53 protein-coding genes, 2 pseudogenes and 1 riboswitch (1 of these 56 cut by a window edge) are annotated in these 55,900 nt (G+C 72.2%); of the genes and pseudogenes, 29 read left to right on the top strand and 26 right to left on the bottom strand.

Annotated features, from left to right (window positions below; all coding sequences use genetic code 11):
- Positions 1-761, bottom strand: the 5' portion of a protein-coding gene (locus tag GRC12_RS03615) for an ABC transporter substrate-binding protein (protein ID WP_208777316.1). Its footprint begins 568 nt before the window's first position; 761 of the gene's 1,329 nt are visible here — the first part of the coding sequence; the start codon lies at positions 759-761; the stop codon falls past the left edge of the window.
- Between the two features lie 233 nt (positions 762-994).
- Here GRC12_RS03615 and GRC12_RS03610 point away from each other — a divergent pair, with 233 nt between their 5' ends.
- The 8 genes from GRC12_RS03610 (at position 995) to GRC12_RS03575 (ending at position 12,105) form a co-directional block, all read left to right on the top strand.
- The gene (locus GRC12_RS03610) at positions 995-2,173 is read left to right on the top strand and encodes an ROK family transcriptional regulator (RefSeq protein WP_208777315.1); all 1,179 of its coding nucleotides are present in this window, start codon (positions 995-997) and stop codon (positions 2,171-2,173) included.
- A 43-nt stretch (positions 2,174-2,216) separates the two neighbouring features.
- Positions 2,217-3,323, top strand: coding sequence for a Gfo/Idh/MocA family protein (locus tag GRC12_RS03605; protein ID WP_208777314.1), 1,107 nt, complete (start codon positions 2,217-2,219; stop codon positions 3,321-3,323).
- Positions 3,324-3,514: 191 nt separating this feature from the next.
- Entirely contained in the window at positions 3,515-5,425 is a 1,911-nt protein-coding gene (locus GRC12_RS03600; protein WP_208777313.1) for a phosphatase PAP2 family protein, read from the top strand.
- Positions 5,426-5,517: 92 nt separating this feature from the next.
- Positions 5,518-7,215: a phospholipid carrier-dependent glycosyltransferase gene (locus tag GRC12_RS03595; protein ID WP_208777309.1), complete on the top strand. Its 1,698-nt coding sequence runs from the start codon at positions 5,518-5,520 to the stop codon at positions 7,213-7,215.
- A gap of 123 nt (positions 7,216-7,338) precedes the next feature.
- Positions 7,339-8,262, top strand: a complete 924-nt coding sequence (locus GRC12_RS03590) for a MurR/RpiR family transcriptional regulator (protein ID WP_208777297.1) — start codon at positions 7,339-7,341, stop codon at positions 8,260-8,262.
- 319 nt (positions 8,263-8,581) lie between these two features.
- Positions 8,582-8,950: a hypothetical protein gene (locus GRC12_RS03585; RefSeq protein WP_133043729.1), complete on the top strand. Its 369-nt coding sequence runs from the start codon at positions 8,582-8,584 to the stop codon at positions 8,948-8,950.
- 56 nt (positions 8,951-9,006) lie between these two features.
- Positions 9,007-9,573, top strand: a complete 567-nt coding sequence (locus tag GRC12_RS03580) for an antibiotic biosynthesis monooxygenase (protein WP_208777295.1) — start codon at positions 9,007-9,009, stop codon at positions 9,571-9,573.
- A gap of 96 nt (positions 9,574-9,669) precedes the next feature.
- The gene (locus GRC12_RS03575) at positions 9,670-12,105 is read left to right on the top strand and encodes a SpoIIE family protein phosphatase (RefSeq protein WP_208777292.1); all 2,436 of its coding nucleotides are present in this window, start codon (positions 9,670-9,672) and stop codon (positions 12,103-12,105) included.
- Between the two features lie 39 nt (positions 12,106-12,144).
- Here GRC12_RS03575 and GRC12_RS03570 read toward each other — a convergent pair whose 3' ends face one another.
- A complete protein-coding gene (locus GRC12_RS03570; protein WP_308286464.1) occupies positions 12,145-12,807 on the bottom strand; it encodes a peptidoglycan-binding domain-containing protein in 663 nt (220 codons plus the stop codon).
- A gap of 206 nt (positions 12,808-13,013) precedes the next feature.
- On the opposite strand from GRC12_RS03570, the gene GRC12_RS03565 reads away from it, so the two are divergent.
- The 3 genes from GRC12_RS03565 (at position 13,014) to GRC12_RS03555 (ending at position 17,153) form a co-directional block, all read left to right on the top strand.
- Positions 13,014-13,682, top strand: a complete 669-nt coding sequence (locus GRC12_RS03565) for a TetR family transcriptional regulator (protein ID WP_208777345.1) — start codon at positions 13,014-13,016, stop codon at positions 13,680-13,682.
- A 132-nt stretch (positions 13,683-13,814) separates the two neighbouring features.
- Positions 13,815-14,228, top strand: a complete 414-nt coding sequence (locus tag GRC12_RS03560) for a Zn-ribbon domain-containing OB-fold protein (RefSeq protein WP_208777291.1) — start codon at positions 13,815-13,817, stop codon at positions 14,226-14,228.
- Between the two features lie 153 nt (positions 14,229-14,381).
- Complete coding sequence (locus GRC12_RS03555; protein ID WP_208777290.1) at positions 14,382-17,153, top strand: hypothetical protein; 2,772 nt, start codon at positions 14,382-14,384, stop codon at positions 17,151-17,153.
- Between the two features lie 64 nt (positions 17,154-17,217).
- Here GRC12_RS03555 and GRC12_RS03550 read toward each other — a convergent pair whose 3' ends face one another.
- Entirely contained in the window at positions 17,218-17,604 is a 387-nt protein-coding gene (locus tag GRC12_RS03550) for a PPOX class F420-dependent oxidoreductase (RefSeq protein WP_208777289.1), read from the bottom strand.
- Between the two features lie 20 nt (positions 17,605-17,624).
- Entirely contained in the window at positions 17,625-18,803 is a 1,179-nt protein-coding gene (locus tag GRC12_RS03545; RefSeq protein WP_208777288.1) for a MalY/PatB family protein, read from the bottom strand.
- A 26-nt stretch (positions 18,804-18,829) separates the two neighbouring features.
- Between GRC12_RS03545 and GRC12_RS03540 the strand changes: the two genes are divergently transcribed.
- The 3 genes from GRC12_RS03540 to GRC12_RS03530 all read left to right on the top strand — a co-directional run bounded on the left by GRC12_RS03540 (position 18,830) and on the right by GRC12_RS03530 (position 22,193).
- On the top strand, positions 18,830-19,825 hold the full coding sequence (locus GRC12_RS03540; protein WP_208777279.1) for a hypothetical protein: 996 nt from the start codon (positions 18,830-18,832) through the stop codon (positions 19,823-19,825).
- A 52-nt stretch (positions 19,826-19,877) separates the two neighbouring features.
- Positions 19,878-20,702, top strand: coding sequence for an SAM-dependent methyltransferase (locus GRC12_RS03535; RefSeq protein WP_208777277.1), 825 nt, complete (start codon positions 19,878-19,880; stop codon positions 20,700-20,702).
- A 114-nt stretch (positions 20,703-20,816) separates the two neighbouring features.
- Entirely contained in the window at positions 20,817-22,193 is a 1,377-nt protein-coding gene (locus tag GRC12_RS03530; RefSeq protein ID WP_208777276.1) for a S1 family peptidase, read from the top strand.
- A 4-nt stretch (positions 22,194-22,197) separates the two neighbouring features.
- On the opposite strand, the gene GRC12_RS03525 is transcribed toward GRC12_RS03530, so the two are convergent.
- The 3 genes from GRC12_RS03525 to GRC12_RS03515 all read right to left on the bottom strand — a co-directional run bounded on the left by GRC12_RS03525 (position 22,198) and on the right by GRC12_RS03515 (position 24,520).
- Positions 22,198-23,019 carry an EamA family transporter gene (locus tag GRC12_RS03525; RefSeq protein WP_208777275.1) on the bottom strand — a complete coding sequence of 274 codons (822 nt, stop codon included), beginning with the start codon at positions 23,017-23,019 and terminating at the stop codon, positions 22,198-22,200.
- Positions 23,020-23,074: 55 nt separating this feature from the next.
- Positions 23,075-23,260, bottom strand: a complete 186-nt coding sequence (locus GRC12_RS03520; RefSeq protein ID WP_208777274.1) for a hypothetical protein — start codon at positions 23,258-23,260, stop codon at positions 23,075-23,077.
- 81 nt (positions 23,261-23,341) lie between these two features.
- A complete protein-coding gene (locus GRC12_RS03515) occupies positions 23,342-24,520 on the bottom strand; it encodes an ROK family transcriptional regulator (RefSeq protein ID WP_208777273.1) in 1,179 nt (392 codons plus the stop codon).
- 162 nt (positions 24,521-24,682) lie between these two features.
- Here GRC12_RS03515 and GRC12_RS03510 point away from each other — a divergent pair, with 162 nt between their 5' ends.
- Positions 24,683-25,882, top strand: a complete 1,200-nt coding sequence (locus tag GRC12_RS03510) for a Gfo/Idh/MocA family protein (RefSeq protein WP_208777272.1) — start codon at positions 24,683-24,685, stop codon at positions 25,880-25,882.
- A gap of 25 nt (positions 25,883-25,907) precedes the next feature.
- On the opposite strand, the gene GRC12_RS03505 is transcribed toward GRC12_RS03510, so the two are convergent.
- Together GRC12_RS03505 and GRC12_RS03500 are read right to left on the bottom strand one after the other, a co-directional pair.
- A complete protein-coding gene (locus GRC12_RS03505) occupies positions 25,908-26,606 on the bottom strand; it encodes a L,D-transpeptidase family protein (protein ID WP_133043715.1) in 699 nt (232 codons plus the stop codon).
- Positions 26,607-26,872: 266 nt separating this feature from the next.
- Positions 26,873-27,670, bottom strand: coding sequence for an SDR family NAD(P)-dependent oxidoreductase (locus GRC12_RS03500; protein ID WP_208777269.1), 798 nt, complete (start codon positions 27,668-27,670; stop codon positions 26,873-26,875).
- 49 nt (positions 27,671-27,719) lie between these two features.
- Between GRC12_RS03500 and GRC12_RS03495 the strand changes: the two are divergent.
- Positions 27,720-27,972: pseudogene (locus GRC12_RS03495) on the top strand (hypothetical protein); the annotation flags it as partial.
- 14 nt (positions 27,973-27,986) lie between these two features.
- Here the strand turns inward: GRC12_RS03495 and GRC12_RS03490 are convergent.
- From GRC12_RS03490 to GRC12_RS03475, 4 genes are all read right to left on the bottom strand, one after another.
- Positions 27,987-28,901, bottom strand: coding sequence for an SDR family oxidoreductase (locus tag GRC12_RS03490; protein ID WP_208777267.1), 915 nt, complete (start codon positions 28,899-28,901; stop codon positions 27,987-27,989).
- A gap of 96 nt (positions 28,902-28,997) precedes the next feature.
- Positions 28,998-30,197 (bottom strand): serine hydrolase domain-containing protein, encoded by a 1,200-nt coding sequence (locus GRC12_RS03485; protein ID WP_208777265.1) that lies wholly within the window; start codon positions 30,195-30,197, stop codon positions 28,998-29,000.
- Between the two features lie 148 nt (positions 30,198-30,345).
- Positions 30,346-30,975 carry an MBL fold metallo-hydrolase gene (locus tag GRC12_RS03480; protein ID WP_133043710.1) on the bottom strand — a complete coding sequence of 210 codons (630 nt, stop codon included), beginning with the start codon at positions 30,973-30,975 and terminating at the stop codon, positions 30,346-30,348.
- Positions 30,975-32,063 (bottom strand): S-(hydroxymethyl)mycothiol dehydrogenase, encoded by a 1,089-nt coding sequence (locus GRC12_RS03475; protein ID WP_208777263.1) that lies wholly within the window; start codon positions 32,061-32,063, stop codon positions 30,975-30,977. The genes GRC12_RS03480 and GRC12_RS03475 overlap by 1 nt, the downstream gene beginning before the upstream one ends.
- Before the next feature lie 139 nt (positions 32,064-32,202).
- Here GRC12_RS03475 and GRC12_RS46320 point away from each other — a divergent pair, with 139 nt between their 5' ends.
- Both GRC12_RS46320 and GRC12_RS03470 read left to right on the top strand, forming a co-directional pair.
- Entirely contained in the window at positions 32,203-32,325 is a 123-nt protein-coding gene (locus tag GRC12_RS46320; RefSeq protein ID WP_280117410.1) for a hypothetical protein, read from the top strand.
- A gap of 26 nt (positions 32,326-32,351) precedes the next feature.
- On the top strand, positions 32,352-34,106 hold the full coding sequence (locus GRC12_RS03470) for an ABC transporter ATP-binding protein (RefSeq protein ID WP_208777261.1): 1,755 nt from the start codon (positions 32,352-32,354) through the stop codon (positions 34,104-34,106).
- A gap of 59 nt (positions 34,107-34,165) precedes the next feature.
- Here the strand turns inward: GRC12_RS03470 and GRC12_RS03465 are convergent, their stop codons facing one another.
- A complete protein-coding gene (locus tag GRC12_RS03465) occupies positions 34,166-34,459 on the bottom strand; it encodes a hypothetical protein (protein ID WP_208777259.1) in 294 nt (97 codons plus the stop codon).
- Between the two features lie 170 nt (positions 34,460-34,629).
- Between GRC12_RS03465 and GRC12_RS03460 the strand changes: the two genes are divergently transcribed.
- Positions 34,630-34,995, top strand: a complete 366-nt coding sequence (locus GRC12_RS03460; protein ID WP_208777257.1) for a nuclear transport factor 2 family protein — start codon at positions 34,630-34,632, stop codon at positions 34,993-34,995.
- A gap of 24 nt (positions 34,996-35,019) precedes the next feature.
- On the opposite strand, the gene GRC12_RS03455 is transcribed toward GRC12_RS03460, so the two are convergent.
- Entirely contained in the window at positions 35,020-35,553 is a 534-nt protein-coding gene (locus GRC12_RS03455) for a MarR family winged helix-turn-helix transcriptional regulator (protein WP_208777255.1), read from the bottom strand.
- Between the two features lie 61 nt (positions 35,554-35,614).
- Between GRC12_RS03455 and GRC12_RS03450 the strand changes: the two genes are divergently transcribed.
- Positions 35,615-36,472 (top strand): hypothetical protein, encoded by an 858-nt coding sequence (locus GRC12_RS03450; protein WP_208777254.1) that lies wholly within the window; start codon positions 35,615-35,617, stop codon positions 36,470-36,472.
- Between the two features lie 5 nt (positions 36,473-36,477).
- Positions 36,478-36,560, top strand: a riboswitch (ZMP/ZTP riboswitch).
- 23 nt (positions 36,561-36,583) lie between these two features.
- Positions 36,584-37,432 carry a bifunctional 5,10-methylenetetrahydrofolate dehydrogenase/5,10-methenyltetrahydrofolate cyclohydrolase gene (locus GRC12_RS03445; protein ID WP_208777253.1) on the top strand — a complete coding sequence of 283 codons (849 nt, stop codon included), beginning with the start codon at positions 36,584-36,586 and terminating at the stop codon, positions 37,430-37,432.
- On the opposite strand, the gene GRC12_RS03440 is transcribed toward GRC12_RS03445, so the two are convergent.
- The 3 genes from GRC12_RS03440 to GRC12_RS03430 all read right to left on the bottom strand — a co-directional run bounded on the left by GRC12_RS03440 (position 37,433) and on the right by GRC12_RS03430 (position 41,056).
- On the bottom strand, positions 37,433-38,425 hold the full coding sequence (locus tag GRC12_RS03440; protein WP_208777251.1) for a CU044_5270 family protein: 993 nt from the start codon (positions 38,423-38,425) through the stop codon (positions 37,433-37,435).
- The gene (locus tag GRC12_RS03435; protein WP_208777249.1) at positions 38,418-38,963 is read right to left on the bottom strand and encodes an RNA polymerase sigma factor; all 546 of its coding nucleotides are present in this window, start codon (positions 38,961-38,963) and stop codon (positions 38,418-38,420) included. The genes GRC12_RS03440 and GRC12_RS03435 overlap by 8 nt, the downstream gene beginning before the upstream one ends.
- Positions 38,964-39,088: 125 nt before the next feature.
- Complete coding sequence (locus GRC12_RS03430) at positions 39,089-41,056, bottom strand: RICIN domain-containing protein (protein WP_208777246.1); 1,968 nt, start codon at positions 41,054-41,056, stop codon at positions 39,089-39,091.
- Between the two features lie 218 nt (positions 41,057-41,274).
- On the opposite strand from GRC12_RS03430, the gene GRC12_RS03425 reads away from it, so the two are divergent.
- The 8 genes from GRC12_RS03425 (at position 41,275) to hypE (ending at position 50,563) form a co-directional block, all read left to right on the top strand.
- Positions 41,275-42,510, top strand: coding sequence for a glycosyltransferase (locus GRC12_RS03425; RefSeq protein WP_208777343.1), 1,236 nt, complete (start codon positions 41,275-41,277; stop codon positions 42,508-42,510).
- 126 nt (positions 42,511-42,636) lie between these two features.
- Positions 42,637-44,355 carry an enoyl-CoA hydratase-related protein gene (locus tag GRC12_RS03420; RefSeq protein ID WP_208777244.1) on the top strand — a complete coding sequence of 573 codons (1,719 nt, stop codon included), beginning with the start codon at positions 42,637-42,639 and terminating at the stop codon, positions 44,353-44,355.
- Entirely contained in the window at positions 44,352-44,948 is a 597-nt protein-coding gene (locus GRC12_RS03415; RefSeq protein ID WP_208777242.1) for a hydrogenase maturation protease, read from the top strand. The genes GRC12_RS03420 and GRC12_RS03415 overlap by 4 nt, the downstream gene beginning before the upstream one ends.
- Before the next feature lie 51 nt (positions 44,949-44,999).
- Positions 45,000-45,743 (top strand): hydrogenase nickel incorporation protein HypB, encoded by a 744-nt coding sequence (hypB, locus tag GRC12_RS03410; RefSeq protein ID WP_208777239.1) that lies wholly within the window; start codon positions 45,000-45,002, stop codon positions 45,741-45,743.
- Positions 45,740-48,079, top strand: coding sequence for a carbamoyltransferase HypF (gene hypF, locus GRC12_RS03405; RefSeq protein WP_208777237.1), 2,340 nt, complete (start codon positions 45,740-45,742; stop codon positions 48,077-48,079). The genes hypB and hypF overlap by 4 nt, the downstream gene beginning before the upstream one ends.
- Positions 48,080-48,082: 3 nt before the next feature.
- Positions 48,083-48,364 carry a HypC/HybG/HupF family hydrogenase formation chaperone gene (locus GRC12_RS03400; RefSeq protein WP_208777235.1) on the top strand — a complete coding sequence of 94 codons (282 nt, stop codon included), beginning with the start codon at positions 48,083-48,085 and terminating at the stop codon, positions 48,362-48,364.
- Positions 48,361-49,503: a hydrogenase formation protein HypD gene (gene hypD / locus GRC12_RS03395; RefSeq protein WP_208777232.1), complete on the top strand. Its 1,143-nt coding sequence runs from the start codon at positions 48,361-48,363 to the stop codon at positions 49,501-49,503. Before GRC12_RS03400 ends, hypD begins: the two co-directional genes overlap by 4 nt.
- Entirely contained in the window at positions 49,496-50,563 is a 1,068-nt protein-coding gene (gene hypE / locus GRC12_RS03390) for a hydrogenase expression/formation protein HypE (protein WP_280117409.1), read from the top strand. Before hypD ends, hypE begins: the two co-directional genes overlap by 8 nt.
- 58 nt (positions 50,564-50,621) lie before the next feature.
- Here the strand turns inward: hypE and hypA are convergent, their stop codons facing one another.
- From hypA to GRC12_RS03350, 8 genes and pseudogenes are all read right to left on the bottom strand, one after another.
- Positions 50,622-50,969: a hydrogenase maturation nickel metallochaperone HypA gene (gene hypA, locus GRC12_RS03385; protein ID WP_208777230.1), complete on the bottom strand. Its 348-nt coding sequence runs from the start codon at positions 50,967-50,969 to the stop codon at positions 50,622-50,624.
- A 7-nt stretch (positions 50,970-50,976) separates the two neighbouring features.
- On the bottom strand, positions 50,977-51,162 hold the full coding sequence (locus tag GRC12_RS03380) for a hypothetical protein (RefSeq protein ID WP_208777220.1): 186 nt from the start codon (positions 51,160-51,162) through the stop codon (positions 50,977-50,979).
- Positions 51,163-51,181: 19 nt separating this feature from the next.
- Entirely contained in the window at positions 51,182-51,388 is a 207-nt protein-coding gene (locus GRC12_RS03375; RefSeq protein ID WP_133043689.1) for a hypothetical protein, read from the bottom strand.
- Positions 51,389-51,429: 41 nt separating this feature from the next.
- Positions 51,430-52,026, bottom strand: a complete 597-nt coding sequence (locus tag GRC12_RS03370; RefSeq protein WP_208777218.1) for a DUF5947 family protein — start codon at positions 52,024-52,026, stop codon at positions 51,430-51,432.
- Complete coding sequence (locus tag GRC12_RS03365; RefSeq protein WP_208777216.1) at positions 52,023-52,574, bottom strand: NifU family protein; 552 nt, start codon at positions 52,572-52,574, stop codon at positions 52,023-52,025. Before GRC12_RS03365 ends, GRC12_RS03370 begins: the two co-directional genes overlap by 4 nt.
- Positions 52,567-54,360 carry a nickel-dependent hydrogenase large subunit gene (locus tag GRC12_RS03360; RefSeq protein ID WP_208777213.1) on the bottom strand — a complete coding sequence of 598 codons (1,794 nt, stop codon included), beginning with the start codon at positions 54,358-54,360 and terminating at the stop codon, positions 52,567-52,569. The genes GRC12_RS03365 and GRC12_RS03360 overlap by 8 nt, the downstream gene beginning before the upstream one ends.
- 64 nt (positions 54,361-54,424) lie before the next feature.
- Positions 54,425-55,513, bottom strand: a complete 1,089-nt coding sequence (locus GRC12_RS03355) for a hydrogenase expression protein HypE (RefSeq protein WP_208777211.1) — start codon at positions 55,511-55,513, stop codon at positions 54,425-54,427.
- Between the two features lies 1 nt (position 55,514).
- Positions 55,515-55,900, bottom strand: a pseudogene (locus GRC12_RS03350) (hypothetical protein); the annotation flags it as partial.

Genomic DNA, 55,900 nt, shown 5'->3' with positions numbered 1-55,900 from the left:
GGCATGGTCTTGTCGTCGTTCCAGCCGACGAAGGTCTTCACGGCCTTCTTCGTCGCGTCGTCCACCGAGAACTTGCCGGAGGAGTCCGCGTGGACGTACTTGCCGCCCATCTCGTACACCATGGCGCGCAGCCGGGAGGGCGACTGGTCGAACGCCAGGGAGTACTTGGCGCCGGTCTTCTCGCGGACCTTGTTGGCCGCCGCGATGAAGTCGGTCCAGGTCCAGGTCTTGTCGGGCGAGGTCGGGAAGGAGACGTTCGCCTTCTTGAACAGCGACTCGTTGATGAACAGGCCGGAGGCGGTGACGTCCGAGGGGATGGACAGCACCTTGCCGGAGGAGTCCTTGGCGAGGAAGTTGGCGTTGATGTTGTAGCTCTTGTTGTCGGCGATGGAGCTGAGGTCGATCAGCTTGTTCGACCAGATCGGGTCCAGCGCGGGCACGGCGGCCACATCGGGCAGGGAGTTCGCCTGCGCGGCGTTGTGCAGCTTCGTCGTGTAGCCGTCGTAGGGGATGTTGACGAGCTTGACGGTGACGCCGGCTTCCTTCTTGTACTGGGAGACCAGCTTCTTCCAGCCCGCGTCCTGGCCCGGAACCGTGGAGATCCAGAACGTCAGCGACTTGGAGTTGCCGCCCGAGCCGGAACCCGACCCGCAGGCGGAGAGCAGCAGGGCACCTGCCGTGGCCACGGCAGCGAGGGGAACCAGGCGGCGTATACCGCCGCGGCCGAGTCGGCGGGAGCGCCGCACACCCACACGGGTCATTTCGATCCCTTTTCGTCGTAGCGGACGGAGCCCGGCGCCGGCCGCTGGTTGTTGCAGGTCCCCGTTTCCTATCACTGCGATGGAATACCCACAAGGGTTATCGCGGCTCGTTGCGGATCCGAAATCCTCGGCCACCCTTGGCAACACGGCGAAGGCTGGTAATCTCCGGACAGCCAGGGAACACGTATGCGGACGGGACTTATCCTCAGTCCGATGGATTATGGGGGAGGGTTGTGAAGCGACCGGCGCCACGTACGGCGACAACTCGGCACGTCACCCAGATCAACCGGACCGCGATACTAGACGTCCTGCGGGAGCACGGCCCACTGTCCCGGCGTGACATCCAGCAGCGCACCGGCCTCGGCTCGGCCACCATCGAGCGGCTGTGCTCCGCCCTCCTGGAGGAGGGCGCGGTCGAGGCCGCGGGCCAGGTGCGCCAGTCGGTCGGCCGGCCCTCGACCCTGCTGCGCTTCGCGTCCTCGGCCCGGGCCATCATGGCCGTCGACGTCACCGAGTACACGGCCCGCGGGCGCCTCGTCGACCTGGGCGGAAGCACCCTCCACGAGGAGAGCCACACCTTCGCCCTGGAGGGCCAGGACGCGGGCGCCGCGCGCATCGACGGGCTGCTCGGGCTCGTCGACCGGCTGGCCTCGCCCGAGACCGGTGTGACGGCCCCGATCGTCGCCGTCGGCATCACCGTTCCCGGCATCGTGCACGAAGGCGTGGTGACCAAGGCGGTCGAGCTCGACTGGCAGGAGGTGCCGCTCGCCGACATCGTCTCGGCCCGCAGCGGGCTGCCGATCCTCGTCGAGAACGACGCCAACGCGACGGCCTACGGCGAGTGGCACAGCGGCGCCCTCGCGAACGCGCACAGCGCCGTCGCGCTGGTGCTCGGCGCCAGACTCGGTGCGGGCATCATCAACGAGGCGCGCCTGCACCGCGGGCACCGCTCGGCGGCGGGCGAGATCGGCTTTCTTCTCACCTCCAGCGCGTCCTTCTCCCGCTACTTCACCGAACAGGGCGACGTCGACTCCACCCTGGCGGCGCAGGTGCTTCCGTTCGCCGCGCGGGAGGGTCTGCACGGCAAGCGCATCGGTCCCGCCTTCCGCGCGATGATGGCCCGCTGCCGGGCGGGCGACAGCGAGGCCGAGCAGGCCCGCGACGAGTTCTTCGACTCCATCGCCCTCGCCCTCGTCGCCACCTCGGTCGTGCTCTCGCCCCAGGTCATCGTGCTCGCCGGCGCCTTCGCCCAGTACAGCGAGGAGTCGGCGGAGCAGCTGACCCGGCGCCTCGTCGGCCGGATCCCCTGGGTACCGCGCATCGCGGTGAGCGACCTGGGCTTCGACGCGGCGATCACCGGCGTGAGCGCGCTGACGATCGAGCACGCCCGCTCCGCGACCTACCTCGCATGAGCCTCCATCCAGCCCCCACAAGCCCCATCAAGACGGAGCACGCGTGAAGGACGAAGAGATACGGATAGCGGTCGTGGGCACCGGCGACGTCGCCATGGACCACGCGGCCGCCCTCACCGCCCCGGGCCCGGTCCCCGCGAGGATCGTGGCCGCGGCGGACACCGACCGGACCCGGCTGGAGGCCTTCCTGGCCAAGCACGGGGCCCCGGCCGGTTACGACGACCTCGACGTGCTGCTGGAGCGGTCCCGCCCCGACCTGGTGTACCTGTGCACACCTCCCGGTCTCCACCGCGACCAGGCCCTCGCCTGTCTGCGCGCCGGGGCCAGTGTGCTGGTGGAGAAGCCCCCCGCGCTGTCCCTGCGGGAGTTCGACGAGATCGCCGGTGCCGCGAGCGGACCGCCGTGGTTCGCGACCGTGTTCCAGCACCGATTCGGCCGCGGCCAGGCCGCGCTCAAGTCCCTGGCCGCCTCGGGAGTGCTGGGCCGCCCGCTGCTGGCGGTCTGCCACACCACCTGGTTCCGCGACCAGTCGTACTTCGACGTGCCCTGGCGCGGCCGCTGGGACACCGAGGGCGGCGGGCCCACCATGGGGCTCGGCATCCACCAGATGGACATGATGCTGGACCTGCTCGGCGACTGGACCGAGATACAGGCCCTCACCAGGACGCAGGCACGCCGTACCGAGACCGAGGACGTCTCGATGGCGCACGTGACGTTCGCGAACGGCGCCGTCGCCTCCGTGGTGAACAGCTCCCTCTCGCCGCGCCAGGAGTCCTACCTGCGTTACGACTTCGAGTACGCCACCGTCGAGGTCACCCACCTGTACGGCTACCGGGACGAGGACTGGCGGGTGACCCCGGCACCGGGACACGACCACGTCCTCACCGAGTGGAAGGCCGCCATGGACGGCGCCGGGGACGGGGCCGGCGCCCAGAGCTCCCGCAGCGGTCACTGGGCGCAGTTCGCCAAGGTGTTGTCCAGTCTGCGCGAGGGCACCCCGCCGCCCGTGCCGCTGGCCGAGTCCCGGCGCACCCTCTCCCTGGTGGCCGCCCTCTACGCCTCCGGCGCCGCCGGCCGTCCCGTCAAGCCCTCGGACGTCGCTCCCGGCACGCCGTTCTACGACAGCATGTCCGGCCGGCGTCCCGACTGACACCGCGTTCACCCGCACGACAGGTCCCGGCCGCCCAACCCCCGCCGCCGGGACACGAACCGGCCGTAGATCTTCGCACAGACGCATCGGTCGACCCGGGCGGCTCACGCACCGTCCACGAGTCCCCCACGAGCGCACGCCATGTCACCCCCTTCGGCCGCAGGGCCGCAGAACTGAAGAGAGGCACACGCATGCCGTCATCTGCCGGGCACCGCTCCCCCTCCGTCGGCAGACGGGGCTTCCTGAAGACCTCCCTGGGCGCCTCGGCGGGTGTGCTGGCCGCGCCCACCTTCGCCTCCTGGCTGGCCGCCGCGGACGCCAAGGCCGCGACCGGCCCCGCCGCGTTCGTCGACGACTACAAGACCAACCTCCCGACGAACCTCACGCCGGAGACGAACGCGGTCGTCCGGATCCTCGGCGGCTTCGCGCAGGTGTGGAAGACGGGCGGCGCCTGGAACACCGGCACGCCGCTGCAGCCCGAGCTGCTGCGCGCCAACGTCCGCTACAGCGTCCGCATCACGCGTGCGCGCACGCAGGAGCAGGCCAAGGAGGCGTTCATCTACGACCGCCAGCACCAGAGCTACGCGATGATCGCGGGCCTGGGTCCGCTGGCCGACCTGTACAGGGCCGGCGCCAAGGCGGTCACCTCCATCACCAGCGCCCCCGACGGCACTCCGCCCACCACCGTCAGCGACGCCGTCCCGGCCGGCGCCCCGGCGGGCTCGGCGCAGGGCGCCGGTTCGCACGACTCCGATCTCGGCAAGGTGGCCGAGCTGGTCGACACCGTCCGCGGCACCTGGGCGTCGGGCAACCCGTCCAAGTACGCCTATCAGTACCCGCGGCCCTGGCGCATGAACGAGGACAGCCAGGTCGTCGACACCGGCAGGACGGACGCGTTCGGCTACCCGGTCTACGACTCGCAGGTGGTCGTCGCGCCCCAGCTGCTGCGCCAGCGCAACACCTCCCCCACCGACGACGGCGGCTTCCCCAGCGGCCACACCAACGCCTTCCACCTGGCAGGCCTCGCCTACGCGTACGCCGTGCCGGAGCGCTTCCAGGAGCTGGTGACGCGGGCCCTCGAACTCAGTCACACCCGGATCGTGGCGGGCATGCACTCCACGGTCGACGTGATCGGCGGCCGCATCATGGCCACCGCGCTGGCCGCCGCCACCCTGGCCGACCCGGCGAACGCGAGCCTGAAGGCGGCCGCCCGCGCCCAGGCCCTGGCCTACTTCACCCAGAAGACCGGCACGAACGCCGACACCCTCTTCGCCTACGCGCACTCCGACGCCTCCGACCCCTACGCCGACCGGGACGCCAACGCCTGCGCGGTCGCGCCCCGCCTGACGTACGTGCTCCCCCGTCGGGGCCGGAACGTGCCGCTGACCGTGCCCAAGGGCGCGGAGGTGCTGCTGGAGACGCGGCTGCCCTACCTGGACGCCGACCAGCGCCGGGAGGTGCTGCGGACCACCGCGCTGCCCTCCGGGTACGTGCTGCTAGACGGCTTCGAGCAGTGGGGGCGGCTGAACCTGTTCGCCGCCGCCGACGGTTACGGCGCCTTCGACTCCGACGTGACGGTGACGCTGGACGCTGCCGCGGGCGGCTTCGGCGCGGCCGACAGCTGGCGCAACGACATCGACGGCGACGGCGGGCTGACCAAGCAGGGCACCGGCACGCTCACCCTGACCGGCCACAACACGTACACGGGCGGCACCGTGGTGAAGGACGGCACGCTGGTCGCCGCCTCGTCCCACGCGCTGGGCCACGGGGACGTGCGGGTGTCCGGCGGCACGCTGCGGGTGCAGCGCCCGGTGCAGGTGCACGGCGTCTACTCCCAGGAGTCCGCCACACTGGCGCTCACGCTGCGCTCGGGCCACGAGCCCGCCCTGGAGGTGACGCGCCGGGCGCTGCTCGGCTCGGGCAGTGTGCTGTCGCTGCAGCTCGACGCCGACCGGCCGCCGGCCGCGGGCCGCACGGTGCGCGTCCTGGCGGCTCCGGCGCTGCGCGGCCAGTTCGACCGCGTGGAGCTGAACTCCGACCGGCTGCGGGCCGTACCCGTCTACACGACGGAAGGTCTGTCGGTACGACTCCTGAAGCGGTGACGCCCGAGGGCGGGAGCTGATGCGAGAGTAGGGCCCATGAGAAGGGCCCGGATCGCTCCCGCCCGCCCGCGGTCCCTGTCACCGCGGGGCGGATGATGGCGCACGAACAGCACTCGGTCCTCGATCCCCGGGCGCCGGACGGCGAGGAGCGGCCGCAACCCCCGGTGACGGTCGCCCCGCCGCCCGGCCGGCCCTGGCGGCGCCTGCTGCTGCCGCTCCTGGTGGTGGTGCTGCTCGCCCAGATGGCCGCCGCCATGGTCACCACGGCCGTGCAGCAGACGCCGACGATCGACGAGCCGATCTACGTCGCCACGGCCGCCGACTATCTCCACGAGCACCGCGTCCGCCTCAACCCCGAGCACCCCCCGCTCGGCAAGCTCGTCATCGCCGCCGGGGTGGCGATCGCCGACCCGCACCTGGACACGTCCTACAAGGGCGACCAGAGCCGGTTCGCCCAGCATCTGCTCTACGCCTCCGGCAACGACCCCTGGCGGCTGATGTTCTGGGCCCGTCTTCCGGTGATCGTGCTGACGCTGCTGTTCGGGCTCGTGGTGTTCGCCTTCGCCCGTGAACTGGCGGGCCCCGCGGCCGGGTTGGCGGCCCTGGCGCTGTACGCCTTCTCCCCCGACCTGATCGCCCACGGATCGCTGGCCACACTGGACGTGCCGGCCGCGGGCTTCGTGCTGACCTCGGCCTGGCTGTTGTGGCGATCCCGCAGGCGGCCCCGGCTCTACGTCCCCCTGGCCGGGCTGGCCCTGGGGGCGGGCCTGGCGACCAAGATGAGCGTGCTGCCGGCGGTTCCCGTGCTGGTGGCGCTGGCCGCGTGGGCGGTGTGGCGGCCGGGGTCCGCGGACCGGCGCCGGGCCCTGGCGCGCTCGCTCGGGGCCGCCTGTGTCGTCGCGGTGGCCGCCGTGGCCGTCGTATGGGCGTCGTATCTCGTGGTCGATCCGCGGCTGCGGTGGTCGCCGGCCGGGCAGCAGGTGCCCGCCGTGCACGGGCTCAAGGGGCTGCTGGTGCGGCTCATGCCGGTCCCCGAGTCCTACCGGGACGGGATGCGCATCCAGTTCGGGCTGGAGAAGTACCCGTGGCAGGGCTTCCTGTTCGGGCATCTGTACACCGGGTCCCGCTGGTACTACCTGCCCGTCGCACTGCTGGTGAAGACACCGCTCGGCATGCTCGCGCTGTGGGCCGCCGGTGCCGTCGCGATGGTGACCGTACGGCGGCTGCGGCCCGCCGCGCCCTATGTGCTGGTCCCGGCCGCCGTGCTGATGGCCTCGGCGATGACCGGCTCGCGGGACTTCGGGACCCGCTACGCCCTCTTCATGCCGATGTTCCTGGCGGTGGCGGCCGGGTCTGTGCTCCTGGTGCGGTGGCGGTGGGCGTCGCTCGCGACGGGGGCGCTGGTGGTGTTCGTCGCGGTGAGTTCGCTGCGGACCTTCCCCTACTACCTGCCGTACTCCAACGAGGCGTTCGGCGGGCCGTCCAGGACCTATCAGCGGCTGCACGACTCCAACGTGGACTGGGGGCAGGACCTCGGCCGGCTCGCCGACCGGCTGCGTGAGCGGTACCGGGGCGAGCGGGTCTGGCTGGTGTACAAGGGCAGCGGTGTGCCCGCCTACTACGGCATCGACGCGTCCGATCCGCGCAAGGTGCCGGCGCGTCAGGTGCACGGGCTGCTGGTCGTCTCGGACACGGCGCTCGACAAGGCGCGCGGGCAGCTCAGGACCCTGATCGACAGCAGCCGCCCGGTCGACGAGGTCGGTCATTCGATCACGATCTACCGCCGGTGACACGGCGTCCCGGCGGGCGATCGGTGGATCCGTCCGGCGGTGCCGGATGCGCCCGTACAAGCCCTGGTCACGGCGGTGTGTGAGCTATGTTGAAGCACTGTGGGAGACAAAGGAGGCGCACCGGTGCCATCGCCGCAGCAGGCACGCGCACAGGCATCCGCGATCACCTCGGGCAGGACCGCTCCGGAGGCCGAGGCCGCACCGGCGTCCCAGCTCAGAACCCTCTTCGACCGGCCCCGGCTCTCCCCGGGCCAGCGGCGCATCGCCCAGTACCTGATCGAGCACATCACCGAGGCGGCGTTCCTGTCGATCACCGATCTCGCCGAGCGTGTCGGCGTGAGCCAGCCGTCGGTGACCCGGTTCGCGGCGGCGGTCGGCTTCAGCGGTTATCCCGCGCTGCGCGAGAAGCTCCAGTCGATCGCCCTGGGCCACCTGGCGGGCGGGCCCGGAGCGCCCGAGGAGAACGGCAGCAACGAACTGCAGTCGGCGGTGGACGCCGAGATCGAGAACCTGGAGAACCTGCGGCGCGACTTCGCCGACCCGGACCAGCTGATCGACGTCGGCCGCAAGCTGTCGGCCTCCACTCCGCTGACCGTTCTCGGGCTGCGCATCTCGGTCTCGCTGGCCGAGTACTTCGCCTATGCCGCACGCCGGATCCACCCGGACGTGCGGCTGGTGACACGGGGCGGCAGTGTCGCCTACGACGCCCTGCTGCAGTCCCGGGAGGCGGGCGGCACCTGGGTGCTGGCGTTCTCGATGCCCCGGCACGCCCAGGAGACGCTCACGGCGGTGCAGGTGGCGCGCAGCGCCGGGCTGAAGGTCGCCCTGGTGACCGATCTGGCACTGGGGCCGGTCGCCGACGAGGCGGACGTCGTCTTCGCCACCGGCACCGGCTCCCGGCTGGTCTTCGACTCCTATGCCGCGCCCGGTCTGATCGCCGCCGCGCTGCTGCAGGCCATGACCGACGCCGACCCGGAGCGCACCCAGGCCCGGCTGGAGGAGTACGAACAGATCTCCGACCAGCACCAGTTCTTCCTGCGGGAGTGACGGCGGAGCCCGGTCCGCCGTAACCTTCGGTAACACCTTCCCCACGCGCTGTCTCGAATTACAAAGGGACCTTTCATAACATATCGCGCATGAATGTTTTCATACGTCTTGCAAAGCGGACGGCATATATAAATACTTCTCACGCGTCACCCGGACATCCGTAGCCGCCGTCTCCTACCCGCGTCGGCGCGCGGGCTTCCGGGCGGGCCTCGTCCGTGCGAGCGCCCGTGGTGGCCCCGGTCATCCCCTAGGCCGGGGCCGCCCGCACGCACCCGTCGGACCACCCCTCACGACGCCGCACACCCGGAAGCGATCACCGATGCAACTGACGACCACGCGCCTCAGCCCGGACTGGCCGTGCCAGGTCAAGCAGCCCGGCTCCTACGACTGGGAGCGCTCGGCGGCCAAGTGGCTGCGGGAGCTGGTTCCGGCGCGCTACGCCGGCTACCCGGCCATGCTCCGCCACCCCGTGCTGCTCGCCCGCCACGCGCAGATCCAGGTCCAGCACGAGATCCGGGTCGCCCGCACCGCGCTGCAGACCGCCCGGGCCGACCTGCCCCGCCTGGGCCTGCCCGAGTCGGTCATCGAGCACACGATCAAGCTGTACGCGGCCGAGGTCCTGCAGCTCCAGCACATCGCGCGCAGCGTCCGCGCGGTCACCCAGGCCCTGGTCGAGGCCGGACGCTGAACACCGGCCCCGCCCCCGGCGCATGAATCACGCCGCGCGTGGCACACGTGGTGACCATGAGCACCACCGAGCTGCGCCGAGGGGAACCGGTCACCACCGTCCTGACCTGGCAGGTGCGCCCCGGCCACGAGCGGGAGTTCGAGGAGTGGACCGAGGGCGTCACGCGCTGCGCCAGACGGTTCCCGGGCAACGAGGGCGTCTCCTGGCTGCGGCCCGAGGACGGCCACCGCTACCACGCGGTGCTGCGCTGGTCGGATCCGCACCGGCTGACCCGCTGGCTGGAGTCCGCCGAGCGGGCGGAGTGGCACCAGCGGATCGAGGGCGTCGCCACCGAGGTCGGCAGCGAGCGGCAGTCGACCACCGGCCTGGAGACCTGGTTCAGCCTGCCGGGCACCACGGTGCGGTCCCCGCCGCGCTGGAAGATGGTCCTCACCACCTTCCTCGGCGCCTACCCGTTCACCCTGCTCGTCCAGGGCCTGGTGACGCCCCGCACCGCGGCCTGGCCGCTGCCGCTGCGGGCGGCCGTCTTCCCTGTCGTGCTGCTGCCGGTGCTGACGTACCTCGTCATGCCGCTGCTGAGCCGCTTGGTGCGCCAGTGGCTGTACCGGCAGCCCGACGAGTGAGCGGAGCACAACCGTCCGGGATGTCCACCACGACACACGCATGGTCCTCTTTCGAGTGAAGCCCGGGCAGGCAAGCGTGCGATCGAAGCGCGCCCGATGTGCGATGCTCGACGCGTGACGAGCGAGCCCGCCACGCCGGCGGAGTCCCCGACCGCGGCTGACACCGTTGCGCTGGCCAGGATCGTCGCCAGGCAGCGAGCGGAACTGGACCGGCTGCGCGACCTGGCGGCGACATCGGCCGTCCTGGAGCGGGCCAAGGGTGCCGTCATGGGGCTGACCGGCTGCTCTCCGAACGCCGCCGAGGAGCAGTTGCAGAAGCGGGCCGAGGCGGGCCGTCACACGCTCCTGGAGGAGTGCTGGATCACGCTCGGCTCCCTGGCGCCGCCGTCCGCCCCGGCCCCGGAGCCCGACACCGCCGCCTTCACCGCCTCCGTCTCCCTGCCGCTCAGGGAGCCTGCCGCGGTCTTGGAGAGCTCCGCCGCCCTGGCCACCCTCGGCAGGGAACTCGTCCATGTGGCCACCCCGCAGGAGCTCGCCGGCTGTCTGCTGGAGCACCTCGGGCCCGAGGTGGGCGCCGACGCGGTGATGCTCTACGCACTGCGGCCCGGGGGCGGACTGGACCTGATCGGGCACGCCGGCGTCGACGACGAACTGGCCGCCCAGTGGCAGCACGTGCCGCCGCTGAGCGGGGTCGCCGCGCTCGACTCGCTGCGCGCGGGCGAACCGCGCTGGCTGGAGGACCTGGAGGCGGACCGCAAGCGCTACCTGCTCATCGGGGATCCGCCGAGCCGCTGGCCCACCCGCGCCTGGCTGCCCGTACCGGCCCACGGGCCGACGGCCACGCGCACGGCCACCGCCGCGGCACCGGGCGACGTGTGCATCGGCGTGCTGCGCGCCCGCGGCGGGCCGTTCACCGACGAGACGCGCGAGCATCTGCGGGCGGTGGCCCGGCTGTGCGCCGGCCGGCTGCGCGCCCTCGACACCCGGCCCCCCGTCTCTCCCGACGACGCCGTGGACGTCGTGCGCGCGGTGTTCGACGCGCTGCCCGGCGCCACCATGCTGCTCACCCCGCTGCGCACCCCCTCCGGGAACGTCAGGGACTACCGCATCGACGCCGCCACGGCCCACTCCCCGGACGTGGTCGGGCACGCGGGACGCGAACTGGTCGGCCGCGGGTTCCGGGAGTGCTGCCCGACCCTGTTGGGCGAGCCGGTGTGGCAGGGCTTCCGGCGTGCGCTCACCACGGGAGAGCCGTACGAGAGCGAGCAGTTCGCGCACCAGGAGGTCGTGGACGGCGTCGCGGAGCTGTCCACCTACTCGGTGCGGGCGGCACGACTGGACGAACGGCTCGTCGTCACCTGGGTCCGGCACGGCTCCTCGGACCGGCAGGAACAGCGGCTGGCCGACGTGCAGCGGCTGGGCAACCTGGGCTGGGCCAGCTGGAACCTGCTCACCCAGGAGGTCACCTGGTCCTCCCAGGTCTTCTCCCTGTTCGGCCGGGACCCGGCGGACGGCCCGATCGGCCTGATCCGGCTGCCCGACCTCGCGCTGCCCGAGGACGCGTCCGCCCTGACCCAGGCCATCGCCGAACTCCTGCGCGCGGGGCGGTCCTTCGACGTGCCCTTCCGCGCCCGGGTGGCGGGCAGGCTACGGCATCTGCGCGCCGTCGCGGAGGCCGTGCCGGACGCCCACGGCACGACCGTCGAGGTGCACGGCGTCATCCAGGACCTCACGGCCCAGCGCAGCGCGGAACTCGCCCTCATCGAGAGCGAACGGGCCATCCTCACCCAGCACGACGTGCTGCGCGCCGAACGGACCCTGGCGGGCCGGCTCCAGCACGCGCTGCTGCCGCTGCCCACCCGGCCGGTGCCGCTGGCCGGGCTGCGGGTCGACGTCGCCTATCTGCCCGCCCAGTCGGGCATCCACGTGGGCGGGGACTGGTTCAGCGCCATCGAACTGCCCAACGGCGACGCCCTGTTCGTGGTCGGCGACGTCGCCGGGCACGGCATCGACGCGGTGGCCTCGATGGCCCTGCTCCGCTTCACCGCCAAGGGCATGGTGATCACCGGCTCCTCGCTGACCGGCGCGCTGGCCCGGCTCAACACCCTGCTGCTGCACTCCCGGGACTCGCACGGCACCGCGACCATGGTGCTGGCCCGCTACAGCAGCGCCGAGCGCCGCCTGGTGTGGGCCCAGGCCGGCCATCCGCCGCCGCTGCTGCTGCGCGACGGAGTCGTGCGCTACCTCGACCGTCCCCGCGGCATGCTGCTGGGCGCGAGCGCAACGCCCGCCTTCGAGGAGGCGGAGTGCCGGCTGGAGCCCGGTGACCGCGTCGTCCTCTACACCGACGGCCTGGTCGAGCGGCCCGGGGAGGGCATCGACAAGGGCCTGACACGGCTCGCCGAGGCGGTGCTGACCCACCACACCGAGGAACCCGGCTCCCTGGCCCCCCTGTTGGCCGGGATGCTGGAGGGCGACCGGCGCGACGACGTCTGCATCGTGGACATCAGGGTTCCGGTCGACCCGGAGTAGCCCCGCGCCCGTATGCTCCTCGTCCTGGTCCCCACGGTGTCAGCCGGTGGCGGCACCGGTCCGGGATTCGAGGGCCTGCCGGGTGTCGTCGCCGTACACGCCGGTCTCGTCGCCGCGGATGCCGTACCAGAGCTGGAAGCGGGCGACCGCCGCCTCGAGGGTGGCGTCGTAGCGGCCGTCCGTGGAGCCGTTGTCGTAGACGTTCGGGATGTCGCGCAGGCGTTGCTGCAGGTCGATGACGGCGGGGCCGCTGTCGCCCTCGCGCAGGGTGCCCGCGCCGTCGGGGTCGGCCGCGCCGGACGCCGTCGGCGACGGCTCGGCCGAGGCCGAGGCCGACGGGCTGGGTGACGGTGCGGGGGTGGCGGCCTCGCCGCTGCGGCCGGGCAGCAGTAGGGCGCAGCCGAAGCCGACGAGGGCGGCCGCGGCGACGGCGACCGTGACGGCGGCGCGGCGCAGTCCCGACCCGAAGCCGAACCGGTGTCCGCCGTCCGGGGCGGGGGCGCGCACCGGCGGGAGTTCCTGGGTCTCGCCCTCGTCCCAGGAGTGGGGGTCGGCTACGGCGACCGGCTCGAGACCGGCGGCGCCCTGCTCCATCTCCCTGAACAGCTCCGCCAGGGCGTCGGTGCGGCGCGGGCGCAGGACGACGATGGGCTCCAGCGGCGGGCGGTCCTCGGGCGATCCGGATGCCGGCGGTGCGGGCACAGTGCTCTCCTTCCGTGCCGGGACGGGACTCTTCGCCGTTCCCGGGGAGTGATACGCGCCCGCGTCGCCGGCAGTTCAGCCGGAGGCCTCGCCCATCCCTCGGGCGACACCGAGTTCCCTGCCTGGAGCGCACTGAGTGCCATTCACCTCGCTCAGATGCTACGTTCGCGGTCATGAAGACGGAGCCGGCGGCCACACGGCCACCCATGCGGGACGCCCTGGTCGCGGCGGCCTTCCAGCTGTTTCTCGAGCGGGGCTACGAGCAGACGACCGTGGACGACATCGTGGCGCTCGCCGGGGTCGGACGGCGGTCGTTCTTCCGCTACTTCCCCTCCAAGGAGGACGTGGTCTTCCCCGACCACGAGCGGTGCCTGGCGGAGATGACGGCGTTCCTCGCCGAGAGCACCGACGACCAGGATCCGGTACGGCGGGTGTGCGACGCGGTCCGGATCGTCCTGCGGATGTACACCGAGAACCCGACCTTCTCCGTGCAGCGTTACCGCCTGACGAAGAAGGTGCCCGGGCTGCGCGCGTACGAGCTGTCGGTGGTGTGGCGTTACGAGCGCGCCTTCGCCGACTATCTGCGCGGCCGCCTGGCCGGCCGGCAGGACGGGACACTGCGGGCCGACGTGATCGCGGCGGCGGTGGCGGCGGCGCACAACAACGCGCTGCGCTCCTGGCTGCGTTCGGACGGACAGGGTGACGCGAGCGCCGCGCTGGACCATGCCCTCGGATACGTGCAGTCGGCGTTCTCCGGCCCCTCGGCGCCGGACGGCGAGGAGGAGACCGAGGACGTCGTGGTGGTCGTCTCCCGGCGCGGCGCACCCCTGTGGCGGGTCGTCCAGGAGATCGAGGGCGCCCTCGAAAAGGAGTGACCGAAGGCGAGTTCACATTAAGGGTACGCAGTGCCTTTACGGATGACACTGAGTGTCATACATTGATGCCGTGCACGGAGGCACGGCGAACCGCGCACGTGGGATTCCGGCCGAGCGCAGGGAGTTGACAGCGTGTACCACCACTCAGTAGACGTCGCCCGTCAGACCGCCGGCTCCGCGGCGGGTCTCCTCGATCCGGCCTCGCGCGACGCGGACACCATCCTCTTCCAGCGCTGCACCTGGTGCGGCACCGCCATGTACCACCGGCTGCTGTGTCCCGTCTGCCAGGGCAGCGACCTCAGGACGGAGCGCAGCGAGGGCACGGGCACCATCCGGCACGCCACCGTGGTGCACCGCAACACTCCCGCCGCGCGCAATGTCTCCCTCGTCGAGATGGCCGAGGGGTTCGTCGTCCGGGGCCGCGTCATGGGTCCGCTGATCGGCATCCACAGCGGCGACCGGGTACGCCTGTCGACGGTGAAGGACCCGGTGCGCGGTGAGCCCGTGTTCCAACTGGTCGACGAGCCGTACCGCGCCTGGACCTGACCCCCGCCCTCCGATGGCCTGATCCTGTTCGCGCCCGGTGATCGAATCCGCGCGCACAGGCAACCCACAGATCCCACCCCCCGTCCTCAGGTACACGAGAGGCCCCCGCTGACCAACGGGGCGCCTGTGCTCGGTACTTGAGGAGGAAAGACCTTGTTCCGTGCCCGGCGAATAGCGGTGACCGCGGTGGCGGTGCTCGCGGTGGCGGGGGGATCGCCAGGGCTGGCGCAGGCGGCCGGACCGCCCCACGCCAGACCACTCACAACGACGGCGGACAACGACAGCCCGCTTCCGCCCGGCTGGCGGATCGCCGGCCAGGGGACGGCGCGGCAGCTGGTGTGGCGCTCGACCGCGCCCGTGCCGATGGGGGACGCGCGCGTCGACTTCTACGCCGGCGGTCGGCTGCTCGGCCATCCGGTCCCCGGCAAGGACGGCAGGACCTTCCGGCTCGCGCTCGGCAAGACCGCCGGTCATCTGACGGGGCTTCAGGTGCGGGCCGCGGGACGGCAGTTGGACGCTGCGGGCCGCACCCGGGCACCGGGCCGGGCTGACACCGCGGCCGCCCAGCCGCCCGCGCGACTGCCGGCGAACTCCGTCGATCCCGGGAAGCCGGGCCCGTACCGTACGTCCACCGGCGAGTACGACCTGGACCCGGTGAAGCTCCCCGACTTCCCGCAGCCCGTCGAGATGAAGGCCGTGGTCGTCGCGCCCCAGGGCGCCACCGGCAAGCGTCCGCTCGCGCTGTTCCTGCACGGCCGCCACAGCACCTGCTACAACGGCGACGACATCAGCGGCGGCTGGCCCTGCCCGGCCGGCACCAAGCCCATCCCGAGCCACCGCGGCTACCTGCGCGACCAGCGACTCCTGGCCTCCCAGGGCTATGTGACCGTCTCCATCTCCGCCAACGGCGTCAACGGCCAGGACTGGGCGGCCGAGGACGGCGGCGCCCAGGCCCGCTCCTCACTGGTGCGGCAGCACCTGGCCCGCTGGGCCGACTGGGCCGCCCACCCCGCCTCGGCCCCCGCGGTGGTCCGCGACGCCCCGACGGCGGATCTCTCGCACGTCCTGCTGGTCGGCCACTCCCGCGGCGGTGAGGGCGTCAACCGGGCGGCGATGGACAGCCTCTACCCGCCGCCGTCCGCACAGGACGGCTACCACGGGCCGGTGCGCTGGCACATCAGCGGCACCGTGCTCATCGGACCGACGATCTTCGGCCAGAATCCGGTCGCGGACGTTCCCTCGACGACGATCCTGCCGGGCTGCGACGGCGACGTCTCCGACCTGCAGGGCGAGGTGTTCGTCGACGGCACCCGCTCGGTCAGTCGCGGCAGCGCGCTGCACAGCGCCGTCTACGTGGTCGGCGCCGACCACAACTTCTTCAACACCGAGTGGACGCCGGGCCAGTCCCAGGCCCCCTCGGAGGACGACTTCTACGACGACCCCGAGCACCGGGACCCCGTGTGCTCGCCGGGCACCGCGACCCGGCTGACCGCCGACCAGCAGCACCGGGCGGGCAGCACGTACATCGCGGCGGCGGCACGGCTGTTCGTCGCCGGGGACGACCGGGTACGGCCGCTGCTCGACGGCTCCGGCAGGCGGGCGCCCTCGGCGGACCCGGCGCGCGTGCTCACGCACGCCGTCGGGGCCAACCGCGTCGGCGGCCTGCTGCCGGACGGCAGGCTGTCGGTGACCGGAGGGCGGCTGTGCTCGGCCGTCGACCCCGACCAGCACGTGGCCTGCCTCCCCTCGGGCGCGAAGGGCGTCTCCCCGCACTTCGCGACGTGGGAGCCCACCCGTGAGGTCGGCCGTCGCGCCGTCGCGCTGAAGTGGTCGGCGGCCGGTTCCCCGGCGCGGATCCGTCCTGCCGCCCCGGTCGCGCTCGCCGGCTCCACGGAGCTGGCGCTGCGGCTGATCGTTCCGCCGAACTCGACCGGCACCCGGTTCGACGTGTCCCTGACCGACACGCACGGCAGGCGGGCCGCCCTCGGCGCGGTCAAGGTCGACGGGCTGCCCGGCACCGAACGCACCGCCTCCTTCTGGGCCCGCGAGGTCCGCGTCCCGCTGGCCGCCGCGTCCCGGACGGGCCTGGACCTGAAGCACGTCACGTCCCTCGAGCTGACGCCCCGGTCGGCCCGGGGCCAGGCCTGGCTGATGGACGCCTGGGGATGGCGCCCCGGCACTCCGGCGGTGCGGGAGGCCGCGCTGCCGCGCGTCGACATCGGCCGTACGACAGTGAAGGAGGGCGACTCGGGCGTCCGCACCTACCAGGTGCCCGTACGGGTGTCCGGGCGGGGCGACGGACAGGTGCGGGTGTACGTCATCGACCCGGTCACCGGCAAGGAGAAGCAGAGCCTCGTCACGGTCCGTCCGGGCGGTCATGACATCGATGTGAAGGTGCAGGTCAAGGGCAACACGCGGTTCGCCTACGACGTCGACAACCCGGTGCTGGTCAAGGCCGTGCACGGCGCCGTCGTCGGCTCCTACCGCGGTGGGGTCACCGTGCAGAACGACGACCCGATGCCGACGGTCACCGTGACGCCGGTCGCGGACCGGGTGACCGAGGGGCAGCCACTGAAGTGGAAGGTGACGCTGTCCGCCGCGGCGGACACGGACCTCTTCGAGTTCTTCCGCGTGGTGCCCGTCACCGGGGGGCCGGAGCTGTCCACGAGGGACGTGGATCCGCAGTGGCTGGAGAACGTCTCGGGCGAGCAGCCCGATCCCGAGCGGCCGCTGTCCTCGGTGCAGTACCTGGGCGTGGCCGCGGATCTGCCGTCCGGGCAGGTCAGCGCCGAGGTGTCCGTGCCGACGGTCACGGACCGGGTGGCGGAGCCCGCGGAGTCGGTGCGGTTCCAGCTGAGCGACGAGGCCGGCAACCCGGTGCCGGGCGGGGCGGTGCTGAACGGCACGGTGCTGGACGCCTCGTAACCCGGGACGTGCCGTCGTGACGGCCGCGCGGTTCTCCTCACGGAACCGCGCGGCCGTCCGCGTCTCAGGGCCGCGGTGTGACGCGGATGCCGACGGTGCCCTTCAGGCCCCGGCGCAGTCGGCTGCCGAGCAGGGTGAGCCGGCCGACGATGCCGTACTTGCGGGCGATGAGTTCGCGGTAGCGGGCGACGGTCGCCTCGTCGGTGATCTCGGCGGTGGCGGGGATCTGCGCCCCGGTGGGGTTGCCGCGCAGGTCGCAGGGGCCGACGAGGACGTCGCCGCGGGCTCTGATCCGCTTGACCTTCCAGGAGTCGGCGGCCGTCCACACACCGAGCGTGTCACCGTCGCGCACCACCCACACGGGGGTGGCCACCGGGGTGCCGTTCTTGCGGTAGCTGGTGATCAACAGGTACTTGCCCGAGCCGAGCCGTTCCAGCTGTCTGTCCTCCATGCCGGAAGTCTAGGCCCGGCTCATTCGAGCGCCGAGGCCATCCGCCGTACGCCTTCCGTGAGCACCTCGGGCGAGGTCGCCAGGTTCAGACGTACGTGCCCCGCGCCCCCGGTGCCGAAGGGGATCCCGGAGTTCAGGGCCACCCTGCCGCGCTCCAGGAAGACGTCCGCCGGGTCCTGATCGAGGCCCAGCGCGCGGCAGTCCAGCCAGGCCAGGTAGGTGGCCTGGCCGGGGCGGCAGGTGATGGCGGGGGGGTGTTCGGCGAGCAGGTCCGACAGCAGTCGCCGGTTGTCGTCGAGCCCGGCGAGCAGGGCGTCCAGCCAGGGCGTGCCCTCCGTCAGGGCGGCGGTGTGGGCGATGACACCGAGGTGGCTGGGGCCGTGAGCGACCTCTTCCGGCAGGCGCGCCAGGTCGGCCGCGGCCTCCGGGCCCGCGATCGCGAGCGCCGCCTTGAGGCCCGCGAGGTTCCACGCCTTGGAGGCGGACATGAGCGACAGGCCGTTCTCCCCGCCGGGGACGCTCAGGTACGGCACGAAGTCCACGCCGGAGGCGGTCAGCGGCGCGTGGATCTCGTCGGCGACCACACGGACGCCGTACCGGGCGGCGAGGGCGGCCACGGCGGTCAGGTCCCCGGCGGTGTGCACGACGCCGGTCGGGTTGTGCGGGCTGCACAGCAGGTAGGCGGCCCGGCGCCGGCCGGCGACCGACCGCTCGAAGGCCTCCTCCAGGGTGCCGAAGTCGATGCGTCCGTCCGCGCCGAGCGGGGCCTCGACCACCTGCCGGTCCATGTGCGCGATGAACTGGTGGAACGGCGGATACACCGGCGAGTTGACCACGACCGGGTCCCCGTGCCCGGTGACCAGCTTCAGCATCTCGACGACGCCCAGCATCACGTCGGGCACGATCGCCGTGCGCTCCACGGCGAGCCCGTGCCACCCCCACCGCTTGTCGGCGAAGGCGGCCAGCGCCTCGGCGTAGGCGGTGCCCGCCGGGTAGCCGGTGTCGCCGAGCGCGAGGGCGTCGGTGACCGCCCGGACGATGGGCTCGGCCAGCGGAACGTCCATCTCCGCCACCCACAGTGGCAGCACGTCGGCCGGGTAGGTGCGCCACTTCATGCTCGTACGGCGACGGAGCCGGTCCAGGGACAGGGCACGCAGGGGGTTCGGTTCGCCGGACGTGTCGTGCGGGATCCTGTTCATGACGCACAAGATAAGGGGGCCGTGCTGTGACCTGGAACGACCGTGAAGTCGCCTGCGACGAGTCGGGGTCGGACGGCGAGAACCTCACCGGCGGGAACACCGACGTGTTCGCGCACGCCGGGGTGGGGCTGCCGGTGGACGCCGCGGCCGCGTGTGTGCGGGAGATCCGGGACCGCATCCGCTCGCCCGCGGAGGAGTACAAGGCGAACCACCTGCTGCGGGAGAAGCACCGGGCCGTGCTGGAATGGCTGCTCGCGCCGGGGGGCCCGCTCCACGCCAGTGCCCATGTGCACCTGGTCGAGAAGGAGTTCTTCCTCGTCGACCGGACGGCCCACCTGCTGCTCGGCGACACGGCCGAGGCCCTGTCGCTGTACCGCGACGGGCGGCGGACGTTCGGGGAGGCGCGGTGGCGGGAGTTCGTGCGGGCGGCGAACCGGCTGCTGCGGGTACGGCACGACGGGGAGCCCTCGGAGCCGGCGGAGCGGTTCTTCCGCACGGTGGACGACCTGCGGCGCGCGCATGCCGGTACGGCCGTCGCACCGGTCCTGGACAGGCTGGCGGCATCCCGTTCCCGGGCGGACGGCTACCGGGCGGGACTGCTCGCCGGACCGCCGTTGATTCCGCTGCTCAATCCGCTGCTGCCGGCGATCGTGCGCACGGCCGCGTACTGGAGCGCGGGCGGCCAGGAGGTCCGGCTCGTGCACGACCGGCAGAACCTGCTGACGCCGGAGCGCATCGCGTGGATCGAGGAGACGGCCCGGCGGGCCGGGATCCGGCTCGTCGGGCTGCGGCTGGTGGTGGCCGGCGAGGATCCGCGGGTGCAGCTGGCCGACTTCCTCGCCGGGATCGCCCGCAAGCTCGCCTCGGACGAGCTGAACGGCCGGGCGGACCCGGCACTGACCGCGCTCCTGCGGCCGTACGTCGATCCGGCGTCCGTGTGGGGCGACGAGGCCGGCCATGCGGCACTTCTTGGGAAAATCTCTCCCGCCGTACCCTCGGCAGACATCAACTCCGCCGTCTAGATTGCCGGTTGCCCCCCGCGCCAGACCACCAGGCCCTCCAGGAGCTGAGCACGTGACGGACAACCCGGCAGCCACCGAAGATCCCGCCGAGGCGCTGCGCAGACGCATCGACACCCTGCGCCCGCACACGGCACGGATCTGGAACTACTGGCTCGGCGGCGGCGACTACTACGAGGTCGACCGGGTGGCCGGCGACCGCATCCGTGAACTGCATCCCTCCATCGGCGAGTACGCCCGCGCCGACCGGCTCTTCCTGGGCCGCGCCGTGCGTCACCTGGTCGCGGACGCGGGCATCCGCCAGTTCCTCGACATCGGCACGGGGCTGCCGACCGCCGACAACACCCACGAGGTCGCCCAGCGGCTGGCCCCGGAGTCCCGGGTGGTGTACGTCGACAACGATCCGCTGGTCCTGGCGCACGCCCGCGCCCTGCTCACCAGCGCGCCGGAGGGCCGTACCGACCATCTGGACGAGGACCTGCGCAATGTCGAGGCGGTGCTGGAGCGCGCCGCCGACACGCTGGACCTGTCCCGGCCGGTCGCGCTGATGCTGCTCGGGGTGGTCATCTTCGTCGGGGACGACGAGGACCCGTACGGCGTCGTGCGGCGGTTCATGGACGCGCTGCCCGCGGGCAGCCACCTGGTGCTGTCGCACACGATCACGTCTCCGGCGCTGCCCGAGGTGGACGAGGCGGTGCGGTTCTGGAACGAGCACGGCACGCCGGCCCTGACGCAGCGCACTCCCGAGGCGGTGGCGCGGTTCTTCGACGGTCTGGAGCTGCTGGAACCGGGCGTGGTGTCGTGCTCGCGCTGGCGTCCGGAGGAGGGGGACGAGCCCGTGGAGGTGGCGATGTACGGCGGGGTGGGGCGCAAGCCGTAGAGGATCACCGGCGCGCTGAACGCGGTCGGCTCCCGGAACGTATGGAGAGAGGGTGCTCAACGACCGGAGGGCCCCGCGGTGTTGGCACCGCGCGTACTGGTTCGGGAGCCATGCATGAGGCACGCACGACGACGGATGGTCCGGCGAGTGACACGACTGGCGGCCGTCGGCGGACTCCTCCTGGGGGGAGCCATGGTGACGCAGGCCGCCATGGCGAGCGAGTCTCCCGGTACCTCCGCCCTTCCGTTCAGCGCCAAGGGGGACACGCCCGGCACGGGTGCCTCGCTGGTGGCGCGGCTGGGTACCGCACGAACGGCGGGGACGTGGGTCGGCGCGGACGGGCGCACGGTGGTCGCGGTGACCGACAAGAAGGCGGCGGCCGAGGTCGAGCGGGCGGGCGCCGAGGCGAAGATGGTCGGCCACAGCATGAACGAGCTCAAGGCGGCCACGGCGACGCTGCGTTCGGCGCCCCGGGTGGCGGGCACGGCCTGGGTGATGGACTACCAGACGAACCAGGTGGTGGTGCAGGCCGACAGCACCGTCTCGGCCTCCGACTGGTCGGACATGACCAAGGTGGCGTCCGGAATCGGCGGTTTCGTGCGGATGGAGCGCACCAAGGGCACGTTCACGACCCGGCTCAACGGCGCGGTGCCGATCCTGTCGACCGGCGGCCGCTGCTCGGCGGGGTTCAACGTGACCAACGGGCAGACCGACTTCATCCTCACCGCCGGGCACTGCGGGCCGACCGGTTCCGTCTGGTTCGCCAACAGCCAGGGCAACCAGCAGCTCGGCACCACGGTGCAGCAGAACTTCCCGGGCAGCGACTTCTCCCTCGTGCAGTACGCGAGCGGTACCGCCGGGCAGGGCGCGGACATCGTGGCCATCGGCAACGGCAACGGGGTGCGGATCACCGGCGTGAGCGATCCGGTGGTCGGGGAGCGCGTGTTCCGCAGCGGCAGCACCAGCGGTCTGCACGACGGCGAGGTCAAGGGCCTTGACGCGACGGTGAACTACCCCGAGGGCACGGTGACCGGGCTCATCGAGACGAACGTATGTGCCGAACCGGGCGACAGTGGCGGCCCGCTGTTCTCCGAGGGCATCGCGCTGGGCATCACCTCGGGCGGCAGCGGCGACTGCACCTCGGGCGGTACGACGTTCTTCCAGCCGGTGACGAAGGCGATGCAGGCGCTCAACGTGCAGCTGATCGTCTCCAAGCAGGCGGCCGCCCAGCAGGGCGCCTCACCGGCACCGTCGGCGTCGGCCACGCACAGCGCGATCGCGCCCACCACCACGTCCCCGGGTTCCACCACCCCGGCGACGGGCACCTCGACGGGCACGACCCTGCTGGCCCGGCTGAGCGACCCGCGGAACATCGGCCCCGGGATGCTGGTCATCGGCGGCAGCCTGATCGCGCTGGTGGCCACGCGGTGGATCCGGGCGGAGCAGGACCGCAAGGACTACCGGCGCGCCTACTCCGCGAGCTGGGGCTGACGGGTCAGCCGAGGGTGAGCAGGACGGTGGCGGCCGCCGCGCCGAGCAGTCCGGCGGTCTGCCGTACTGTGATGCGCTCGTGCAGCAGCGCCAGGCCGAGGATCACCGGGATGGCCGGATAGAGCGAGGCGAGGACGACGGCGACGGCCAGCAACTGCCGCTGGGCGGCGAGCAGATAGAGGATCAGACCGAGCGCGGCCCCGGCCCCGACGAGGAGCGCCTGGGCGGCGGTCCGGGGCGGGAGTCGCAGGGGGCCGTGGTGCAGGGTGGTCGGCAGCAGCAGGAGTACGGCGGCGACCCGGCCGGCGACGACCGGCCACAGCCCGGCGGACGCACCCGCCAGGCCGAGGGCGACGTACTGCACGGCGACGCCCCCGCTGGCGAGCAGCCCGTCGCCGGCGCCGCGGGCCGCGCCGGACCGGCCCCCGGAGACGAACCAGAGCGCGGGCACCGCCACGGCGATGCCCACCCAGGCCGACGGGTCGGGCCGGTCGCCGAGGAGGAGGACGCCGCACAGGACGGACAGGGCGACGCCGGTCACCGCGCTCAGGGGGACGACGACGGTCATGGCCCCGCGGCTCAGGCCGCGGTTGAGGAAGTGCATGGCGGTGCCGCTGCCCAGGCCGGACAGGGCGCCCCACAGCAGGTCTGCGGGGTGGACGGCATCGGCGGGAACGAGGAGCGCGGCGACACAGGCGAGCACGAGGCCGCCGACCTGGCCGAGGAAGGTGACGGCCGTGAAGGAGGCCCGGCGGGAGAGGATCCCGCCGCTGAAGTCGACGACGCCGTAACAGACGGCCGAGGCCAGTGCGAGGAGGGGACCCATTCGATCAGGGGTGCCCCGGACGAACGCGCCGATGCGCGGCGGGCGTCAGACGAAGCTAGGCCGCCCGCACGGGCTGGGGAGCCGCGGCGGCCCACTCCAGGACGAGCCGCTGGTACTCCTCGCGCTGCTCGACGCTCAGTGTCCCGCCCGACCGGAGCCACAGGGCCCGGATCTCCTCGTTGACCTCGTCCGCCGAACGCTCGGAGACGGTTTCAACAGTGGTGGACATGGTGTGAAGCATACGGCGCCGGAGGTGAAGGCGCCGTGAGTAATCAGGCCGGAAACGGGCATATCGGACCGTGTTACTGATCACGTCCATCTGTCAAGATCCACCGGCCGGTTCGGACTCCGCCGCTCCCAGCACCAGCACCTGGATCGCCAACACCGCCGCACCGCGGGCCCAGTCGTGAAAATCGGACACCTTCGTCTCCAGGGCGACCGGGGCGGCCATCGGGTGCCGGAGCGTCCTGATCGTCTCCCCCACCGTGTTCCCCGCCACATCCATCAGCCCGACGCCCTCTCCGGCGAGCAGGATCTTCTGCGGCATCACGAAGTTGGAGATCTGCGCGACCAGCGTGCCGAGGGCGCGCGCCGCCTCGTCGATGACGCGGGCGGGCATGGGCTCCCCGGCGGCGGCCCGGCCGAGGATCTCGTCGTAGGTCCAGTCGCGGCCGGTGGCGGCCCGGACCTGGTAGCGGATGCTCGGGATGGCGAGCAGCGAGACGGCGCTGCCGCGCTCCCCCTCCGGGGTGAGCGGGCCGTTGGGGTCGACGATCCAGTGGCGGCCGAACCCACGGTCCTCCTCGGCGTTCGGCACCCGTCTGCCGCCCAGCACCAGCCCGTAGCCGATGCCGGCACCGATGGTCAGGACGACGAAGCGGTCCAGGCCCCGCCCGGCACCGAACCAGGTCTCGGCCTCCACGAGGGCGGCGACGTCGTTCTCGACGACGACGGGCAGCCCCGTGCGCTCCTCGACGAGCCCGGCGAGCGGCACGCCCCGCCAGCCCAGGAACGGGGACTCGGCGACCACGGACCGGCCCTCGACCCGTCCGCCCACGCCGATGCCGATGCCCGCCGGGCACGGGTGCGCGGCGGTGAACCCGCCGGCCATCTCCGCGAGCACGTCGGCGACTTCGGCGGGGTCATGGGTGGTGAGCGGACGGTCGTGACGGGCGACGATGTCGCTGCGGAGGGTGGTGACGACGCCGTAGACCATCTCCTCGGTGATCTTGAAGCCGATGAAGGACCAGGACTCGGCGACGACGTCGAGCGGTTGGGAGGGCCGCCCCTGGCGCACCTCCGCCGGGGCACCGGCCTCGGGCACCTCGACCAGCAGGCCGGACTCGATCAGCGGCTTGGTGAGCCGGGTGAGGCTGCCCGCGGAGAGGTCGAGCCGCCGGGCGAGCTCGGTGCGCGACAGGGGGCCGTTGACGAGCACCTCGATCGCCACCGAGCGCTCGCCGGGGCTCAGGGGAAGCCAGCTGGCCGCAACTGTGGTCATGGAGGTCAGGCTCCCACATGATTTTTTTCGTTACGGAATCAATATGCCACTTTAAGGTGCGCAGAGCCTGACGGAAACAATGCTCGCTTGGCTCTTGACGCCAGGATTCTTTCACGACAAAAGTAAGTGTCCGATCCTCTCCCAGTGAAGGGCACGCCTTTCATGACGTTCTCCCTCGGCATCGTCGGCGCCGGCCAGTTCTCCGGTCAGTTCGCGACGCTGTTCCAGGCCCACCCCGGTGTCGGCGACGTGTACGTCACCGACCTGCTGCCCGAACGAGCCGAACAGCTCGTCGCCGCACAGGGGCTGGCGGGCACCTTCCCCGGCTACGAGGCGATGCTCGAGTCGCCGGCGGTCGACGCGGTCGCGATCTTCACGCAGCGGTGGACGCACGGCCCGCTGGTCCTGCAGGGCCTGAACGCCGGCAAGCACGTGTACTCGGCGGTCCCCATGGCGATCACCACGCAGGAGATCGCCGCGATCATCGACGCGGTCAGGACGACCGGACTGACGTACATGATGGGCGAGACCAGCCAGTACAACCCGGCGACGGTGCACGCCCGCAACCAGATCGCGGAGGGCGCCTTCGGGCGGCTCTTCTACGCCGAGGGCGACTACGTCCACGACATGGACCTCGGCTTCTACGACGCCTACCAGTACAGCGGCGGCGAGAACTGGAAGGCCACCGCCAGCTATCCCCCGCTGCTGTACCCGACGCACGCGGTCGGCGGGGTGCTGGGCGCCTGGCAGACGCACGCGGTGAGCGTGTCGGCGATCGGTGTCCGCGACGACCGCGGCGACGGCGTCTTCGACCGCTCCGTCAGCCAGTTCGACAACGACGTCTCCAACGCCACGGCGCTGTTCGAGGTCGCGGGAGGCGGATCGTTCCGTACGAACGAGTTCCGTCGCGTCGGCTACCCCTCGCACATCCGCGAGTCCCGGTTCCGCTTCTTCGGCACCGAGGCGAGCATGGAGCAGCTCGCCACGGTGGCCCTGTGGCAGGACAAGAAGGGCGTGAAGGACATCAGCGAACTGCTGGAGCCCAAGCCCACCATGTCCCCCGACGACCCGTCGCTCCAGCACATCGCGCCGGAGCTGCGGGCGGCCTTCACCTCCGGTTCGGCACCCGTGCACGACCGGGCGCGGCTGCCGCGGGCGTTCGACAACCTGCACAACGGGCACGAGGGCAGCCACCACTTCCTCGTCGACGACTTCGTGACCGCCGTCAACACACGGTCCCTGCCGTCGGTCAACGCATGGGTGGCCGCCCGCTACACCCTGCCGGGCATCATCGCGCACGAGTCGGCGCGGCAGGGCGGGGTACGGCTGGAGATCCCCGACTTCGGGGACGCCCCGCAGTAGGCGGGACGCCGGGCCGGGTGCCCGCTCAGGTGCCCGGCTTGCGCCCGTACACGAAGACGTCGTCGCCGGTCTTCAGCAGCGACCAGTACTTCTTGGCGGTGGTCGTGGTCATGTTGACGCAGCCGTGCGAGCCCGGCGGGTTCCACATGCTGAGGTTGACCGAGTGGAAGGCCTGGCCGCCGTCGAAGAACTGGCTGTAGGGCATCGGCACGTTGTAGATGTTCGAGACGTGGTTCTTGTCACGCCAGTAGATCTTCTTCAGACCGGTGCGGGTGACGTACCCCTTGCGGCCGGTGCGGACCGGGACCGGGCCGTAGACGAGCCTGCTGCCGTCCTGGATCCAGCTGAGCTGGAGCGTGAGGTTCACGCAGGCTATGCGCCCCTTGTTCGTCGGGCACTTGCCTTCCTTGTTGGGGTTGTTCCCCACGGCCTTCTGCTTGTTCATGAGGTCCATCACGCCCCAGGTGACGGAACCCGCGTACCCGATGTTCGGGGTGATGCCGTGCTTGGTCTGGAAGGCCTTGATGGCCTGGCAGTCGGCGGCGGACTGCTTTCCGTCGACCGGCCGGCCGAGGAACTTCTCCACCTGCTTCTGATAGGGCCCGGCCTGCGTGGTGCAGCTCGTGGCCGCCTGGGCGGAACCGGTGCCCAGGGCGAGGGTGAGCGGTGCCACCAGTCCGGTGATCCCGAGTGCGACGGCTCCCCGTCTGCGGATGTCCCCCATGGTCTGCCTTTGCCTTTCGCGCGGAATGGTCGTCCGATCTGCGATCTCTGCCAGCTAGACCGATGTCCGCCGCGATCGGTTGTAAGTCGCCGCACGTTACGACGAAACGGTGACATTCGCAGTGCGCAAGCTCACAGCGGTCGTCCCCTGCCTACCCCGAGGACACGCACCGCACACTCGCCCAGGACCTGCCCCGCTCCCCCAACTGCTGCATTCTGTAGGCGACTTCGCCGACCACCGCGTCAGCGGCGGGACGACGGTGGGGGTCAGGTGTCGCCGCCCACCCCCGTCACCGCGTTGAACCCCGTGTGGACCGCGGTCAGACCGCCGTCGACGGTCAGCTCGGTACCGGTGATCCACGCCGCGTCGCGGGAGGCGAGGAAGGCGACGGCCGCCGCGATGTCCTCCGGTTCCCCGACCCTGCCCAGCGGGTACAGCGGGCGCAGTGCCTCCAGGTCGTCCTCCCGGCCTTCCCACGCGGACGTGCGCACCGTGCCCGGCACGACGAGGTTGACGCGGACTCCCCGTCCGGCCGCCCGTCCGGCCAGGGTGCGGGTGAGGGAGGCGAGGCCGGCCTTGGCGGCGCTGTAGGCCTGGTTGCCGAAGTCCATCCGGCCGTTGACGGAGCCGATGCTGACGATGGCGCCGCGCCCGGAGGCGGCCAGGTGCGGGAGCGCGGCCCGGCAGCAGCGGTAGGCGCCGGTGAGGGTGATGTCGAGATCGCGGGCCCACGCCTCGTCAGGGCCGTCCTCGAAGAGCGGGGTGTCGGGTGTGCAGGAGGCCGCGCTGTTGACCAGGACGTCGAGGGAGCCGAAGGCGTCGACGGCGTGCGCGACAGCCGCCTCCACCGCCGCCCGGTCCCCCACGTCGCACGCCAACGCCTCGGTGGCCAGGCCCCGTTCGCGCAGTGCCCCCGCCGTCTTCTCGACCTCGGTCGGGTCCGCGTCGGTGAGCAGGACCCGCGCCCCCTCCTCGGCCAGGCGCCGGGCGACGGCGGCGCCGATGCCGCGGGCCGCGCCCGTGACGAGAACCCCGTACCCCTCGAAGCGCTTCGTGTCAGCCATGGCCCGAACCTACTCCCCGCAAGATCCACGGGACAGATGGCGTGCGTCCATGTCCGCTTTTCTGCGGCAGCTCCCCGCTCTGACAGGTGTGGTGATCGGTGCCCTCGGCTCGTATCTGGCGGTGGTGCGAGGTGATCAGGCGCGGTTCCGGCGGGAGCGGACGGCTCCTGACCCCGCAGGAGGCCGAGCCGCTGCCGGCCGAGGTGCGGACCGCCCGCGAGCCGCACGGGGAGGCGCTGATCCTGCTGGGCAGCGCGGAGGTCGTGGAGCGGGCCCGGGCATGGATCGTCACCGTGCTGGAGACGGGTTCCTGACCTCACCGGTACCCGGTCACGTCCGCCGGTTTCCCGGCGTCCTGCACCTCCACGAGGTACCGCCAGGCGTCCGGCCGGCTGCCATCGAGGTCCGTGAAGCCGTAGACCTGGGCGAGGCCGCCGCTGGACAGGGAGCGGCCGTTGAAGCGGGCAACGTCCGGGTCGGCGGCGAGGGCGGCGACGGCGCGGCCGACGTAGCGCGGGGTCTCGGAGATCGCGAAGTGCGGGACCTCGGTGAGGGCGTCGCGCCAGTTGTCCTCGCGTACGCCGAACTGGTCGAGCATGATCTCCGAGCGCAGCCACCCCGGTGTCAAGGCGACGGCCGTGGCACCGCGCGGCCCGAGTTCGTGGCCGAGGGCGAAGGCCATGCGCAGGACGGCGGTCTTGGCGAGGTCGTAGAAGAAGGAGACGCGGTAGGTGTCACGGTTGTACTCGGCGGTGCCGTCGGTGACCTCCACGGCCAGGCCGCCGGGCCGGCGCAGCAGCAGGGGCAGGGCGTGGTGGCTGGTGACGGCGTGCGTCTCGACGGCGAGCCGCAGCAGCCTGAGGCCCTTGTCCAGGTCGTGCTCCCAGACCGGACGGTCCCACTCGAAGAGACGCTCGCCGCCCCAGATGTCGTTGACGAGGACGTCCAGGCGGCCCTGCTCGTCCGCGATGCGCTCGACCAGGGCGCGGACCTGGTCGGGTTCGAGGTGGTCGGTGGGTACGGCGATGCCCCGGCCGCCTGCTCGGGTGACGAGGTCGGCGGTGTCCTCGATGGTCTCGGGGCGGTCGTACTCGGAGCGCCGTGCGCGGGTGCTGCGTCCGGTGACGTACACGGTGGCGCCCGCCGCGCCGAGTTCCATCGCGATCCCGCGGCCCGCCCCGCGCGTCGCCCCAGCGACGAGCGCCACCTTGCCGTTCAGCGCTACGGACATGTCCGGCCTCCCGTTGGCCTCGGTTGTCGGTCACTGCCGAGGGTGCCGTGGAAGCCGGACATCTTCTGTCGCCTTTTTCCTGCCGGTGCGCGCCGTTCAGCGCGACGAGACCGCGCCGTCGTACACGTGGTCCGGGGTGACGATCGCCGTGACCGCCCGGGCGAGGAGGGTGGAGGGTTCCTGGCCCTGGACGGTCGAGTCCGTGTTGATCATGATGACCAGGGTGGCCCGCCGCGCGGGCAGGTACACGGTCACGGTCTCGTAGCCGGGGATGGATCCGTTGTGCCCGATCCACCCGCCCGCGTCGAAGAGGCCGAGGCCGTAGCTGAGGCCGGGAAGACCGGTCGGCAGCATCCTGAGGCGCTGCGCCTGGGTAGGGGGGCTGAGCAGTCTACCGGTGGCGACGACCTCGGCCCAGCGGCGCAGATCGTGCAGGTCGGAGATCATCGCCCCGGTCGCCCATGCCCAGCTGGGGTTCCAGTCGGTGGCGTCGGCGACCGCGCCGGTCAGTGTCTGGTCCGTGTAGCCGTGCGGATGCGGCCGGGGGAACTCCGTTCCCCGCGGCAGCAGCGTGTGGTGCAGCCGGGCCGGCCGCAGGATCCTCGCGTCGATGAAGTCGGCGAGCCGCTGACCGGAGACCTTCTCGATGACCAGCCCGAGCAGGACGAAGTTGGTGTTGGAGTACTGGAACTGAGTGCCCGGCGCGAAGGCGTTCTTGTGCTTGAACGCGTACGCGAGCAGTTGACGAGGCGTGAAGGAACGCTCCGGGTCGCTCAGCAGGTCACGGACGAAGTCCGGGTCGGAGCTGTACGGGAACAGGCCGCTGCGCATCTCGGCGAGGTGGCGCAGCGTGATCCGGCCGCCGTCCGGCACGCCGTGGACGTAGCGGGAGACGGGGTCGTCCAGCCGGACGCGATGGTCGTCGACGAGTTCCAGCAGGGCGGTGGCCGTGAAGGTCTTGGTCTCGCTGCCGATCCGCTCGTAGACGTCGGGGGTCATCGGCCTGCCGGTCGCCTTGTCGGCGACGCCGCTCGCACGGACGTAGCAGCCCTTGCCCGGCATCCACAGCCCGACGACGGCACCGGGGATGCCCGCCTGCCGGCGGACGTCGTCGATCGTCCGGTCCAGCCGTGCGGTCACTCCCGGCCCGAGACCGCGCGGCGGACAGGGGTGGCGACCGGACGGGTGGGCGGTGCCGGCCGGGACGGCGGTGGCGGGGGCCACGGCCGTCGGCACCAGCAGGGACGCCACGAGCAGGGTCGCGGCGAGCAGTCGGCGGCGGGGGGTTCGTCGCATGCGGGGGCGCCTCTCCAGTCACGGGCCGGGACGGCAACATCACCATCGGCGGCCGATCGGGAAGGCGCCCTTCCCCGGGCATCGCAGCGAGTCCACTCGTTCGGAGCCACACACATGGCCGCCCAGGACGGGGCGACGGCGAGCACGCTCAGTGGCCCCGGGCGATCCACTCCTCCAGGTGCGGTGCCTCGGCGCCGATCGTGGTCGGATCGCCGTGGCCGGTGAGGACCTTGGTCTGCGGTGGGAGGGTGAGCAGGCGGTCGCGGATGGAGTCGATGATCGTCGGGAAGTGGGAGTAGGAGCGGCCGGTGGCGCCCGGTCCGCCCTGGAAGAGGGTGTCGCCGGTGAAGACCGTGGCCAGACCGGGGTCGTGCAGGCAGACCGCGCCGGGCGCGTGCCCCGGGGTGTGGATCACCGTGAGGTCGGCCCCGGCGGCCTCGATGACCTGGCCGTCGACGAGATGGGCGTCGGGGTCCCGGTCGGGGTGGGTGAGCTTCCACAGCGGCAGGTCGTCCGGGTGCAGCCAGATGGTGGCACCGGTGCGCTCCGCGAGGGCGGGTGCGGCATTGACGTGGTCGTTGTGGGCGTGGGTGCACACGATCGCCGTCAGCCGGCGGTCGCCCACCGCCTCGGCGATCGCGTCGGCGTCGTGCGCCGCGTCGATGACGACGACCTCGTGGTCGTCCCCGACGAGCCACACGTTGTTGTCCACCTCCCAGGTGCCGCCGTCCAGGGCGAAGGTGCCCGAGGTGACCAGGCGTTCGATGCGGGCCGCCATCACAGCACCACCACCGAGCGCAGCACGTCACCGTGGTGCATCCGCTCGAACGCCTTCTCCACCTCACCGAGTTCGATGGTCTCGGTGACGAACTTCTCCAGCGGCAGACGGCCCTGGAGGTGCAGGTCGATCAGCAGGGGGAAGTCCCGGCTGGGCAGACAGTCGCCGTACCAGGACGACTTGAGCGCACCGCCACGGCCGAAGACGTCCAGCAGGGGCAGTTCGAGTTTCATCTCCGGGGTGGGCACGCCGACCAGCACCACCGTGCCGGCCAGGTCGCGGGCGTAGAAGGCCTGTTGGTACGTCTCGGGGCGGCCGACCGCCTCGATCACCACGTCGGCGCCGAAGCCGCCGGTCAGCTCGCGGATCGCCTCGACGGGATCACTCTCCCGCGAGTTGACGGTGTGGGTGGCGCCCAGTTCCCGGGCCGTCGACAGCTTGCGGTCGTCGATGTCCACGGCGATGATCTTCGCCGCGCCCGCGAGCCGGGACCCGGCGATCGCCGCGTCGCCCACCCCGCCGCAGCCGATGACCGCCACGCTGTCACCGCGCCCGACGTTGCCGGTGTTGATCGCCGCACCGATCCCGGCCATCACGCCACAGCCCAGGAGGCCGGCCACCTGCGGGGCCACGCCCGGGTCGACCTTGGTGCACTGTCCGGCGGCCACCAGCGTCTTGTCCGCGAAGGCGCCGATGCCCAGCGCCGGGGACAGTTCCTGGCCGGTCGAGGCGAGGGTCATCCTCTGTTTCGCGTTGTGGGTGTTGAAGCAGTACCAGGGCCGTCCGCGCAGACAGGCCCGGCAGTTCCCGCACACGGCACGCCAGTTGAGGATCACGAAGTCGCCGGGTGCCACGTCCGTGACGCCCTCGCCCACCGACTCCACCACGCCCGCGGCCTCATGACCGAGCAGGAAGGGGAAGTCGTCGCTGATGCCGCCCTGCTTGTAGTGCAGGTCGGTGTGGCACACCCCGCACGCCTGCACCTGTACGACCGCTTCCCCCGGGCCGGGATCGGGCACGACGATCGTCTCCATCCGCACCGGCTCGCCCTTGCCCGGTGCGATCACGCCGCGTACTTCCTGCGCCATGGTGCTGAACCCTTTCATCGGCCGCTGTCGGTCCCTTCGACCCTACGCGTGACTGATCGGTAACGACACGACATCGGTCGCCGGTGGAACCGGCCACGGCCCGCCGCCGGTGCGGGACGTGGACCAGGGTGCCGGCGACATGGCGCGCGGACCTTCCGGGCACATCGGACTCGACCGGCATCACGTCCGCCCGGTCCGCCGCGTACAGCCCGGCGACGGCGCCAGACCGGCCGTGGCCGGGGTGGGCGCCGACGTAGCCTGAATGCTCCACGACCGTCGAGGAGCGCCGTGAGCATCGCAGACACCGGGACCCGTCCGCCCGCCTGGCGGCTCCTCCTCGGCTACGTACGCCCGCACCGCTGGGCCCTGTTGGCCGGCGCGCTGCTGTCGCTGCTCACCGGTGCCGCCGGGCTGTTGCTGCCGCTGGTGGCCAGGGGGTTGATCGACGACCTGTCCCACGACCGGGCGATCACCGGCGCTCTGCTCGCCATGTCGGCCCTGGTGGTCGCCAACGCGGCGCTGGGCGCGCTGGGTTCGTACGTGCTGCGGCGCACGGCGGAGTCGGTGGTGCTCGGGGCGCGGCGCGCGCTGTCGTCGTATCTGCTGCGGCTGCGCATCACGGCGGTCGACCGCAGCGAGCCCGGCGACCTGATGGCCCGGATCACCTCCGACACCACCCTGCTGCGCGAGGTCACCACCGACTCCCTGGTGGGTCTCGGTACGGGCGGGCTCACGCTGGTGGCGACCGTGGTGATGATGGGCCTGGTGGACCCGGTGCTGCTCGGGGTCACGCTGGCGGTGATCCTGGGCGCCGGCACGGTGCTCGGCGTGATCGTGCCGCGCATCAACCGGGCGAGCCGGCAGGCGCAGGACGCGGTCGGGGTGATGGGTGCCTCGCTGGAGCGCATCCTCGGCGCGCTGCGCACGGTGAAGGCGTCCGGCGCGGAGCACCGGGAGGAGCGGACGCTGCACGAGGCCGCCGAGGAGTCGTGGCGGCAGAGCGTGCGGGCCGCCAAGTGGTCGGCCGCGGCGGGCAACACGGCCGGTCTGGCGATGCAGATCGCCTTCATCACGGTGCTGGCGGTGGGCGGGGCGCGGGTGGCGACCGGCGCCATCCAGGTCGGCACGCTGGTGGCGTTCCTGCTGTACGTCTTCTACCTGATGTCGCCGATCCAGCAGGTGGTCGGCGCGATCACGCAGTACCAGACGGGCGCCGCCGCCCTGGCCCGGATCCAGGAGGCGCTGGCCCTGCCCGCCGAACCCCCGGCCGAAGCGGCCCCGTTGCCCGCGGCCGGCGCCGAGCCGGCCTCGCTCGCCTTCGACGAGGTCCGCTTCCGGTACGCCGACGACCTGCCGTACGTCCACCACGGGGTCACCTTCGAGGTGCCCGCGCGCGGTATGACGGCGTTCGTCGGTCCGTCCGGCGCGGGCAAGACCACGGTGTTCTCGCTCATCGAGCGGTTCTACGACCCGGAGTCCGGGACGATAACGCTCGACGGCCGTGATCTGGCCGAGTGGGAGCTGCCCCGGCTGCGTTCCGCGATCGGCTATGTGGAGCAGGACGCCCCGGTCCTGTCGGGTTCGCTGCGGGACAATCTGCTGCTGGGCAATCCGGGGGCCGACGAGGCGATGCTCACGCGGGTGCTGAAGACGACCCGGCTGGACGGGCTGGTAGCCCGGCTCCCCAAGGGCCTCAACACCCTGGTGGGGCACCGCGGCACCAAGCTCTCGGGCGGTGAGCGGCAGCGGGTCGCCATCGCCCGCGCGCTGCTGCGCCGCCCCCGCCTGCTGCTCCTGGACGAGGCGACCTCGCAGCTGGACGCGGTGAACGAGGCGGCTTTGCGCGACACCGTCGCGGACGTCGCCCGGACGACCACGGTCCTCGTCGTCGCCCACCGGCTGTCCACGGTGACGACGGCCGACCGGATCGTCGTCATGGACGCGGGCCGGGTACGGGCCGTGGGCACCCATCGTGAACTGGTGGCCGCCGACCCGCTCTACGCGGAGCTCGCGGCCACGCAGTTCCTGGCCACGGCGGACTGACACGCGACGAAGGGCCGCCCGGATCCGGGCGGCCCTTCGTCCAGCGATACGCGGTCCGGCTACTCGATGCCGCCGAGCAGACCGGTCACGGGCGCGGCCATGTCGGTGAGCTGGTGCAGCTGGCCGAGGTCGTTGAGCCGGTTCAACTGCTGCAGTTGCCCGGACGGCCGCGGAATCTCCGCCTTGTGCGCCGCGGGCAGGTCGCTCACGGTGAGTGAGTCGAGGGTGGCCATCGGGTTGATTGCGCCCGTGCCCGGTGCCGCCGCCTCGGCCGCGGAGGCCAGCGGCGCGGCCAGCCCGGTAAGGCCCGCGGCGAGACCGACGGCGGCGACGATACGTCGTGTTGAGATCATGCTGGGAGCAACGGCACCGCTGCCCCGCCGGACACGGGCGCCCGCCTCCCCTCACCCGCGAGGCGTAGCGCGCGGTTGCGCTTGCCGAGCCCGCCGGGGCGGAGGAGTCTCGAAGGTGAGGCCTTCGCGGCCCGCTTCCGACCGGGTCGCGGCCCTCGAAGGAGGTCACCATGGGCACCGCGGCAAGCAGCAGCTTCAACGCCGACACGCTGAAGAAGGGCGTCGAGGGACACACGGCGGCAGATCTTCTGTCGCTCTACGCGGACGACGCGCAAGTGCGCATCGTGGACCGCAACAGCCAGCCCAGCAAACCCCGGGTCCTGCACGGCCGCGACGAGATCGGCGCGGTGTTCGAGGACATCTACAGCCGGGACATGACGCACAAGGTCGACCAGTGCATCGTCCAGGGCGACCACGCCGCCTACAGCCAGTCGTGCGAGTACGCGGACGGGACCCGGGTCCTGGCCGAGTCGATGATCACGCTGCGGGACGGGAAGATCGCCGAGGAAATCCTCATCCAGGCATGGGACGAGTAGGAGCCAGAACCGCGAGGGTCCAGGTCAGCTCCCGGTTGACCTGGACCTTTTCGGCTCGGGCGGCTCTGGGCCGGACTCGGCGGCGACGACCAGCCTCCGCAGCAGGTCGGCTAGTGTCCGCTGTTCTTCTGCGGTCAGCACGGAGAGCAGCGCGACCTCGCCCGCTTCCTCCGACGCGGCATGCCGCTCGAAGGCGGCGTCTCCTGCCTCGGTGAGCCGCACCCGCACCCGCCGGCGGTCGCCCTCCTCGTGGGTACGGCTGATCAGGCCCGCCTCCTCCAGCGGTCCCAGCCGGGCCGACAGCGCGCCCCTGGTCAGCCCCAGCCGGTCGGCGAGCTGTGACGGGCTCGCGGTGTAGGGCGGGCCGAGCCGGCGCAGGGTGAGCAGCACCTTGTACTGCCAGTGCCGCAGCCCGTCGGAGTCGAGCATCTCGCGCCGCGCCTTGGACGCGTGCCGGGACAGGATGGCCAGGCGGACGAAGATCGCCTCCTTCACCGGGTCCATCCAGTCGAGCTCCTTCACCCACTCCTCGACATGCCGGTCCGCCGAGTCCTCCATCGTCTGTCTCCCGCAGTGGTTTTCTTGTGGATGGTTTTCCGCATAACTACCTTCTCTCGTCATGACGAACGCGACGAGCGCTTTGCGCACATCCGTCACCATCGACGAACTGATCGCCTCCGCACAGGAGTTGTCCCTCGCCGGCCGCTGGCCCAGAGCCCTGCGGCTGCTGGACTCTGCCGTCCCCGACGACCCGGCGGACCGAGCCCGGCTCGCCCGGGCGGCGGCCGAAGTCGCCCTGGAGAGCGACTGGTTCACGGGCAGCGAGATCGCCGGGCCCCGCCTCGAGACCGCGGCCGAGCTGCTGCCCGCGGACGACTGGGACCTCGGCTTCGCCCGGCTGCGGCACACCTACGGCCGCCTGCTGGTCGTCGACGGCGCCCTGCGCCTCGGCCCCGAGGGAAAGGACCCCGAGGTCCTCGCAGGGCTCAGGCGGCAGGCGCGGGACCTGCGCGACGGCGCGCCCGACGAGGTGCGAGGCGGCTGGGCCTCGATGTACCTGGGGCTGATCACCGACAACCTCTTCGCCGACCTCGCCGCCGCGCCGGCCCACTACACGGCCGCCCTGGCGGCCGGGGAGTCCGGTCCCGATCCGCTGCTGGCCCGGGAGGCACTGCGGCACCTCGGCATGCACGACCACGACGGCGGGAACCACGAGCGCGCCCTCGAACGCTGGCGGCGGGCCACCGCGCTCGGTGCCGGCGCGGGCCTCGTGGCGGGCACGCTGTCCCAGCAGCTGCTGCTGGCCGTGGTGGCGCGCGCCACGGGCGACGAGGCCGGGGCCAGGGCCCTCGCGGCCGAGGTCGCCCGCTGGGCCGGCGCCGTCGGTGCCGGGCGTCTGCACGCCCAGGCGTCCGGCTTCCTCGACGGTGTCGATCCGACGGCGGCCCCGCCGGTGCGCGAGGAGCCGGTCGGTTAGGCTCGTGGCGGGCCGTGACTGGCGCTGAGGTGGAGCACCACCGGGGAGCGGCCGCGAACAGTCGATGCCGTGCGCCTGGGCGATCCGGTCACACCAGCCCAGGAGTGGATCATGCCGCAGGCCCGGCTCATTGAAGGCACCGCGCTCGCGGGGCGCATCGTCGAGGACACCGCCAAGAAGGCGGCCGACCTCACCGCACGCACGGGAACGGCCCCCTGTCTCGCGACCGTTCTGGTCGGCGAGGACCCCGCCTCCGTCACCTACGTCCGTATGAAGCACAACCGCTGTCGCAGGGCCGGCATCGAGTCCCGGCACGTGGCCCTGCCGGCCGCCACGACCACCGGGGAACTCGTCGCCGCTCTGCGGGAGTTGTCCGCCGATCCCGCCGTGCACGGCATCCTGCTGCAGCATCCGGTGGGTGAACACATCGACGAGCGGGCCGCGTTCGAGGCGATCGCGCCCGAGAAGGACGTTGACGGCGTCACCTTCGCCTCGTTCGCCACGATGAGCTTCGGCCTGCCGGGGTTCGTCTCGTGCACGCCCGGCGGGATCATGCGACTCCTCGACGAGTACGACGTCGGTCCCGCCGGCAAACGCGCCGTCGTCGTGGGCCGCAGCGCCATCCTCGGCAAGCCGGTCGGCATGCTGCTGCTCGCCCGCGACGCGACGGTGACGTACTGCCACTCGCGCACCACCGACCTGTCGTCGGTGGTGCGCGAGGCGGACATCGTGGTCGCCGCGGTGGGGCGGCCGCGGCTCGTGAGGGGTGAGGACATCAAGCCCGGCGCTGTCGTGATCGACGCCGGGTACAACCCGGGCAACGTGGGCGACGTCGACTTCGACTCCGCGGTCGAGCGCGCCGGGCTCATCACCCCCGTGCCGGGCGGCGTCGGTCCGATGACCATCGCCACGCTGCTGGAGCAGACCGTCGACGCCGCCGCCCGGCAGCTGGGGGTGTGATCAGCGCATCCAGGCGCTGTACGACATCACGTCGCCGGCCTTGACGCCGTACTCGGGATCGGCCCGGGAGAAGGTGGTCTCCAGGCCCAGTACGGCACCGTCGGACGGGTCCATGACGAGCATCGTGCGGGTGCCGGATCCGTCGTACACGTAGGCCTGTCCGCGCCGTCCGAGCCGGTCGGTGACCTCGCCGACCGGCCGCAGTCCGCGGGTGCCGGCCAGCAGGCGGGCGAGGGTGGCGTTCTCGCGGGCGCCCAGCGTCCAGTGGTCGAGGAGGCCGGCGACGGCTTGGAGGAGTTCCGGGGTCGCCAGGGCGGTGGAGGTGTACTCGGTCTCCTGCAGATAGGCACGCAGCCCGGCCACGTCGTGCGGCGGCGGCGACTCGGGAGGGGCGTCGCTCCAACTCGGCGGGTACGTCCGCCGGTCCACGACATGGCCGTCCTCGACCAGGCGTGGGTCCCCGCCCTCGTCGCTGAGGACGGGCCGGCCGCGGTGGCGCGGATCGGTCGCCACGACGAGCTCCGTGTGGCTGCCGTCGGCCTTCCAGCGCACGATGCGCTCCTCGGGAAGGGTGATCGGGGGCTTGTCGTCGCTCATGGCCAGGGTCCAGGACTGCACATGGGTGCCCTTGCGCAGCTTGGGTGAGCCGTCGACGGCGGCCGTCTCGGCGCGGTCGGCCAGTTGCTCCAGGGGCAGAGGCGTGGAGTCGGCCAGCACCACCAGGGGGCGGGGCGCGGCGACGGCGGGCTGTGTGCCGGGGCCACTGACGACCAGGGTCAGCGTGACGGCGGAGACTGCGGCCGCGGTGACGAGTCCCCAAGTCACCCGGGAACGCCGGGTGTTGAGCAGCCGGGGCCGGCGCTCGGCGGGCCGCTCGCTCAGCAGGCCCGCGAGGTGCCGTTCGGCACGGTGGTCGAGTGGTCCGTCGCCGAAGTGGGCGCCGCCGACGGGAACGGGGTTGGCGCGGCGCAGCAGGTCGAGTTCGTCAGCCATGGTCGTGCTCCTTCGTGGCCGCACCGGTCTTGAGCGGGGGACGCATGCGCTCTATCTCGGCTCTCAGCCGGCGTCTGGCCCGGTGCAGTCGCATCGCCGCGGCCCGTCTGCCGCAGCCGAGGGCGACGGCCACCTCGTCGATGTCCAGTTCCTCCCAAGCCGTCAGGCGCAGCACCTCCTGGTCGGTCCCGGACAGCCTCCCCAGCGCCTCGTGCACCCAGGCGCCGGGCGACTCGGCGTCGGGGCTGTCCACGATGTGCCGCCCGTGCGCGCTCTGGTCGTTGCCCAGCCGGTCCACCAGCCGGCGCCGGCGCCCGTGTCCGCGTACCGCGTTGCCCAGGCAGTTGCGGGCCACGCCGTACAGCCAGGGCAGCGGGGACCCCGGCAGGTCGGCCCGGCGTCGCCAGGCGACCGTGAACACCTCCGCCACCACTTCCTCCACCTCGCTGATCCGCCCGTCCAGTCGCCGCGCGACATAGCGGCTGACCGCCCAGTAGTGCTCGCGATAGGCAGCGGCGAAGATCTCGTCGTTGCTCATGTCCCGTTCGTGTCCGGCACCGGCCGGATCGTCACACCCGTCTGCGTGATTCTCGTCGCGTCAGAGGAGTGTGCCCGACGGGCCGGGCCCGGACACGGGCGGGGCATGCGGCACTTGGGCCGGCGCTAGTTCAACGTCCACTTCTGGTTGTCGCCGCCGTTGCAGCTCCACAGGTCCAGCAGCGTCCCGTTGGCCGTGCCGTTGTTGTACGCGTCCAGGCACAGCCCGGCGTTGACGTTGGTGATGGTGCCGTCGCTGTTCACGTTCCACTTCTGGTTGTTCTGGCCGTTGCAGTCCCAGATGACGACCTTGGTGCCGTTGGTGGTGCCGAGGTTGTAGGCGTCGAGGCACTTGTCGCCGTACACGACGAGTTCCTTGCGGGAGGTGTACGTCCAGGCCTGGTTCTGGCCGCCGTTGCAGTCCCAGAGCTCGGCCGGGGTGCCGTTGGTGATCGTGTTGTCGTAGACGTCGAGGCAGCGGCCGGACTGCTTGCCGACGGCCTGGGTGCCGCCCGCTCCGGGCAGCGGACGGACCGTGATGTCCGCCAGGGCCGGCGCGCCGGTGAAGGCCAGGGTGTTGGAGGAGCCCTTGGACAGGCCGACCATCACCGAGACGGTGCCCTGCGAGGAGCCGGTGGGCGGGAAGGAAACAGTCGTCGAGCCCTGGCCGTTGACCTTGAGGGTCGCGGTGCGGGCACTGGAGGTGTTGTTGGTGTAGGCGACGTCCACGACCTTGACCCCGGTGCTTCCCGCTACCACGCCGGAGAAGCTCGCGGTCCCGGTGTAGGTGCTGCTCACCGCTTCCGTACCGCCGGTGACGGTGAGCAGCACCGAGCCGCCCGCCGGGACGCTGGTGGTGTAACTCGTGCGGTACGAGCCCAGGTTGGTGCGGGCCCACAGGTCACGGACGGTCGCGGCGGCGTTGGTCAGCCCCAGGTCCGCCCAGCGGACGGTGATGTTCTGGGCGGAGGAGGTGCGGTTGAGCAGGACGACGGCGCGGTTGCCGGTGCCGGACAGGACCTTGCCGTAGACCTGCAGTCCGGTGGTGTCCTCGGCGACCTTGACGCCCTGGAGGCCGCGCGGGTCCTGGTCGACGGCGATGACCTCGGGGTTCTTGAGGATGCCGGCCGTCTCCGAACTCATGGTGGCGAGGTTGTTGCCGGCCAGGAGCGGGGCGCCGGAGATGGCCCAGAGATTCATGTGGGTACGGTTCTGGGCGGCGGTGAGGCCGTCCATGCCGACCATCAGCATGTCGGGGTCGTTGTAGTAGCCGGTGTGCTGGGCGAGGGGGTGCAGGGTCTGGTCGAAGTTGGACAGCAGGTTCGACATCGAGGGCGAGTCGCCGTAGTAGATGATGTCGGTGCTGGTCCGCCAGATGGGGGCCTGGCCCGGTGCCCAGTTCCAGGGGTTCTGCTTGCCCCAGTTGCAGATCGAGAGGGTGAGCGGACGGCCGGTGGTGGCTGTCGCCCTGGTGACCGCGTCACTGATCGACCGGTACGTCGACGCGGCGTCGAGCCCTTCCGCGTCACCGCCGCACCAGTCGACCTTGACGAAGTCGAAGCCCCATTCGGAGAACTGCAGCATGTCCTGGTCGTAGTGGCCCTCACTGCCCGTGTCGGGCGCGGCGGGGCGGCCGGTCGGGTAGTAGTAGCCGCAGCCGTTCTTGCCGGCGTCGGTGTAGATGCCCGCCTTGAGGCCCTTGCTGTGGATGTAGTCGGCGATGGCGCTCATGCCGCCGGGCCACTCGGACTCGTCGACGGTGATGTTGCCGGCACTGTCGCGGGTGCCCTGCCACCAGCCCTCGTCGATGTTGATGTACTGGTATCCGGCCGCCGGCAGGCCGGCCGCCACGAACGCGTCGACCTGCTGCTTGATGACGCTGTAGTCGATCTTCGCGGCGAAGCTGTTCCAGGAGGCCCAGCCCATCGGGGCGGTGGGCACGGCCATCTGACGGCTCGTCGCCGCCCGAGCGGGGCCGGGGCCGGCGAACAGGAGGGCCGCGGTCGCGGTGAGGACCAGGGCGAGGAGCCGTACGGCGGCGGATCCGAGGCGCGGGTGGGCATGTCTGCGGAGCGGGTGCGGCGGGGGGAACATGCGGCTCCTCCGGTGTGAGGGGATCTCAGGCAGACCACAAGGCTTATTCGATATACCGAACGAGGATCGGTTAACCGAACGTTTCGCGCGCCGAAAGTAGAGCCACCGGAAGAGGGAAGTCAACGGATGTGACAGGGGTGAAGTGGCCGTCCCGCACGGGTCGTTGTCGCGGTGAGACCTGACACGGCGTCATACTGGCCGTCGTGCGCGTAGCGATCATGACGGCGGGATCCCGGGGCGATGTGGCCCCGTACACCGGCCTCGGACACGGCCTCGTCCGTGCCGGGCACGAGGTCACCCTGGTCACCCACGCCCGGTTCGAGCCGCTGGTGGCCGGCTCGGGCGTCCGCTTCCATCCCCTGCCCGTCGACCCGCGGGCCGAGCTGGAGTCCGCACGGGGACGCGGACTGCATCGCAGCGCGACCGGGGTGGGCAAGCTGGTACGAGTGGTCGCGATGGCGCGGGCGCTGGTCGGACGCATGGCGGACGACCTCGTGGCGGCCGCCCGGTCCAGCGAGCTGCTGCTCCTGTCCGGTTCCGTGGGTCCGCTCGGCCGCACCATCGCCGAGGGCCTGTCCCTGCCGTATCTGGACGTTCCCCTGCAACCACTCGCCCCGACACGGGAGTTCGGACCGCCCATGCTCGGAGTCCGCTCGCTCGGAGCGGTGGGCAACCGGATCGCCGGGCACGGGGTGACCCTGGCCGTGGAGCAGGTCTTCGCCGGGGCACTGCCGGCCGTACGGCAACGGCTGGGACTGCCCCCTGCGAACGCCACCGCGGTACGGCGGGCCCGGGAGCGGCAGGCGCGGCCGGTGCTGCACGGCTTCAGCGAGCTGGTGGTGCCGCGGCCGGGCGACTGGCGTGCGGGCCTCACCGTGGCCGGCTACTGGTGGCCGTACGACGGCGACAGCGAACTCCCCTCCGCGCTACGGGACTTCCTCCACGCGGGGCCACCGCCGGTGTACGTCGGCCTGGGCAGCGCTACCGTGCCCGACCCCGAGCGGCTGAGCGGGGCCGTGGTGCGCGCCCTGCGCCGGGCCGGGCTGCGGGGCGTGATCCAGCGGGGCTGGGCCGGTCTCGAAGCATCCGACTCGGACATGCTGACGATCGACGAGGTCCCCCATGCGGTGCTCTTCCCGCGCATGGCCGCCGTGGTCCACCACGCGGGCGCGGGTACGACAGCGGCCGCCCTGCGCGCCGGAGTGCCGACGGTGCCGGTACCGATCCAGTTCGACGAGGGCTTCTGGGCCGCGCGCCTGGTCGCCCTGGGCGTCGCCCCCCGCGCCCTGCCGCTGCGCCGCCTGACGGCCGACACCCTGGCCACCGCCCTGATGCGGGCCACCCGCGATCCGGCGTTCGCGCGGCGCGCCGCCGATCTGGGGGCGCGCATCCGCGAGGAGGACGGCGTGGCTCCGGTGCTGGCCGCGGTCCATCGGTGCGGCACGGCGGGCTGAACGAGGTCAGCGAGACGTCCGGGAACCCCGGATGCGCTCCGGATGGTGGAAGCAAGCCCGCGGAGGACGGCGAAACGCCGCCCGGGTCCTTCTCGCCCTCCGGCACACCGACAATCATGCCGCGTCATGGACATCTTGCTCGTCGCCAGCGCGTTCAACAGCCTGTCCCAGCGCGTGTACGCGGAACTGTCGGACGAAGGGCACCGGGTCGACGTCGTTCTCGCCTCGCACGGCACCGAGGCGATCCGGACCGCCGTACGAGAGGTGCGTCCGGAACTGATCATCGCGCCGATGCTGAGGACGGCGCTGCCGGAGGACGTCTGGCGGGCGCACACCTGCCTCATCGTGCATCCGGGCCCGCCCGGCGACCGCGGCCCGTCCTCCCTGGACTGGGCGGTCGCCGAGGGCGCGCCCGAGTGGGGGGTCACGGTGCTCCAGGCGGAGGCGGGCATGGACGCGGGCGACGTGTGGGCCTCCGCGTCCTTCCCGACCGAGCCGGTCGGCAAGAGCGACCTGTACCGCAACGAGGCCTCGGACGCCGCCGCGGCCGCCGTCCACCTGGCCGTACGGCGCTACGCCGAGGGGGCGTTCAAGCCGCAGCCGCAGAGCGATCCCTCGGTCCGCGTTGTCTGGCGCGACTTCTTCCGCCAGGAGCGGCGCGGGATCGACTGGGAGAACGACAGCACCGTGACAGTGCTGCGCAAGCTCCGTGGGGCCGACTCGCAGCCGGGCGTCCTGGACGAACTCCTCGGCCACGAGGTGTTCCTGCACGGCGGCCACCCCGAGGACGAACTGCGCGGACGCCCCGGGGAACTGCTCGCCACGCGCGCCGGGGCGGTCTGCCGGGCCACCCGGGACGGCGCGGTGTGGATTCCGGAGCTGCGGCCCCGCAAGAGCTCCGGCGACCCGGCGCCGTTCCGCCGTCCCGCGGCCTCCGTGCTCGCCGCCTTCTCCGCCCCGTCGCTGCCGGAGGTCACCGCCCCGCTGGAGTTGCCCGCAGGCCGCAGGACCTGGACCGACATCCGGTACCGGCAGCACGGCGACATCGGCTTCCTGACCTTCTCCTTCCCCGGCGGGGCGATGAGCACCGACCACTGCCGCAGGCTGCTCGCCGCCTACCGGCACGCGCTCACCCGGCCCAGCCGGGTGCTGGTGCTGGGCGGATCCCGCGACTTCTTCTCCAACGGCATCCACCTGAACGTCATCGAGGCCGCCGCCGACCCCGCCGGTGAGTCCTGGTCCAACCTCAACGCCATGGACGACCTGGTCGAGGCGGTCCTGCGCACCACCGACCGGCTGGTGGTGGCGGCGCTCGGCGGCAACGCGGCGGCGGGCGGCGTCATGCTCGCGCTGGCCGCGGACCAGGTGTGGTGCCGCACGGGCACCGTCCTCAACCCGCACTACCGGCGGATGGGCCTGTACGGCTCGGAGTACTGGACCTACTCGCTGCCCCGCCGCGTCGGAGGCGAGACCGCGCGGCGGCTGACCACCGAGGCGCTGCCGGTGAGCGCGGCCACCGCCGCACGGCTCGGGATGGTGGACCGTCTGCTGCCGGTGCCGGCCCAGGCGTTCGCCGCCGAGATCGAGAAGCTGGCCACCGCGCTCGCCGACGCCCCGGACCTCGCCCGGCAGATCGCCGCGAAGGCCGCGACACGCCGGGCGGACGAGGAACGACGACCGCTCTCCGACCACCGGCGGGCCGAACTCGCCCGGATGCGCGCCATCTTCTTCGATGCGCGGGCCCCGTACCACGCCCTGCGCTCGGCCTTCGTGCGCAAGCTGCCGGTCGGCTCGGCCCGGCCCCTCGCCCCGGTCGGCGAGCCCGTCGCCGGGGGTGACCGGTGACCGGGTCCGGCACCCGCCTGCTGGTGGCGGGCGTCGGCAACATCTTCCTCGCCGACGACGCCTTCGGCCCCGAGGTGATCCGCGCCCTGGACCGGCGGCCGCTCCCCGCCGAGGTGCGGGTGCGGGACTTCGGCATCCGCGGCCTGGATCTCGCGTACGAACTGCTCGACGGCTACGACATCGCCGTCCTCGTCGACGCGGCCGTGCGGGGCCACCGGCCGGGCACCCTGTCGCTGATCGAACCGGACCTCCCGGACGGCGGCGAGGGTGCCGCCCCGCCCGAGGCGCACGGCATGGATCCGGCCAAGGTGCTGGCCCTGGCCGCCCACCTCGGCGACGAGCCGCTGCCGCGCGTCCTCGTCCTCGCCTGCGAGCCCGAGCTGCGGCCGAGCGGCGAGGAGGACATCGCGCCGGGCCTCAGCGCGACGGTCCGTGAGGCGGTCGAGCGAGCCGTCGAGACCCTGCACACCTTGGTCCCGGTCCTGCTCGCCGACCCCCTGGCCACACCTCCGTTGAGCCGCCCGGACGAATCCACGGGCCCGTCCGCGGCCGGGCTGCCGCTGCCGGTGGCCGGCGGCGCCGAGGATCGGTGACGCACCGACATCCCGGTCCCTCCCCCACACCGACCGCGAGGAGCACCGCCCATGTGCGAGTCCATGGAGGACGTCACCCAGGCCGTCCTGGCGAAGAACGACGGCCTGGCCGCGAGCCTGCGCGAGGAACTGAGCCGGCGCGGCGTGGGCGTGGTCAACCTCCTGTCCAGCCCGGGCAGCGGAAAGACGGAGCTGCTGGGACGGGTGCTGGCCCTCGCGGTGGAGCGGCGCGTCCCGGTGGCCGCTCTCACCGCCGACCTGGCGACCGAGAACGACGCCCGGCGGCTGGCCCGCTCGGGGGCACCGGTGAAACAGCTGCTGACCGACGGGCTGTGCCATCTGGAGGCCCGGCAGCTGAGTGCCCATGTGCGCGACTGGCTGCCCGCGGACACCGCGGTGCTGTTCGTGGAGAACGTCGGCAATCTCGTCTGCCCGGCCTCCTACGACCTCGGCGAGAGTCTGCGCATCGTGCTCATGGCGGTGACGGAGGGCGAGGACAAGCCGCTGAAGTACCCCACCGCCTTCGGCTCCGCCCATCTGGTCGTGCTGACCAAGACCGACCTGGCCGAGGCCGCCGGTTTCGACGAGGCCGCCTTCCTCGCCCATGTGCGGCGGGTCAACCCCGGGGTGGAGGTCGTCCGGTCCTGCGCCCGGGACGGCGACGGCGTCGGCACCGTACTGGACCGGGTGCTCGCCGCGCGGGACGGGGCTCCCGTGCACCGTCCGCCCCTCGCCCCGCACCCCCACCGGCATGTACGGAAGGACCCCGGCCTCACGGCCGGCCGCGTCTCGTGACCGCGCCCGCCGCACAGGCGGTGCGCCGTCGCGTCACCGTGCGCGGCACCGTGCAGGGCGTGGGCTTCCGGCCGTTCGTGCACCGCCTGGCGACCGGCCTCGCGCTCTCCGGCTTCGTGAGCAACACGGCGAGCGGCGTCCTCATCGAGGTGGAGGGCCCGCCGGAAGAGGTCGCCCGGTTCTGCGACCGGCTGGCCGCCGAGCCCCCGCCGCTGGCCACCGTCACCGGCGTCGGAGTCGAAGAGCTGCCCGTCACCGGCGCCGACGGCTCCTTCACCATCCGTGCCACCGAACACTCCTCCGGCCGCACCCAACTCCCGCCCGACACCGCGACCTGCGCCGACTGTCTGCGGGAACTGGCCGATCCGGCCGACCGCCGCCACCGCCACCCGTTCGTCACCTGCACCCACTGCGGCCCCCGCTTCACCATCGCCACGGGCATGCCCTACGACAGGGCGCTCACCACGATGACCGGCTTCCCGATGTGCCCCGCCTGCGCCCGGGAGTACGGCGACCCCGCCGACCGCCGCTTCCACGCCCAGCCCGTCGCCTGCCCGGACTGCGGCCCCCGGCTGCGCCTGGTCCCCGCCCCCGGCGGCGGGCCGCGCCCCGCACGGGACGGCGACGCCCTGGCGGCGGCGCGGGCTGTGCTGGCGGCCGGAGGGATCCTCGCCGTCAAGGGCCTCGGCGGCTACCACCTGGCCTGCGACGCCACCGACGCACGGGCCGTCGACACGCTGCGCGCCCGCAAGGAGCGCGGCGGCAAGCCGTTCGCGGTCATGTGCGCCGACCTCGACACCGTGGAGCGGATCGCCGAGGTCTCCTCGGCCGAGCGGACGGCCCTCACCGGCCCCCGCCGCCCCATCGTCCTGCTGCGCCGACGGACGGGGGCCGCGGGCCTCCCCCTCGCGCCCGGCGTCTGCCCGGGCAGCCCGCACCTCGGTGTGATGCTGCCCTACACGCCCGTCCACACGCTGCTGCTGGGCCTGCCCGGTGACCCGCCGGGCCCTCGGGTGCTGGTCATGACGAGCGGCAACCGCTCCGGCGAACCCATCGTCACGGACGACGAGGAGGCGCTGACCCGCCTCGCCGGGCTGGCCGACGCCTGGCTCGCCCACGACCGGGTCATCGCCTCCCCGTGCGACGACTCCCTGCTGCGGGTGCGCGCCGACGGCACGGAGCAGGTGCTGCGGCGCTCCCGCGGGTATGTGCCCCGCCCGCTGCGCCTGCCGGTCGCCGTGCGGCCCGCCCTCGCGGTGGGCGGCGACCTCAAGAACGCGCTCTGCGTCGGCGAGGGCGACCAGGCCTGGCTGGGCCCGCACATCGGCGACATGGGCGACCTGACCACGCTGGAGGCCGCCCAGCGGGCCGAGGGACACATGCGGCGGCTCAGTGGCGTCACCCCCGAGCTCGTCGCCGCCGACCGGCACCCCGGCTACCACTCCTCCCGCTGGGCCCGCCGCCGCGCCGCCGAACTGCCGCTCCCCGCGCCCGCGTTCGTCCAGCACCACCACGCGCACATCGCCTCGGCGATGGCCGAGCACGGCCTCGACGGCACCACACCCGTGATCGGCGTGGCCTTCGACGGCACGGGCTACGGCGACGACGGCACCGTCTGGGGCGGCGAGTTCCTGCTCGCCGACTACAGGGGCCACCGCCGCTTCGCCCACCTCGCCCCGGCCCCGCTGCCCGGCGGTGACGCGGGGGTGGCCAACCCCTGCCGGCTGGCCCTGGCCCGGCTGTGGGCCGCTGGGCTGGCGTGGGAGCCGGACCTGCCGTGCGTCGCCGCCTGCTCGTCGGCCGAACTGAGCGTTCTGGAGCGCCAGTTGGCGCGCGGAGTGGCCTGCGTGGCGACCTCCAGCATGGGCCGGCTCTTCGACGCGGTGTCGTCCCTGCTGGGTGTGTGTCACCGCGCGGGATACGAGGCCCAGGCCGCCCTGGAGCTGGAGGCCGCGGCCGCCGCGGCCCGGGACGCCGACGACAGGGCGTACGCCTTCGGTCTGGCCTCCGGCCTGTGCGACCCGGCGCCCGTGCTCGGCGCGATCGTCGCCGACCTGCGTCGCGGCACACCGGTCCCGGTGCTCGCCGCGCGTTTCCACCGTGGCGTCGCGCGGGCCGTGGCGGAGATCTGCCGGCGATCTCGCCGGGCGACCGGAGTGGCGACCGTCGCGCTGAGCGGTGGGGTGTTCGCCAACGCGCTGCTGGAGGAGGAGTGCGCGCGGCTTCTCGCCCAGGACGGCTTCGCGGTGCTGCGGCACGGCGAAGTCCCCCCGAACGACGGCGGTTTGGCCCTTGGACAACTCGTGGTCGCGGCGCACGAACGACAGGAGGAGTGACCCATGTGTTTGGCAGTGCCCGGCAAGGTCGTCTCGATCGACGACGGTGCCGACCCGCTCACCGGGCTGATCGACTTCGGCGGTGTGCAGAAGCAGGCGTGTCTGGAGTACGTGCCGGACGTGCGGGTGGGTGAGTACGTCATCGTCCACGTCGGGTTCGCCCTCCAGCGACTGGACGAGGAATCGGCCCTGGCCTCCCTGCAGCTCTTCGAGGAACTGGGGCTGCTGGAGGAGGAGTTCGGTGACGCCTGGGAGCAGGCGGCGAAGGAGGCGGGAACCGCGTGAAGTACATCGACGAGTTCAACGACCCGGACCTCGCCCGGCGGCTGCTGGACGACATCCGCGCCACCGTCACCCGGCCCTGGGCCCTGATGGAGGTGTGCGGCGGCCAGACCCACTCCATCATCCGGCACGGCATCGACCAACTCCTGCCCGAACAGGTGGAGTTGATCCACGGCCCCGGCTGTCCGGTGTGCGTCACCCCGCTGGACGTCATCGACCAGGCGCTGGAGATCGCCTCACGTCCCGAGGTGGTCTTCTGCTCCTTCGGCGACATGCTCCGGGTGCCGGGCACCGGCCGGGACCTGTTCCGCGTCAAGGGCGAGGGCGGCGACGTACGGGTGGTCTACTCACCGCTCGACGCCCTGGAGCTCGCCCGTCGCAACCCGGACCGGGAAGTGGTGTTCTTCGCCATCGGCTTCGAGACCACGGCGCCCGCCAACGCGATGGCCGTGCACCAGGCGCGCCGCCTCGGCCTGACCAACTTCAGCCTCCTGGTGTCGCACGTCCGCGTGCCCCCGGCCGTCGAGGCCATCATGACGTCGCCGTCCTGCCGGGTGCAGGGCTTCCTCGCCGCCGGCCACGTGTGCAGCGTGATGGGCACGGCCGAGTACCCGCGGCTGGCCGAGCGGTTCGGCGTACCGCTCGTGGTGACCGGCTTCGAGCCGCTCGACATCCTCGAGGGCATCCGCCGCGCGGTGCGTCAGCTCGAGCGCGGGGAGCACCGGGTGGAGAACGCCTACCCCCGTGCCGTGCGCGAGGAGGGCAACCCGGCCGCCGTACGCATGATCGAGGAGGTGTTCGAGGTCACCGACCGGAACTGGCGCGGCATCGGGCCCATCCCGGACAGCGGCTGGCGGCTGACCGAGGCGTTTCGCGCGTACGACGCCGAGCACCGCTTCCAGGTCACCGACATCCGCACCGAGGAGCCCGCCGAGTGCCGCGCGGGCGAGGTGCTCCAGGGGCTGATCAAGCCCACCGAGTGCGCGGCCTTCGGCACCACCTGCACCCCGCGCACCCCGCTCGGCGCCACCATGGTCTCCAGCGAGGGCGCCTGTGCCGCGTACTACCTGTACCGCCGGATGAACGCCGCGACGCCGCAGGCGGCCGGGGCGGCGGGCAAGGAGATGAACCCCGTTGGCTGATCTCGTCGAAACCGTCGATCCCGCGAACTGGACCTGCCCGGCCCCCCTGCGCGACCAGCCCGTCGTGGTCATGGGGCACGGCGGGGGCGGAGCGCTGTCGGCGGAGCTGATGGAGCAGGTCTTCGTCCCCGCGTACGGCAACGCCACCCTGGCCGGCCTCGCCGACTCCGCCGTCCTCGAACTGGGCGGCGCCAGGCTGGCGTTCTCCACCGACTCCTACGTGGTCAGGCCGCTGTTCTTCCCCGGCGGCTGTCTCGGTGACCTGGCGGTCAACGGCACCGTCAACGACCTGGCGATGAGCGGGGCCAGGCCCGCCTACCTGTCGGCCGCCTTCGTCCTGGAAGAGGGCGTGGAGCTGACCGTCGTCGAACGGATCGCGCGCGCCATGGGTGCCGCGGCCGAGACCGCCGGGGTCACCATCGCCACGGGCGACACCAAGGTGGTGGAGTCCGGGCACGGCGACGGCGTGTACGTCACCACCGCCGGGGTCGGGCTCGTCCCGGACGGGGTGGACATCCGGCCCCAGCGGGCGCGGCCCGGTGACGCCGTCATCGTCAGCGGGCCGATCGGGCTGCACGGGGTGGCGATCATGAGCGTCCGCGAAGGGCTGGAGTTCGGGGTCGAGCTGGCCAGCGACACCGCGCCGCTGGCGGACCTGGTCGCGTCCATGCTTGCGGTCACCCCGGACATCCACGTCCTGCGCGACCCGACCCGCGGAGGTCTGGCCGCGTCCCTCAACGAGATCGCCCGCGCCTCCGGAACCGGTGTCCGGCTCACGGAGCGGGCCATTCCGGTGCCGGACGCGGTCGCGAACGCCTGCGGTTTCCTGGGGCTCGATCCGCTCTACGTCGCCAACGAGGGCCGGCTGGTCGCCTTCGTGCCGCCGACGGAGGCGGAGGCCGTCCTCGCGGCGATGCGCGCCCACCCGCAGGGCGCCGGGGCCGCGCTGATCGGTGAGTGCGTCGCCGACCACCCCGGCATGGTCGTGGTCGCGACGGGACTCGGCGGCACCCGTGTGGTGGACCTGCCGCTCGGTGAGCAGTTGCCGCGCATCTGCTGACCTTGGACGCGGGCGGGGCCCCACCGACCTCAAGAGTGTCGGCGGGGCCCCGCTCCTGTCAGCGCCGGGCCTCGATCCCGGTGATCTCCAGTTCCCGGCCGCTGCGCAGCTCGGTGGAGGGGCGGTCGCAGCGCGGGCACCAGAAGAACGGGGGCATGCCCACCGGGAACTCCTCGGCGCACGGGCCGCAGTAGGCCTGCGCGGGGACCTGCTCGACCACGAGCCGGGCCGCGGCGAGCGAAGTGCCGTCGCGGGCCACCTCGAAGGCGAAGTCGAGCGCGTCGGGGACGACTCCCGACAGCTCGCCGACCCGCACGGTCACCGCCGCGACGGCGTCCGTCCCGTCCGCCCGGGCCAGTTCGTCGGCCCGCTCGATGATCGCGGTCGCGATCGACAGTTCGTGCACGGCCGGCTCACGGATACCGGTGACCCGCGCGCAGGCCGCCGGCCATCCGGTAGATCCGCATCTCGCGCCGCAGGCTCGGGAACTCCCGGACGAACAGCGCCAGGGCCACGGCCCCGGCCAGGGCGGCCTCGGCCATCAGCAACCGCCGCCCCGACGTCCCGTCCTGTGCGCTCCCACTTCGTTGCACCTTCATTCCGGCTCCCTGCTGTTCCTCATCCCGGCGGGATGTTCGGCATGACGTCCAGCAGGGCGTCGTGCCGTTTCCAATGGATCCCGGTGGAGCGGCGCGCGTCGGCGGTGCCGTCCTCGTGATGCCCGGTCTGGTCGTCGTACGGGCCGATGTTGCCCTGGTGCATGCCGGGCACGTGCCCGGTCGAGTCGGGCTTGGCCTGGGCTCGGCCGACTCTGATGCTGCCCATGGGTGCTCTCCTTCCTCGCCTCCGCACAGCGGAGCGCGGGCTCATGGCCGCTCGGTGAGGTCCTCGAAGAACCGGTCGACGGCGGGCCAGATCCGGCCGCCGCCGGACAGGCCCCGCCATTCGCGGCGTACGACGGCGACCATCCGGTAGCAGTCGTCGACGGGGACGATCCAGTGGTGGTCGTTGCCATGGACGGTGTTCACGAGCAGTGCCTCCACGTCGGGTTCCATGGACGCGAGCCGCGGACACTCCGCGGCCAGCCGCTGCCAGGCCTCGGCGTCGACCTCCCACCGCATGGCTCCGGCCGGGCTCGGGCCCTCGGCGGTGACCGTGCCGTCGGAACGGGGCACGAAGAAGACCAGGCCGACCGGCACGCCCAGGACATCAGTGTCCACCCGGGGCAGGCGGATCCGCCTGCGGGGGACGAGCCGGTAGCGTCCGTCCCCGCCGCCACCGTCGGCGAACAGCACCGAGCAGGGGCCGCAGGCGCAGCACACCTGGTCGTCCGCGGTGTCGTAGAGGTGCGGGTGCTCGTCGGCGACCGGCGCGGCGCACAGGTCGCACCGCTCCGCCTCGGGCTGCGCCGTGCGGTCGGCGGCGGAGCGGATGAGGCGGGCCAGGGCGCCGTCCGTGGTCACGGTGAGCCCCGGTGGGTGAGCGTGGTCAGCGGTACGAAGGCGGCGGGCGCCGTGGCCGGCGCCGGTTCCACCGCCGTCAGCTCCGGAGCCACGGCGAGCACCGCCTCCTGGACCGCGGCGGTCACGTCGCTCGTGCCGCCGCCGCAGCCCGAGCCGCAGCCGCCGGTCGTCAGCCGCACGCGGCCCACCTCCCCGTCCACGCCGGCCCACTCCACGTCGCCGCCGCGTTCCTGGACGGCGGGCCGCAGCCGCTCGACCGCGCGGGCCGCCCGGCGCTCGACGGGCTCCGGGTGGATCCCGTGCAGCACCAGCAGGTGGCCCAGCAACTCGTCGTCGGCCAGGCGTTCGGACAGCTGCGCGTCCGCGTGGTCCATGACCCGGGCCAGCGCCTCGCCGTAGACCTCGGTGAGCAGCCGTACCGCCTCGATCGCAGAGCGGGTGCCCGGGCCGGGGGCGGATTCGAGCCCTTCCAGCAGCTGGTCGAGGCGGGCGAGCCGCGACTCCACCGCCGGGTCGGCGAGCCGTTCCACGGCACCGGCCTCAGCCATGGTTCGCGCCATAGGTCGGCGAGTGCAGGGTGGTCAGCGTCTTGCCCTTGCCGACGTACATGTGCACCCCGCACGGCAGACAGGGGTCGAAGCTGCGCACAGTGCGCATGATGTCGACGCCCTTGAAGTCGTCGGGCCCGTTCTCCTCGAAGATGGGCTGGCCCTGGACGGCGTCCTCGTACGGGCCGGGAGTGCCGAACTTGTCGCGGGGGCTGGCGTTCCAGGGAGTGGGCGGGTAGGGGTGGTAGTTGGCGATCTTCTTGTCCTTGATCACCAGGTGGTGGGAGAGGACACCGCGCACCGCCTCGTGGAAGCCGCAGCCGATGGCCTCGTCGGGCACCTCGAAGTTTTCGAACACCTTGGTGTCGCCCGCGCGCACCAGACCCATGGCCTCTTCCAGGAACTGCAGGGCCATGGCGGCCGCGTAGGCGACGAAGTACGGCCGGGCGCGGTCCCGTTCGATGGTGTTGCTCCACTTCGGGATGCGCCACTCCAGCGTCGTCTCCGGCAGCGACTCGCCCTTGGGCAGCGAGATGCGCACGCTGTTGCCGGTGGCCTTGACGTACGGGGTGTCGACGAGGCCGCTGAGCGCGGTCGACCAGAGCCGCGCGAGCGGGCCGCCGCCGGTGTCCAGGGCGAGGTGGTCGCCGGTGCGGCGGTCGTACCAGCGGGGGCTCATCACCCAGCTGTACTTGTCGGCGAAGTCGCGCTTCTGCGGCACCGGCACGGTGGTCTGGTTCCAGGGGTGGCGCATGTCGACGGGATTGCCGAGCGGGTCGTGGGTCACGAAGGGCTTCTCGTTGACCCAGTCCTCGTAGTAGGAGCTGCCCAGCATGATGCGCAGTCCGAGGTTGATGTCGACGAGGTTGTTGGTGACCAGCTGCCCGTCGACGACGATGCCGGGGGTCACGTACATCGCCTTGCCCCAGGCGTTCATGTTCTCGTAGCGGTAGTCGACGACGTCGGGGTCCTGGAAGGCTCCCCAACAGCCCAGCAGGATACGGCGGTTGCCGACCTGCTCGTAGCCGGGCAGCGCCTCGTAGAAGAAGTCGAAGACGTCGTCGTTCATGGCGACGGCCTTCTTGACGAAGTCGATGACCCGCATCAGGCGGCTGAGGTAGTCGGTGAAGACGGTCGGCTGCGGCAGGGTGCCGACGCCGCCGGGGTACAGCGTGGACGGGTGGACGTGCCGACCCTCCATCAGGCAGAACATCTCGCGGGTGACCCGGCTGACCTTCAGGGCCTCCTTGTAGACCTCGCCCTCGAAGGGGTTGAAGGCCTTCATGATGTCGGCGATGGTCCGGTAGCCGTGGATGTCGCCGCGGGGCGCGTCGGTGCGCTCGGCGCGGGCCAGCACTCCGGGGTTGGTGGCCTTGACCATGGCCTCGCAGAAGTCCACGAACACCAGGTTGTCCTGGAAGATCGTGTGGTCGAACATGTACTCGGCCGCCTCGCCGAGGTTGACGATGTGCTCGGCGAGCCTCGGCGGCTTGACCCCGTAGGCCATCTGCTGGGCGTAGTCGGAGCAGGTGGTGTGGTTGTCGCCGCAGATACCGCAGATGCGCGAGGTGATGAAGCCCGCGTCGCGCGGGTCCTTGCCCTTCATGAACACCGAGTAGCCGCGGAACAGCGACGAGGTGCTGTGGCACTCCACGACTTCCCGGTTGGCGAAGTCGATCTTCGTGTAGATGCCCAGGTTGCCGATGATGCGGGTGATCGGGTCCCAGGACATGTCCACGAGCTGCGCCGGCTTGCGTCCCGTGGGCCGGGACTCGGTTGTGGTCATCGCTGTTACTGCCCCTTGCTGTCGGTGCTGCGTCGGTCCGTGGTGGGGTGGGTCTCGCGCGGTGTCAGGGCCGCCAGTAGGGGTCGTAACCGCTGGTCAGCTTCCGCTTGTTGTGGCGCCATCTGGGTTCGTGGTTCACCAGCTCGTTGGTGAAGCCGCGCAGCCGGCGGATGACGGCGCCGTACGGCTTGACGATCATGGAGGACAGGGTTCCGCCGGGCGGCTCGTCCATGAACGGCATGAACGCGTCGGGGAAGCCGGGCATCGTGCAGCCGATGCAGATGCCGCCGACGTTCGGACAGCCGCCGATGCCGGCCATCCAGCCGCGCTTGGGGACGTTGCAGTTGACCACCGGCCCCCAACAGCCCGTCTTCACCAGGCACTTGGGTGAGTTGTAGTCCTTGGCGAAGGTGCCCTGCTCGTAGTACGAGCCGCGGTCACAGCCCTCGTGGACCGTCTTCCCGAACAGCCACTGCGGACGCAGCATGTGGTCCAGCGGGGGCGGCGGGGCGGATCCGGCGGCGTGGTAGAGGACCCAGATCAGGGTCTCCATGAAGTTCTCGGGCTGGATCGGGCAGCCGGGCACGTTCACCACGGGCAGGCCGCCCTGGGACCTGAAATCCCAGCCAAGGTAGTCCGCGAGGCCCATGCAGCCGGTCGGGTTGCCGGCCATCGCGTGGATGCCGCCGAAGGTGGCACAGGTGCCGGCGGCCACCACCGCCCAGGCTTTGGGGGCGAGTTGGTCGATCCACCGGTTCAGGGTCTGCGGCTGGCCGGTCTCGGGGTCGTTGCCGAAGGACGTCCAGTAGCCGTCGCCCTTGATGATGTTCTGGTTGGGGATCGAACCCTCGATGACGAGGATGAACGGGGCGAGTTCGCCGCGTGCGGCCGCCCGGTAGGGGGCGAGGAAGTCCTCGCCGCCCAGGCTCGGTGAGAGCACCTTGTTGACCAGGTTCACCTTCGGCAGGCCCGGGATCAGGCCGAGCACGAGGTCCTCGATGGAGGGCTGGTCGGCGGCCGTCAGGGAGACGGTGTCGCCGTCGCAGCTCATGCCCTCGGAGATCCAGAGGATGTGGATCTCGTCGAAGCCCTGCCGGTCCTCGGCGCGGTCGGGTTCGCCGCTGACCTCGGTGGTGCTGCTGTGGGTTGTCATGTCAACGGCCTCCGCTGCGGGGGGTGTCGGAGTCGGTCGGACTCGAGTGGCGCGATGGTTCGAGCGGTTCGAGCGGTTCGAGTTCGTCGGGACGGAAGTAGTGGAAGCGGCCGTACCAGCTGTGCAGTTCGGCCGCGGGATCATCGTCGAGGGTGACGGCGAGGTGGACGCTGCCGTCCACGTCGTGGAAGACGGCGGCCACCTCGGCAGTCCGCCCGGCCAGGAACATGTCCTGGGCGTCGGCGCCCCGGCGCCGCGGGCGAAGCCGGACGCGGCTGCCGCCGCCCAGGGGTACGCCGTCGACGAGCACCGTGTCGGTGGACGGGGAGAGACCGTCGTCGGCGCCCTCCTGCCACCAGGCGGCACGTCCGGCGGGCGGGGTGGACG

It is taken from the genome of Streptomyces griseorubiginosus (assembly GCF_017614965.1).
Classification (GTDB): domain Bacteria; phylum Actinomycetota; class Actinomycetes; order Streptomycetales; family Streptomycetaceae; genus Streptomyces; species Streptomyces griseorubiginosus_B.
This window is presented reverse-complemented; position numbering and strand designations above follow the sequence as displayed.

Excerpts from the sequence above, each read along its gene's own strand:
- GRC12_RS03600 (WP_208777313.1), top strand. The coding sequence starts at position 3,515 with ATGCCGTCATCTGCCGGGCACCGCTCCCCCTCCGTCGGCAGACGGGGC.
- GRC12_RS03595 (WP_208777309.1), top strand. The coding sequence starts at position 5,518 with ATGATGGCGCACGAACAGCACTCGGTCCTCGATCCCCGGGCGCCGGAC.
- GRC12_RS03585 (WP_133043729.1), top strand. The coding sequence starts at position 8,582 with ATGCAACTGACGACCACGCGCCTCAGCCCGGACTGGCCGTGCCAGGTC.
- GRC12_RS03580 (WP_208777295.1), top strand. The coding sequence starts at position 9,007 with ATGAGCACCACCGAGCTGCGCCGAGGGGAACCGGTCACCACCGTCCTG.
- GRC12_RS03575 (WP_208777292.1), top strand. The coding sequence starts at position 9,670 with ATGTGCGATGCTCGACGCGTGACGAGCGAGCCCGCCACGCCGGCGGAG.
- GRC12_RS03565 (WP_208777345.1), top strand. The coding sequence starts at position 13,014 with ATGCGGGACGCCCTGGTCGCGGCGGCCTTCCAGCTGTTTCTCGAGCGG.
- GRC12_RS03550 (WP_208777289.1), bottom strand. The coding sequence starts at position 17,604 with ATGGAGGACAGACAGCTGGAACGGCTCGGCTCGGGCAAGTACCTGTTG.
- GRC12_RS03545 (WP_208777288.1), bottom strand. The coding sequence starts at position 18,803 with ATGAACAGGATCCCGCACGACACGTCCGGCGAACCGAACCCCCTGCGT.
- GRC12_RS03530 (WP_208777276.1), top strand. The coding sequence starts at position 20,817 with ATGAGGCACGCACGACGACGGATGGTCCGGCGAGTGACACGACTGGCG.
- GRC12_RS03525 (WP_208777275.1), bottom strand. The coding sequence starts at position 23,019 with ATGGGTCCCCTCCTCGCACTGGCCTCGGCCGTCTGTTACGGCGTCGTC.
- GRC12_RS03520 (WP_208777274.1), bottom strand. The coding sequence starts at position 23,260 with ATGCTTCACACCATGTCCACCACTGTTGAAACCGTCTCCGAGCGTTCG.
- GRC12_RS03515 (WP_208777273.1), bottom strand. The coding sequence starts at position 24,520 with ATGACCACAGTTGCGGCCAGCTGGCTTCCCCTGAGCCCCGGCGAGCGC.
- GRC12_RS03510 (WP_208777272.1), top strand. The coding sequence starts at position 24,683 with ATGACGTTCTCCCTCGGCATCGTCGGCGCCGGCCAGTTCTCCGGTCAG.
- GRC12_RS03505 (WP_133043715.1), bottom strand. The coding sequence starts at position 26,606 with ATGGGGGACATCCGCAGACGGGGAGCCGTCGCACTCGGGATCACCGGA.
- GRC12_RS03500 (WP_208777269.1), bottom strand. The coding sequence starts at position 27,670 with ATGGCTGACACGAAGCGCTTCGAGGGGTACGGGGTTCTCGTCACGGGC.
- GRC12_RS03490 (WP_208777267.1), bottom strand. The coding sequence starts at position 28,901 with ATGTCCGTAGCGCTGAACGGCAAGGTGGCGCTCGTCGCTGGGGCGACG.
- GRC12_RS03485 (WP_208777265.1), bottom strand. The coding sequence starts at position 30,197 with ATGCGACGAACCCCCCGCCGCCGACTGCTCGCCGCGACCCTGCTCGTG.
- GRC12_RS03480 (WP_133043710.1), bottom strand. The coding sequence starts at position 30,975 with ATGGCGGCCCGCATCGAACGCCTGGTCACCTCGGGCACCTTCGCCCTG.
- GRC12_RS03475 (WP_208777263.1), bottom strand. The coding sequence starts at position 32,063 with ATGGCGCAGGAAGTACGCGGCGTGATCGCACCGGGCAAGGGCGAGCCG.
- GRC12_RS46320 (WP_280117410.1), top strand. The coding sequence starts at position 32,203 with ATGGCGCGCGGACCTTCCGGGCACATCGGACTCGACCGGCATCACGTC.
- GRC12_RS03465 (WP_208777259.1), bottom strand. The coding sequence starts at position 34,459 with ATGATCTCAACACGACGTATCGTCGCCGCCGTCGGTCTCGCCGCGGGC.
- GRC12_RS03460 (WP_208777257.1), top strand. The coding sequence starts at position 34,630 with ATGGGCACCGCGGCAAGCAGCAGCTTCAACGCCGACACGCTGAAGAAG.
- GRC12_RS03455 (WP_208777255.1), bottom strand. The coding sequence starts at position 35,553 with ATGGAGGACTCGGCGGACCGGCATGTCGAGGAGTGGGTGAAGGAGCTC.
- GRC12_RS03450 (WP_208777254.1), top strand. The coding sequence starts at position 35,615 with ATGACGAACGCGACGAGCGCTTTGCGCACATCCGTCACCATCGACGAA.
- GRC12_RS03445 (WP_208777253.1), top strand. The coding sequence starts at position 36,584 with ATGCCGCAGGCCCGGCTCATTGAAGGCACCGCGCTCGCGGGGCGCATC.
- GRC12_RS03440 (WP_208777251.1), bottom strand. The coding sequence starts at position 38,425 with ATGGCTGACGAACTCGACCTGCTGCGCCGCGCCAACCCCGTTCCCGTC.
- GRC12_RS03435 (WP_208777249.1), bottom strand. The coding sequence starts at position 38,963 with ATGAGCAACGACGAGATCTTCGCCGCTGCCTATCGCGAGCACTACTGG.
- GRC12_RS03430 (WP_208777246.1), bottom strand. The coding sequence starts at position 41,056 with ATGTTCCCCCCGCCGCACCCGCTCCGCAGACATGCCCACCCGCGCCTC.
- GRC12_RS03425 (WP_208777343.1), top strand. The coding sequence starts at position 41,275 with ATGACGGCGGGATCCCGGGGCGATGTGGCCCCGTACACCGGCCTCGGA.
- GRC12_RS03420 (WP_208777244.1), top strand. The coding sequence starts at position 42,637 with ATGGACATCTTGCTCGTCGCCAGCGCGTTCAACAGCCTGTCCCAGCGC.
- hypB (WP_208777239.1), top strand. The coding sequence starts at position 45,000 with ATGTGCGAGTCCATGGAGGACGTCACCCAGGCCGTCCTGGCGAAGAAC.
- GRC12_RS03400 (WP_208777235.1), top strand. The coding sequence starts at position 48,083 with ATGTGTTTGGCAGTGCCCGGCAAGGTCGTCTCGATCGACGACGGTGCC.
- GRC12_RS03380 (WP_208777220.1), bottom strand. The coding sequence starts at position 51,162 with ATGAAGGTGCAACGAAGTGGGAGCGCACAGGACGGGACGTCGGGGCGG.
- GRC12_RS03375 (WP_133043689.1), bottom strand. The coding sequence starts at position 51,388 with ATGGGCAGCATCAGAGTCGGCCGAGCCCAGGCCAAGCCCGACTCGACC.
- GRC12_RS03365 (WP_208777216.1), bottom strand. The coding sequence starts at position 52,574 with ATGGCTGAGGCCGGTGCCGTGGAACGGCTCGCCGACCCGGCGGTGGAG.
- GRC12_RS03360 (WP_208777213.1), bottom strand. The coding sequence starts at position 54,360 with ATGACCACAACCGAGTCCCGGCCCACGGGACGCAAGCCGGCGCAGCTC.
- GRC12_RS03355 (WP_208777211.1), bottom strand. The coding sequence starts at position 55,513 with ATGACAACCCACAGCAGCACCACCGAGGTCAGCGGCGAACCCGACCGC.